Genomic DNA, 56,370 nt, shown 5'->3' with positions numbered 1-56,370 from the left:
ATTGATCGTCGCGCTCATGCGCGCCTCACGCTGGACCATTTCGGCACGCAGCAGCATCAGCGCCTTGATGGCATCCGATGGTGTGGCGGCAGCCGGCACCGTATTGACGTCGTCCATGACACCTCCTCCTTCTCGACTTCCGTGTGGATGGGCTCTTCAGATGCTCAGCTAGCGCGCCATCTGCCGGTCCTGTGCCTGGGCCTGCTCGGCGGCCTGGTGCTGGGAAAGCCATTGGTCTCCCTGTGCTTCCATGTGCCGGCCTTCGGCGGAGCGTGCGAACGCGGTTGCCGCTCGATCAGCGGCCGCACTATCGCCGGACAGTGCGGCGGCGAGGTAGCGATCTACCGAGGAGTCACTGGTACCCAGTTCATGCCTTTGTCGGTCCTGCCGGTCGTCAGCGGGCGCATCAGGCCTCTGGTGGGGTGGAAGTTGCCGTGGCTCCTGCCCCTGCTCATCGCCCCGGTTCACGTCATGAAACAGGCCTCCCTCCGTCGACGTGAGCACGTATTGCCAGCGGGTCTGTTGACGGTTTCCTTGAACGGCAGCAATGAATCGGTCGTACTCCCCGGGATGGATTGTCTGGCAGCCGGCCGAGTCCGTGTTGTAGAGCGATCCTGCATGGATCTTGAAAGAATTGTTCAGCTGTTGAACGCCGTCGATGTCATTCTGGGTGAACCACCCGTCACCATTGGTATCGCGCTGGACGAGACCTGTGTTTCGGGGTTCTCTTGCTTGCTCAGGCGTTGGCCTAAGTGAAAAGTCATTGGGATTTCCCCTGGCGGGGTGCGTGGCCCTCAGCATCTCAAAGGAGCCTTCCGCCATCCGCCCCAGGTCTGGAATCGCGTCGCCATCGGCTCGCTCTCCCTGCGGTCGTCGCCACTGGACATCGGCGTAGGCAGTGTCTTCTCGACCTTGCACAGGGCGCGCATGTGCATCGTACTGTGCAGTGGGCTCTGTGCTGGCGCGATCGGCCATGAACCAATGGCGACTCCCATCCACGTCCTTCCGCAGCACCACGATATGGTCGTCATACACACCCGTACCCCGCCGCAACTCTCCGTCATGGACACCGGGAATGCGCGGATCGTCGATGGACTCCACAGTAGATGTTTCCTTTCGCAGCCCAAGAATCACGCTCTCTTCGTTACGCAAAGCGTCGAATCCGGCTTGGCTCCCGCGCGCTTCCACGATGCTGGCGTAAATGTCGTACTTCTGTTCCAGCGTCAGGCCAACCAGTTCATTGGGCGCATTCGCATCCCTGCCGTTGTACTCGGGCATGCGAGGCGGACGAGTTGCCTGTTGCAGGCGTTCAAGCGCCGGGGTCGATTCTTGCGCCCAAAATCGAACTGCCCGATCCAGTTCAGATCGTGCGCCCACTGCGACGTAGCGATCCAACGCCTCCTGCACCACCAGCCGCTCACCGGTGCGTTCCTGCTCAAGTGCTCGAAATGCGTCCGCATACCGCCTTTGCTGGAAGTGCTCGACTACCCTATCCGCTGCCGCGCGGATGTCGATGTCCGTCTCATTGGTGGGATGGGGATTCGTCATGTGGCCCTCCTGGCCGTTGGATAGCGGCATGGCTGAGATAGCGGTCCGCGAGACTGTCATACCCGGTGTCGCAGATGGACAAGACCGATCCACTCGTGCGACACGGCCAGAGTTCTTCCGATAGGGTCTCGCGCAACTCCAAGCGCCTTCCGTTCCACACTAGGAAACCGAAGTGGGCGACGTTTCTGTTTCCCCAGTAGTAATCCACGAATGCTCGCGGATCCGATGCGGGCATGCCAGGTGGCTCATAGTCGCCCTCCTGAACCGGGCGCAATACCCAACGAAGCACGGGAACGTAGACAAGTCGACTCACATCCAACTTGATATCCGCGTCACTCGCTTCACTTTTCGGCTGCAGGTAGACGCCATATCGGCGCCGCTCTTCCTTGGTCAGACGCGGCGGCGGCGGCGCTAGTGCACGCGTCACATCTTCCGGGCGCCCACCCTTCCTTACTCGGTACAAGGTAAAGTCGCGAGAGTACGCATTGCCGGAACGGCATCTACGCTCGATGGAACCTGTTGCCGAAGGCAAGGAGTCATCGCAATCGGGACCGTACACCATATACACGGTGACCTCCGGATCCGGGCCCTCAAAAGAACGGATCCAGAAAAGACTGTAGTGGTTAATTACCGCGACCACGTCGGCGCGCCGACCTAGCCCGTTGACCGCCTTAAAGCTCTGCCGGGACCTTACGATCAGCTCTCGCTCGGACGCATCCAGGAAAGGATGGCTGTCAGGCAAGTTTCTGAGAAACGAGACCAGATGCTCCGGCAACATCCCGTCACATGCCGCGTCCTCAAGTGGCGGGGCGCCCATCGCGCTACCGTTGCAGTCCGCTCCGACTTCCATGGCGAAGCCGGTGGATCTACGACGTTCGGCGCTCCCAGCCTCCGATGCACCTAAACGGAAATCCGTCAGCTCTTCTGAAGATTCAGAACCAGACGCCCCCGAGGACCTGCAGGCTGCTATTGGCAGCACTAGAGCCAAACCTGTCAATACGGCGAAGAACTTGAGTAACACGCTACAACCTCCTGTCGAGCGAAACTCCCGTACTGGCTTTTTTCGGAAATGCTCTGAGTTCATTGCCGAGCTTCCTAGATACACCAATTTCTCGATGAAAGCACATGTCCGCTCTCACACACATGGCGCCTTCTGAATGTCTTCTCACATAAAAAAAGAACCCCGGCCAAAGCCGGGGTTCTTCCTGCACCTCCCTGTGCTCCCCTCGGGGGCAATCCTCAGAAGGTGATGCTCCAGCTGTTGATGTAACCCGTGTCCACGCTCGCGCGATCACGCGCACGCAGACTCCAGTTGCCGTTGAGCGCTTCGCTGGACAGGTTCACCGTGTACGTGGTGACGATGTTGTCGGCGCTACCACCACTGCGGTTGTGCACGTTGTAGACCGACCCGTCCGGCGCGATCAGGTCGACGATCAGGTCACCCTTGTACGTGTGCACGATGTTTACGGCGACCTGGGCATTGCTGGGCGCGTTGCCGGTGCGGCCCGATACCGCGATGCTGCTGCTGACACCGGTGTTGTTGTTGTCCGGGATGTTGTAGTCGGTGGTGTTGGTATAGGTCTGCGTGCCGCCGCCCGGCGGCGTGCCGCCCTGCGCCGCCACCACCGCGCCATCGGCGTTGGCGATGCCCGCACCGCAACCGCCCGAGCATGTGCCCGGCAGTGCGCGCGCCGTGCTCTTCAACATGCTTTCCACCTGCGCCGGCGTGAGCGGTGAAGGCGCGGCGGCCTGCATCAGCGCCACCACGCCCGCCACGTGCGGCGCAGCCATCGACGTGCCGTTGTACGAGGCGTAGCTGGCACTGCCGGCGGTGGTGGTGCCGGTGTTGAGCGTGGACAGGATGCTCTGCCCGGGCGCGGAGATGTCGATGCCGGTGCCGTAGTTGGAGAAGCTGGCACGCGATCCGGCCGACGTCGTCGCCGCCACGGCGACCACGTTCGGGCAGTTCGCCGGCACGGCACTGGACACGTTGGTGTTGCTGTTGCCCGCCGCCACCACCACCGTGGTGCCACGGCCGACGGCGCCGTTGATGGCGTTCTGGTACGTGGCCGAACAGGTACCGCCGCCACCCAGGGACATGTTGATCACTTCAGCGGGATTGGCGTTGGCGGGAATGCCGCTGACCGTGCCGCCCGAGGCCCAGGTGATGGCGTCGGCGATGTCGGAGGTCAGGCCACCGCAGCGGCCCAGCACGCGCACCGGCACCACCTTGGCACCGAACGCGGTGCCGGCCACGCCGGTGGCGTTGTTCGTCACCGCCGCCACCGTGCCGGCCACGTGGGTGCCGTGCCAGCTGGAGTTGGTGACCGGCGAGCCGGCATAGCACTCGCCTGCGACGGGATTCCAATCGCCTTCGTCGTTCGGGTTGGAATCGCGGCCGTTGCCATCGCGCGACACGAAGGTGTCGCTGATGAAATCGTAGCCCGGCAGGATGTTCGCGTTGAGGTCGGCGTGATTGGTGATGCCGGTGTCGATGACCGCGACCACCACGCCCGCACCGGTGGACTTGTCCCAGGCAGGCCGCACGTTGATGCCCGAGGTGGTGGTGCCGAAGCCCCACTGCTCGGAGAAGCGCGTGTCGTTCGGTGTCAGCAATGCGTACATGCGCTGGTCGACTTCGACGTATTCCACGTTCGGGTCGGCCGCCAGCTGGCGCATCAGCGATTCGGCCTCCACCCGGTCCAGCTTGCGGTCGGCGCGCACGACGTCCGCACCGCCCGCTGCCAGGCGGCGCAGCTTCTGCAGGCCCAGCGCACGGCCACCGCGCTTGGCCACGCCGGTGCTGGCGGCCGTGCTCAGCGAGCGCTGCAACTGCGATGCATCACCGCTTTCGGCGCTGCCATCGCGGTATTTCACGATGAAACGATCGTAGCCGCCGGGTTCTTCCACTTGCAGACCGCTCATGTCCACACGCCCCGCCATCGCAGGCAACGCATACAACGAGGCGATCACGGCCGACGACAGGCACAGGAGGCGGAGGCACGAACCACGCTTTGCAATTGCAGACATCAGACTCTCCCTCAAAGGTTGAAAGCCGCGAATGCGGCAAAAGCCCGGTCGGGGGCGCATGGCTGGCACGGGAGGGGGTGGACGGGCGGTTGCGTTCGACCGGGTACACGACCACGCAGTGCGTGGTGCATCCAGAAACTAGCGGAGCGCGACCCGATGAATCAGCGATGAAAGACACACTTCGCGACAGCATGTTGCAAACGTAATCGTTGGGCTACACGCGTGTAGCGAAGTCACCGGTGGACAGCGACGCGTAGATTCATTTACGTGGTGGAGGCGTGATGGCGCGCGAATTTTTTATTCGCACGAGCGCGGTCTCCCTACGCAAAAAAGCCCGCTTTTCAGCGGGCTTTTCATCGACCGGGCGGCGAGGATCAGTCGCGCAGCTTGACCAGCCAGCCATGGCGATCCGGAAGGCGCCCGTACTGGATGTCGGTCAGTTCCTTGCGGATGCCCATCGTCACCTCACCTGCTGGCGCACCGATGTCGCCCACGGCGAAATCCTTGCCCTTCAACTGGCCGATCGGCGTGATGACGGCGGCGGTGCCGCAGGCGAACACTTCACTGATGTCGCCCGATGCCACGCCCTGCTTCCATTCATCGATGGAGACCTTGCGCTCTTCCACCGCATGGCCGCGGTCGCGCGCGATCTGCAGGATGCTGGAGCGGGTGATGCCCTCCAGGATGCTGCCGGAGAGTTCCGGGGTGACGATGCGGCCATCCTTGTACACCAGGAACACGTTCATGCCGCCGAGTTCTTCCAGGTACTTGCCCTCGACCGGATCGAGGAACAGCACCTGCGAACAGCCCTGCGCCTGGGCTTCCTGCTGCGGCAGCAGCGACGCGGCATAGTTGCCACCGCACTTCGCGGCCCCGGTGCCGCCCTTGGCGGCGCGCGCATAGTCCTCGGAAAGCCAGATGGATACCGGCGCCACGCCCTTGGCGAAGTACGCGCCGGCCGGGCTGGCAATGACGTAGTAGCCGGCTTCCTGCGCCGCGCGCACGCCGAGGAAGGCTTCGGTGGCGATCATGAAGGGACGGAAGTACAGGCTCGTCTCCGGCGCCGACGGCACCCACGCGTGATCGACCGCGACCAGCTGGCGCAGCGACTCCACGAACTCGGACACCGGCAACTGGGGCAATGCCAGGCGCGCCGCCGAACGCTGCAGGCGCGCGCCATTGGCGTCGGGGCGGAAGGTCCAGATGGAGCCATCGGCATGCCGGTAGGCCTTGATGCCTTCGAAGATCTCCTGCCCGTAATGCAGCACCGAGGCGGCCGGATCCAACGACAGCGGACCGTAGGCACGCACTTCGGCGTCATGCCAGCCATGCGCCCTGTCCCACGTGATGGCGACCATGTGGTCGGTGAAATGCAGGCCGAATCCCGGGTTGGCGAGGATGGCGTCGCGCTCGACGGACGACTTGGCGTTCGCGGCGGCGTTCACGCGGTAGGTCAACGGGGTGGCGTTCATGACGTTCATCTCTTCCTTCCTGACGGTTCTGCGTAACGGGTGGGAGTCGCGCGGGACTCAGAGCATGCCGGTCTCGAGCTTGGCGGCATCGGACATCATGTGGCGGCCCCACGGCGGGTCGAAGACCAGTTCGACATCGGCGTCGGCGACGGTGGGGATCATCTCCAGCTTGCTGCGCACGTCATCCACCAGGATCTCGCCCATACCGCAGCCGGGGGCGGTCAGCGTCATCTTGACCTCCACGTCGCGCTGGCCGTCGTCGCGCTTGCTGAGGTTGGCTTCGTACACCAGGCCCAGGTCGACGATATTGAACGGGATCTCGGGGTCGAAGCAGGTGCGCAGCTGGTTCCACACCAGCGCCTCGACCTCTTCGTCGCTGGCGTTGTCGGGCAGCGACAGCGGCTCGGTGGGCTCCTTGCCGATGGCATCCGCATCCTTGCCGGCAATGCGGAACAGGTTGCCTTCCACGAAAACGGTATAGCTGCCGCCCAGCGCCTGGGTGATGTAGCCGTAGCTGCCGGCCGGCAGGGTGACGAGCTCCCCTTGCGGCACCAGGACGGCGGCGCAATCGCGGGAGAATTGGACGGGTTCGCTGCTGCGGGAGTACATGCCGGACCAGATGGGGGCGCGCGTGGGGCGCTGCAAGGCGTCCTATTGTAGCCCCCGCACCCCTGCGGCTGCGTCCAGGCCGTATCCTTGGCGGCCCTTCCGGAGTCTCCATGCCCCCTGCCCCGCGTCGCATCCCCCGTTGGTTGCTCCCCGTGATGCTCGTCGTGGCCAGTGCCTGCGTGCTGGTGATCTGGGTGGCGCTGGCGCTCTACCTGCAGCGCCAGACAGGCTGGATGGCCCTGCTGGTCGCCCTGGACGTGGTGCTGGTGCTGCGCCTGGGCGGGATGGCCGCCGGCACGCGCCGCGCAGTGCTGGCCGCAGTGGTCACGGTGATCATCTCGGCGCTGGCGCTGTGGGCCCTGCCCGCGACCCAGCTCGGCTTTGCGTTCGGGCTGACCCCGTGGGAATCCGCACTCCGGCTGGGTGCGCACCACGGCTGGACACTGATCTCCCTCACCACGACGCCGCTGGACGTGGTGGCGCTGGTGGCGGCGCCTCTGCTGGCGGCGTGGTGGACGCGCTGACGCCGCGGCGTCAGGTCCGCTTCTTCAGAACCCGCTCACCGGTAGCCCCGGTCACCAGGTCGAACCGCTCGCGCACGAGTGCGGCATCGATCTGCGCCGTGTCGTCGTAAAGCCGCTGGCTGCACAGGTCCGACGGCAGCAGCAGGAACTGCACCTCGCAGTCGCCCCCGGCATCGCGCTGGAACAGACCGACGCCGTGGCGGCGCGTCTGCGCATGCCGGATGCGCGGCTCGCCCGCCGCCAGCAGGGCATCCAGGCCGGCGACGAGCCGTTCACCCGCAGATGCGGTGGCGGGATCCGCCTTCGCCGCATCCGCCATGATGGCCGAGAGCGTGGATGACGAGATCGCGGGCGCGGTGAATTCCACCGTGCTTGCCGAATGCTGCGTGGCGAAACTGGCATGGATGTCGCCCGACAGCACCACCGCGCCGGCCGTGCGGTCCAGCGCCGCGACCAGCGCATCGCGCTGCAATCCGAAGCCGTCCCACTGGTCGACGTTGAGGTAGAACTTCCGGCGCAGCAGTGGCGGCGCATCGAGCACGGGATTGGACAGGTCGAGCACCATCGGCGTCATCGACACCGAGCTGGCCACGAAGAATGAGCGCGTCGGCGCGTCGGCCAGTTGCGCGGCCAGCCACGCCTGCTGCGCATCGCCCAGCGCGGACGGCAACGACCCGTCCGCCCGACGCAACGCCAGCAGCAGGTCGTAGCTGTCCTTCACCACCATGTAGCGGCTGCCCAGGTGGCTGAAGAGCGCGCTTTTGCCGAAGGCCAGCCACGGCAAGCCACGCAGATACTCGTCATGGGCGTCCGGCGGAAGATCGACTTCCATGAAGCCTGGCACTGCCGCGTTGTAACGCGTCAGCACATCGCGGATCACGTAGACCGCCATCGGCTGCGTGGACAAGGCGGTGGCGCGTGCCGTGGCGTCCCGCTTGTCCACGCCCGCGTCGATGTACGCCTTCGCCAACGCACGCCGCAGTGGTCTGCGCAGGGGCTCCCAGTGCTCGTCGCCGAGATCGAGGTAAGGCATCAGTGCCGTCGACAAGGCCGACCAGTCCATGCCGAGAGCGGGCGCCAGCCGGCGCAGCGCAGCTTCGTCGTAGGCCAGCGCGCCGGGGAACGCATCCTCCGGAAGGGGATGGTCCGGACGGTGGCTGCGGTAGTCCAGCAGCAACAGGCTGACGTCGCGCCCATAGTCCAGTCGGCGCCACAGCTGCCCATTCGGGTGCAGGCGGTCGTCGTCCACGGTGTGTGCACCGGTGGCCTCCACCTCGCCGACGGCCACATCGACCGGCATGTACTCGAAGTAGGCGCGCTCAGCGTTACGGCGACGACGCACATCACCTTCCTCGCGGCGTCCGTCTTCGTACGTGGCATGGTCCTGCCAGCAGTCGTCGCTGAATTCGTGGTCGTCCCAGATGGCGACCAGCGGCGCGCGCTCCAGCAAGGCCTGCAGCGCGGTGTCCGTGCGGTATTCGCGATGCAGCTGGCGATAGTTGTCCAGGCTGGAGGCGGCGAGATAGCCACTGTCCGCAGCCCCGACGCGCAACGCGCCGGCCATGTCGTCGAACACGATGCCGCGTGCGCCGTCGGCGCGCTGGAAACTCGTGTCGCCCACCGATTCGTAGATGAAGTCGCCCAGGTGCAGCACGAAGTCGAGGTCCTCCCGCAGCAACGGCACCAGACTGTTGTACCAGCGACCGCCGTAGTCCTGGCAGCTCATGAAGGCGAAACGCAGCCGCGGCGTAGGCTCATCTGCCGCGGGCGCGGTGCGCGTGCGTCCGACCGGTGACGAGACCCACGCGCCTTCGCGCTGCCGCAGGAAACGGTAGTGGTAACGGTGTCCGGGCAGCAGGCCGTCAACGCGCACGCGCAGGCAGTGATCGTGGCTGGCGTGTGCCGTCAGTTCGCGCTCGACACGCAACTGCGAGAATGCCGCATCGTCGGCGACCTGCAGGCGCACGACGACATCGCGCCCGTCGACGTCGGGTGCGCGCGTCCACAGCAGTACGCGGTCGGGACGCGGATCGCCGGAAGCGACGGACTGCGGGAAGTCCGCGCGCGACATGCTCGGCACCTGCGCATGCGCAGGAAACCAGCGGCTGGCGAACGGCAGCGTCGCCGCAGCAAACGACAGCTTGAGGAAGGCACGGCGCGACGTGCGCGCAGACGACGGATCGGATACGGCCAAGGCAGCACTCCACAGAAGAGGCGGGAGCAACGCCATCCACAGGCCGCGGCTCGCAACGCGAAGCCGCGGAGGATCGCCGCCGCACATTGCGGTGATGTGGCAACGGCACCGTCATGGCGCAGCAACATGAACAGGTCAGCCTGTGTCGCCATACCGCTGCGCACGCAAGGCGCGGCGTGCCGCCCTTTCCCTCACGCCACGGTCCACCATGACGCCGACTCCCCGCCCCGCGCATCGCCCCGTCCGTCACGCCCTCGCTTCCGCGCTGGGCGTGGCGCTCGCGCTCTCCGCCACCCAGGCGCTCGCACAGCAGTCGCCGGACGCCGATGTCGGCAGTCCCACGCAGTTGGACACCGTCGTCGTCACCGCGCAGAAGCGCGAGCAGCAGGTGTCGGAAGTGCCGATCGCGATCACCGCGTACTCCGGCGATTTCCTCGACCGCCAGGGCATGACCACGCTGGGGGATCTGGCGGGTTTCGTGCCCGGCCTGCAGGTGCAGGAACAGAGCCCGAACAACCCCGGCTACGTGATCCGCGGCATCACCTCCGACAGCGGCGAAGCCAACGTGCAGCCGCGCATCTCGGTGTTCCAGGACGGCGTGTCGATCAGCCGTTCGCGCGGCGCGTCGGCGGCGCTGTTCGACATGGAACGCGTCGAAGTATTGCGCGGACCGCAGGGCACGCTGTTCGGCCGCGCCGCGCAGGTCGGTGCGGTGCACTACATCCAGAACAAGGCCAAGGACGACACCAGCGGTGCGTTCGAACTGGGCGCCGGCAGCGACAGCCAGCGGCTGGCCAGTGGCTACTTCAACGCGCAGATCGCACCGGAAGCACTCGCGGCGCGCGTGGCCGTCTTCCATGAAGAACGCGACGGCAGCATCGAGAACGCGGCCGGCGGCACACTCAACGGCAAGGACACCACCGCATTGCGCGCCAGCCTGGGTGCGCTGCTCGGCGAAGCCAGCCGGATCGACCTGATCGCCAACTACCAGAAGGACACGCCGCCAGGCACGGCCTTCATCAGCGGCACCATTCCGAACCGCCAGGGCAGCACCAGTCCATACGCGGATGCCGAACTCAACCGCGGCGATGAGCTTGGCCTGGACCGCACCGTGCGCAGCCTGACCGCGCTGGGCTCGTTCTGGCTGGGCGGCAACTGGACGCTGGACACCATCGGTGGCTGGCGCAGCTTCGATTCGCACGAGGAATTCGACGCCGACGGCTCGCGCCTGAAGGCGATGGAGTTCGCCGAAATTGCCGAGGGCGACCAGTTCAGCCAGGAAGTCCGCTTCAACTTCGACAACGACACCTTTGCCGGCTTCTTCGGCGCCAGCTACTTCGTCGAGGACGGCTCGCAGTACGTGCCGTTCGCCACCGACGAGCGCAGCTTGCTGGCGCTGCTGTCGCAGGATCCGTCGTTCCGGCAGCAGATCGGCGCGCTGCTCGGCGGCATTCCGTTCCCGGCGATCCCGCTGTTCGGTCCCGACGGCAATCCGCTGACCGCCTACACCCTGCCCGGCGGACTGCACACCCTGCTGAACCCGGATCACCGTGAGGCGTTCGCCAACTACGGCAGCACCACGTCATGGGACGTGTTTCTGGATGGCACCTGGCGCGCCACGCCCTCGCTTGAACTGAGCGCCGGCCTGCGCGCCACGTGGGAGAAGCAGACCGCGGGCTACCAGGGCTTCGCCGGCAACGCACCGACGCTGTTCAACGGCCTGGGTGCGGGCGCACCCGCCCCGCTGATGGGCAACAACATCCTCAACAGCGCCACCGCAGGCAAGCTGGAACGCAGCGAGAACTTCGATTCGGTGGTCGGCCGCGTCGCCGCCCGCTACGTGTTCTCGTCGACGCTGAGCGGTTTCGCCACGGTGTCGCGTGGTCGCCGGCCCAACGTCATCGACATCACGCCGCAGGGCAGCCAGGTCCTGCCGGCCGAGATCGTCAACAGCTACGAGATCGGCCTCAAGGGCGGTACGGCCGGCGGTCGCCTGGCCTATGACGTGTCCGCCTACTGGTACGACTACAGCGACTTCCAGACGCAGATCCCAAACCCCAGCGGCGGCACGCCGTTCCTGATCCCCACCAACGGTGGCAACGCCACGGCCAAGGGCGTGGAAGCCTCGATCACCGGCGAAGTGGTCGACGGCCTGGTGCTGTTCGCCAACTATGCGTGGACGCATGCGCGCTTCGACGATCGCGACGACGACGGCAACGCACAGCGCTACGCCGGCCACCGCTTCCGCCTGACACCGGACCACGCCGCCGCGATCGGCATGGACTGGCGCGTGCCGATGGGCAGCGCCAGCTTCTACCTGCGCCCGTCGTACAGCTGGAAGTCGAAGGTCTACTTCGAAGACGAGAACACCCCCGGCCTGGAACAGGACGCCTACGGCCTGCTCAACCTGCGCATGGGTGTGACGCTGGCCGATGGCCGCTGGGACCTGGGTGTGTGGGGCAGCAACCTGACCGGCAAGGACTACCTGATCGACGCAGGCAACACGGGGCGCCAGTTCGGTACGCCGACCTTCGTGGCCGGCCAGCCGCGTGCGTACGGCATCACCGCCAAGGTCCGGTTCTGATACGAAGCACTCCGCTCCATGAAAAAGCCGGGCAATGCCCGGCTTTTTCTTCGCCCCGCATGAGAACCGGTGCGGTCAGTGGCCGCCGTCGAGCGCCTTCAGTTCGCTGACCAGCGCATTGGCCATCTCGGAACCGTCGCCGTACAGCATGCGGGTGTTGTCGGCGTAGAACAGCGCATTCTCGATGCCGGCGAAGCCGGTGCCCTTGCCGCGCTTGATGACGATGGTGTTCTTCGAATTGACCACGTCGAGGATCGGCATGCCGTAGATCGGTGATGCCGGGTCGGTCTTCGCGACCGGGTTGACCACGTCGTTGGCACCGATCACCAGCGAGACGTCGGTATTGGCGAACTCGGGATTGATGTCGTCCATGTCGGCGATCAGGTCGTAGGGCACGCCGGCTTCGGCCAGCAGCACGTTCATGTGCCCCGGCATGCGGCCGGCGACGGGGTGGATGGCGAACTTCACCTTCACACCGCGATCCATCAGCTTCTGGCTGAGCTCCCAGATCTTGTGCTGCGCCTGCGCCACCGCCAGGCCGTAGCCCGGCACGATCACCACGCGCTCGGCATAAGCCATCATCGCGGCCACATCCGCAGCCTCGATGGGCTTCATGGAGCCGCCGATTTCCTGCATCGCCGCACTGCCGCCGCCGAAGTTGGAGAACAGCACGTTGCTGATCTTCCGGTTCATCGCCTTGGCCATCAGTCGCGTCAGCAGCATGCCGGCCGCGCCGACCATGGTGCCGGCGATGATCAGCGCCTCGTTGCCCAGCACGTAACCTTCGAACGCCACCGCCAGTCCGGTGAAGGCGTTGTACAGCGAGATCACCACCGGCATGTCGGCGCCGCCGATGGGCAGCGTCATCAGCACGCCCAGGGCCAGCGACAGCGCGAAGAACGCGACGATCCACGGCATCGCCAGCGTGGTCAGTGCCATCACGCCGCAGACCACGGCAGCCAGTGCGACCAATGCGTTGAACCATTGCTGGCCGGGGAACGTGTAGCGCTTGTCCATGCGCCCGTCGAGCTTGGCCCAGGCGATGACCGAGCCGGTCAGCGAGACAGCGCCGATCAGCGCGCCGATGACGGCGAGCGAGAGCGTGAACGTGGACGGTGCCGGTTCGCCGGACGAATAGCGCACCAGTTCCACCGCGCCGATCGCTGCGGCCGAACCACCGCCCATGCCATTGAACAGCGCAACCATCTGCGGCATGTCGGTGATCGCCACCTTCTTGCCCCACACCCAGTTCAACCCAACGCCGATGACGATGGCGGCGATCATCAGGCCGATGTTGTGCAGGCCAGGCAGGAAGAACGTGGCAACCGTCGCGATCAGCATGCCCATGCCGGCCCACTGGATGCCGCTGCGTGCGGTCTTCGGGCTGGCCATGCGCTGGAGGCCCAGCAGGAACAGCGTGGCAGCGACGAAATAGCTCAGCTTCACCAGCGTCAACGCACTCATGCACGACTCCCTTCCGACGAAGCGGGTTGCTTGTCCAGCCGATGATGTTCACGCATTTCGATGGCGGTCTTCAGCAGGCCCACCATGCCCAGGCCGAACGCCACCAGGCCCAGCGACAGCTGGTTCACCCCCGTGCTGTCGGCCATGTAGGCGCCCGCGAGCCCCATCGCCATCGCGCCGAGCGCGTAGAGGCTCAGCAACACCAGCATCCAGCGCCCCTTGCGTGGGTCCTGCCAGACCCGGCGGGACACCTCATTCTGGGTGCGCGTGGGATCCTGCAGCGACGACAGGCCAATGCCGATGCCCGCATACAGCAGCACGTAGTTCCAATCGTCGAAGACGGGCGACCAGCCTGTGGACCTGGTCGCCGATACCGCCCATCCGGACTTCACCGCGTAGGCGATCGCCGCCAGCATGGCGGGGTACTGCAGGTAGCTCAGCCGCTGGAAGACATCGCGCGCCGCGGCACGCGGACGTGCACGCATCACGGGTACCCCACTGTTCACTTGCCACCCGCGGGCTTGCTGCTCTTGAACATGTCCAGCATGCGCTCGGTGACCACGTAGCCGCCGGCGGCATTGCCGGCGCCGAGCAGCACGGCGATGAAACCGATGGCCTTCTCCAGCGTGGTATCGGCGTGGCCCAGCACCACCATCGCACCGATCAGCACGATGCCGTGGATGAAGTTGGAGCCGGACATCAGCGGCGTGTGCAGGATCACCGGCACCCGCGAAATGATCACGTGCCCGGCGATGGCCGCCAGCATGAAGATGTACAGCGCCACGAACCCGTCGCTCATCCGCTCCCCCATCCTGTCCACGTTGTCGACACCGTTGCGCGGCGCGCAGGGTGTGTCCGCATCATAACCGCACCTGAACCCGGCGGGTGCCACTGTCCGGCCTGTCAACCGCGCCCCGCGCAGCGCGTTCCCATGCCTGCACCACCCACCCCCGAGGACCCGACCATGAAACGCATGTCACTGCTGGCACTGACCGTACTGCTGCTGGGCACCACCGGCGTCGCCTCCGCGCGCGATGCAGGAGACCGCATCGACCACCGGCTGGATCGCAAGGGCGACCGCGCGGAGCACCGCATGGATGCGCGTGGCGACCGCATCGAACGGCGCTTCGACCGCAGCGCGCAGTGGGCCGACACCCATGGCCATCCCCGCGCCGCGAAGCACCTGGAGCGCCGTGGCGACCGTATCGACCTCCGCCTGGACCGCAAGGGCGAGCGCGCCGAAGCGCAGTGGGACCGTCGCGGCGACCGCATCGACCGCCGCCTGGATCGTCGCGGCTGATTCACGCCACTGGCCGCTAAGCTATGTTGGTGAGCACTGCCCCCAGTCCGTCGCCGGAAACGTCGCCGTCCAGCCCGCTGGCGGCGACGCTCGATCTGTTCCTGGCTGACATCGGGCCGCGCGCGTTCCGCTTCGCCGAAGCCGGCCTGCGCCATCGCGAGGATGCGCTGGACGCGGTGCAGGACGCCATGATGAAGATGCTGGTGTACGCCGACCGCCCTGCTGCGGAATGGACGCCCTTGTTCTGGAGCATCCTGCGCCGGCGCATCGTCGACCTGCAGCGCCGCGCCGGCTTCCGGCTGCGCTGGCTGCTGCCGACCGGCGACCGCGGCGAAGAAGGCCCGGTGGACTGGGCGCCCGACCACGGCGCCGGCCCCTCGCAGGCGCACGACCAGCGCGAAGCCTACGCGCGCCTCGTGCATGCCCTGCGCGCATTGCCTGCCCGGCAGCGCGAAGCGTTCACCCTGCGCGTGCTGGAAGAACTGGACGTGGCCGACACGGCGCGCGCGATGGGCTGCTCGGAGGGCTCGGTGAAGACGCACCTGTCCCGTGCGCGCGATGCCCTGCAACGGCAACTGGAGGAATTCCGATGAACCCCACCCACGACAATGACCACGGCTTCGACCAGGAAGCCCGTCGCCTGCACCGGGCCGCCCTGGCACAGGTGTCGCCACAGACGCTGATGCAACTGCGCAACGCCCGCCACGAGAGCCGGCGCAACGCCCCGGCGTCCGGTAGCCCGCGTACGTGGCGCTGGCTCACGGCGACAGCGTTCTCCGCCGTGCTCGCGGTGGGGCTGGGACTGCAATGGCTGCCGCGCACGCCGGATGCCTCCGCACCCACGGCGGCTACCGCCATATCTGCGGTTGCTCAGGCGGAGAACGACACCACCGCCGATGAACTCGGCGTGCCGAGCGCGCTCGATGAAGACCCCGACCTGTATCTGTGGCTGGCTTCCGCCGATGCCCAACCCCTCGCCATGGAGTCGACCCCATGATGGTCCGTACCCCCCGTCTTTTCTTCCTCGGCCTGCTGCTCGCCAGCGGCCATGCATGGGCGCAGTCCGCACCCGCGCCGCTGCCTGCGTGGGAAAAGCTCACGCCCGAGCAGCGCGAGGCGCTCATCGCACCCGTGCGCGACCGCTGGAACCGCGAGCCGGACGAGCGCGGCCGCATGATGGAGCGTGCACAGCGCTGGCAGGCGCTGACGCCCGAGCAACGTGCGCAGGCACGGCACGGCATGAAGCGCTTCGAAGGCATGAGCCCCGACCAGCGCCGACAGGCACGCGCGCTCTACGGCCGCATGAAGACGCTCACCCCCGAACAGCGCGCCGATCTGCGCGAGCAATGGAAGAAGATGACGCCCGAACAACGCGAGGTCTGGATGCGCGACAACGCGCCGCCGCCGCGTGACCGCGACCGGCGACCAGACCGCTGAGATCCGCCGTCAGGGGACGGCGGGCGTCGCCGGCGGCCGCTCCGGCCACACCGTCTTCGCCAACAGTTCGTCGTCCCAATCGAACTGCAGCGCGCCTTCCCTGACGAACAGCGACACGAAATTGAGCACGTTGCGGGCATACATCTCGCTGGCGTGGACCGCGCCCAGGCTGGCGAGATTGAGGGGTCCGGCCACGGTCACGCCCTGGTGCTCATAGGTCTCGCCCGGCCGGGTGAGTTCGCAGTTGCCGCCGGTTTCAGCGGCCAGGTCGACGATGACGCTGCCGGGCTTCATGCCCGCCACCATCGCCGCACTGATGATCTTCGGCGCGGGCCGCCCCGGCACCGCCGCGGTGCATACCACCACGTCGATGCCCTTCAGGTGATCCGCCAGCCGCTGCTGCTGCAGCGCGCGCTCTTCGTCCGTCAGCTGGCGCGCATACCCGCCATCGCCTGCCGCGCTGACACCCAGGTCCAGGAACTTCCCGCCCAGCGATTCGATCTGCTCGCGCGTCTCCGGACGCACGTCGAAGCCCTCCACCTGCGCGCCCAGGCGCTTGGCCGTGGCAACGCCCTGCAGGCCCGCCACGCCGGCGCCCACGATCAACACCTTCGAGGGCCGGATGGTGCCGGCGGCCGTGGTCAGCATGGGGAAGAAGCGCGGCGCCAGCTGCGCGGCGATCAGCACGGCCTTGTAACCGGCCATGCCCGCCTGCGAACTCAGCACATCCATCGCCTGCGCACGCGTGGTGCGCGGCAGCCGCTCGAGCGGGAACGCCTGGATGCCGCGTGCGCGAAGGGCTTCGTCGCGCGCGGGATCGGCCGACGGTTGCAGCACGCCCACCAGCGTGGCGCCCGTCTTGAAATGGCGGATGGCGTCGGGCGCCGGCGGCTGCACGCATAGCAGCAGGTCGGCCCCCCCCCGGCCTTCGCTATCGACGAGCTCCGCCCCCGCATCGGCATACGCCTGATCGACGAAACCGGCCGCCTGGCCCGCGCCGCGCTCCACGGTCACCCGTGCGCCTGCGGCCAGCATTTTGCGGACCGTTTCCGGCGTCGCGGCCACGCGGCGCTCACCGGTCGCGGTTTCCTTCAGTACCCGAACTTCGACCGCCATGCGCCCCTCGTCGTTAGGTCATCCGTGTCGCGATGCTAACAGAGCGCGGCATCCCCGCGCGGAAGCGGAGGACCGACGGTCCCGGCGTGTGCTCAGACCGCCGCGGCGGGCGACGGCGCGGGTTCGAGGCGCTCGATCACGCCCTGCATGGCACTGTCGAAGGCGTCCTCGCTCTGGTGCGTACGCAGGCGGCCCAGGCGCACCATCGCGGCCAGTTCTTCCGGCGAAGCGACGCAGAAGCGTACGCCGCGGCGATTGACGAACAGCAGACGCGAGGAGATCGGGCTGACCCACGACAGCTTGCCCGCCTGCACCTTGTTGTCCTTGTCGATGAAATCGAGCCAGGTGCCGATCGCAAGATTGCGGAAGTGGTCGGCATCGCTGTGGTCGAACTCGAGCGTATCCGCACCGGCGACCAGCTGGATCGGCGTGGCTTCCTCGTCGATGACCGGTTTCGGCAGCACCACCTGCGGCAGTTCCGGCAGCGCTTTTTCCAGGTCCGGCCGCGCGGCGGCCACCGCCTGCAGCGTGTCATGCAGGGCATCCACCGCGCCGCCGGCGGCATCCTGGTTCATGCCGACGCTGGCGAAGACCTTCAGCAGCGCCGGTCGCCACGCCTGCAACCAGGGCTTGCCGACGACATGGCGCTGCGCTTCAGTGAGCTCTTCCAGCACGCCGTCCGCCAGGGTGAGCGACTCGCGCAGGCCGTCGCCGTCCTCGCCTTCGCGCAGTACCGTCATGGTGACGTGGTGCGCCCACGGCTGGCGCAGGAAATCCTCGATGGCCTGCGGCACCCGGCGATCCGCGAGGCGTTCGTCCAGTTCGGCGTTCATGCGCGCACGCGCGGCTTCAAGGCGCTCCTGCCCGCGCTGGATCTCGGCGGCGCGGCGTTCGGCGATCTCGATGCGGCGGCGATGCTGCTCCAGGAACGCACGGAATTCTTCTTCCAGCGTCAGGAAGATCGCGAGGTTCTCGTTGAACTCGGCGACCAGGCGGTCGACCACCTCTTCCACCTTGGTCAGCAAGGTGCGCTCGGCGGCGCTCTCGCCGTTGTTGCCCTCGCAGGCCTCCGCCAGCACGTTGAGCAGGCGGCGCGCCGGGTGCGTCTTCTGCACGAACATGCGCCGGTCCAGCAGCGCGACCTTGACGAACGGCACCACGAGGCGGCCGATCAGTTCGCGCGGACGGCCTTCCAGGTCGCGCTCGTCCAGCATCACGTCGAACAGCATGCCGACCAGGTCGATCGCATCCTCGTCGACGGGCGCCAGGCGCGCGGTGGACGGGTCCACGCCCAGCTGCATGGCGCTGCTGAGTACTTCGTTCTTCAACCGCTGCGCCAGCGATTCCCCGTTGTCGCCGATCGCCGCACGCAGCGTGGCGCTGGGCGTGGCCTGCAACAGGGACAGCACCGACAGCATTTCACGCTGCGAGAGGTCACGCTGGCGCTGGTCGGCCGCGCGCGCTTCCGCCGCATCGCCCGCATCGCGACCACGGCGCGACTCCTGCAACAGGTGGTGCAGGGCTTCAAGCAGGACGCCTTGCGCACCGGGCGCGGCGCCGTAGCCCGGAGGCACGTCGCCGAAGCCGCCCATCATCGGGGCGGCGCGCGTGGCTTCGAGGCCACGGCTCACGCCCGCCATCCGATTGAGGAAACGCGCTGCCCACGCGGGTGCGCCGGGCTCTTCGCCACCGTCAGCCTCGTTTTCCATGTCCGGCGGCGCGCCGGCCTCGGGCTTCGGCGCGCGGCGCGATGGCAGTTCCGGCATCACGCCGACCTGCATGAGGCGCTGGTCCAGCGACGCATAGATGCGCGCGATCGCGGGCACCAGGTCCCGTTCGCACAGCTTGATCACCACCAGCCGGACCTCGGGTGCGAGGTCGCACGCCGAGAACGCCTGGTGGACGGCCACGCCGATGTGCTCGGGGCCGATGGGGTTGAGCTCCACGTCCAGCACGACATCGCCGGCGATCCAGCCCAGGCGGCGGTCCAGCCGGGCGAGGACAGGCTTGCAGTCGCGCTGGATGACGCTGGCCAGGTTGCGCACCGCCAGCCGGGACTCCAGTTCCTGGTCCGTTATCAGGGTCAGTCCGTCTTCCGACCCCTGCGCGAACGCCCGCTCCATGGACAGCGGCTGCCCTTCCTGCAGCGCGCTCCAGGCACGCTGCAGATGGGCGCGGAAGCGCACGATGATGTCTTCGCGGCGGCGGCGCAGTTCGCGCATCGCGTCGAGGAAGGCCATCTGCGAGGGACCGGCCCGCTCGGCGCGGTCGAACAGCGCATCGTCGAAACGACCCAGTGCCACCGCGAAGGCGTCCACCAGCGGCGGAATCGCGGCGTCACGCGCCTGGTCCAGCAGGCGCGTGTCCCGACCGGGCCGATCGGCGATATTGAGGACGTTCGACATGCGCAAGGTTCCCCGCCTTGGCAGGCGAAAGGAGTTCGGGGGATGCGGACCGGGGATCCGCCATGACATCGTAGGAAATCCGGCGGACCGGCAACCGTGATGGCCTCGGCATTTTAGTGCCATGCAACAAGATGTGGCACGGTAAACTTGACGCATGTCGCTTACCGATCCCCTGCACGCCCTCGACGCACGCCGTTCCGTGCCCTCCAAACAACTCGGCGAACCCGGCCCTGACGACGCCACGCTGCTGCGGATGCTCGCTTCCGCTGTCCGCGTACCGGATCACGGCAAGCTGGTGCCGTTCCGCTTCATCCGCGTCCAGGGCGACGCCAGGCATGCACTGGGCGAGTACCTGGCGGCACGCACCTTGCATCTCGATCCCGCTGCGGCGGACGCCGTGATCGCCAAGGACCGTGCGCGCTTCTCGCATGCGCCGGTCATCATCACCGTGGTCGCGCGCCTCACCTCGGGCCACAAGGTGCCGGAACAGGAGCAGCTGCTCACGGCCGGCAGCGTCTGTTTCGCCCTGCTGCAATCCGCGCAGGCACTCGGCTTCGGCGCGCAATGGCTGACCGGCTGGATGGCGTACGACGACGCCGTGGCGGAAACGCTCGGCCTGGCTGCGAACGAGAAGATCGCCGGCTTCATCCACATCGGCACACCGCTGCTGGACGCACCCGAACGCGAACGTCCGGATCCTGCGGCTCTGCTGAGCGACTGGACGCCCCATGCCTGAGCAGGCCGTCATGCGCCCGCTCCATCTGGTAGACGCCAGCCTGTACGTGTTCCGCGCCTGGCACTCGATGCCGGACGAATTCCAGGATGCCGATGGCTGGCCCACCAACGCGGTGCACGGCTTCGCGCGCTTCCTGCTGGAGCTGCTCGAGAAGGAACGCCCCGCGCACATCGCGATCGCCTTCGACGAGGCGCTGGACAGTTGCTTCCGCAATCGCCTTTATCCGGCCTACAAGGCCAATCGCGACCCCGCACCGGAGGAACTCCGGCGCCAGTTCACGCACTGCAAGGCGCTCTGCGCTGCACTCGGCCTGAGCGTGCTCGCGCACGGCGAATACGAGGCGGACGACCTGATCGGCAGCGCATTGCATGCCGCAAGGCCGCAAGGGTTCCGCGGCATCATCGTGTCCGCGGACAAGGATCTGTCGCAACTCCTGCAGGAACACGACGAGCAATGGGATTTCGCCCGCGGCCAGCGCTGGGGCATGCATGGCGTGAAGGCCCGGCACGGCGTGGAAGCGCGGCAGATCGCCGACTACCTCGCGCTGACGGGCGACGCCGTGGACAACATTCCCGGTGTCACCGGGATCGGGGCGAAATCCGCCGCCGTGCTGCTGGCGCACTTCGGCGATCTGGACACCCTGCTCGCGCGCATGGATGAAGTCGCGTTCCTGCGCCTGCGCGGCGCCGCGACGCTCGCCGTGCGCCTGCGCGAACAGCGCGAACATGCCCTGTTGTGGCGCCAGCTCACGACGATCGCCCTGGACGCGCCGCTTGGCGAGGTGGAGTCCGGTCACGCACGAGGCCACGCCGATGGCGACATGCTGGCGGGCCTCTCGGATGCATTGCGCTTCGGCCCGATGACGCGGCGGCGGCTGCGGGTGGCTGCGGGGCTGGAGTGACAGTGACGCAGGGCGCTGCGACAAGCCGTTAGAATGGAGGTACGCACGACGGACCGGTATTCACAGGATGAAGCTGCCCCATTTTCTTTCCAGCTATCTGAAACACAGCAAGGATCTGCTGGACACGCACGATGAATCACTGGCCATGTCGCTGGCTGTCGGTGGCGACTATGAGGCCGTGGGCAAACTTGAGCTTGAACTCCTGAAACATCTCGGCCTGCAACCTCACCACTCCGTGATAGACGTGGGATGCGGTAGCGGTCGCCTCGCCTCTCAGCTCAGCTCTTATCTCACGGGGTCGTACGTCGGCATCGATATTGTCCCCGAGTTGTTCCAGTACGCTCACAGAATGTCCGGCCGCGATGATTGGCGTTTTTATGCAACTGCGGGCACGGCGATTCCCGAACCTGACCATTCCGCGGATTTCATCACTTTCTTCTCCGTTTTCACACACCTTCAGTTCGAAGAATCCTACCGCTATTTACAAGAGGCGAAGAGAGCCCTGAAACCAGGGGGCAAGATTGTCTTCTCCTTTCTGGAGTTCCGAATGCCTTCGCATTGGAACATTTTCGAGGCCTCACTCAGCGACCCGAGGGCCGACAAAGTACTCAATCAATTCATGGATCGTGACGCGATCAATGCTTGGGCAGCCCATATCCCGCTAAGTGTCACCCAGATCCTGGACGGCGACTCCGCCTATATTCCCCTTGCAGAACCCGTCGTCTGGGACGATGGCCGAATAATGGAAAATATGGGTAGCCTCGGTCAGTCCGTATGCTGTATGGAGCACGAAGCGTGATCAGGGAAGTGGAAGTATCGGAAGAGTTGATGGCAAGCCTTCACCAGAACACCATCCTGCTCTCCTACAACAGCCCCGCGCCCGCCAATGGGCGCTACGGATGGCTGCACGCCGGCCAACGCTTGAAACTCAGGCACTCAGTAACCGTTGAGCAGAATTGCGGACTGTACGGTGGAACCTACGCGCCATTCGTTGGCGGCCATCCCTCATGCGGCCTCTGCACAATGGGGGCGTTCAGTTATTCCTACTCCCCCCTTCCGGACGGGCTTACCGTAGGCAGATACTGCTCTATATCCACAGGCCTGAAGTTCATCGACTCTCAGCATCCGATTCAGAGCTTGACGACCTCCGCGCTCCTTTTCCGGCCAGAAAACAATCTGTTCAAAGAGTACGTGACGCCCTCGACCCGCAAATTTGCCTCTGGCTTCTCGACGGCAGGCGAGAAGAAGTATCCCGTGATCGGTCACGATGTCTGGATAGGCGCCAACTGCACTTTGGCACTGGGGATCACGATAGGCTCAGGTGCGATCATCGCCGCCAATAGCACAGTGACTGGCAATGTCCCCCCATATGCGATCGTCGGGGGGAATCCCGCGAAACTAATAAAGTTCCGTTTCGATTTCGAGACGATCGCACAACTCATCGCTTCGCAGTGGTGGACCTATGACCCCAGGGCAATATTTTCAGGCCAAGCTCTTGAGCCGAGCGATCTACTCCCAGCCATCAGAGACACAACCCCGGTGTTCAATCCTTTGACCGTGACCCTGTAAGCGGCGTTCTTGCCATGGATATCAAGGACAGCCCTCCGGACGAGCTTAATTCCGCTTGTACTTCCGGCCTTCTTTTTTCCCATACTTGGTCCAGTGTGCCTTAGCCGTGTTTTCTCCACTGATTCCAATCGTACGCAGCACTGGATTCATGTCTACGTAAATGGCCTGCGCAAAATCCGGCGGCACTGAGTACCGGAGAATGCGTCCCTCGCTGCGACCATAGTGCAGATAGTGCAGAATCGCACCAACCTGATTCGCATGCCCGGCTGCCGCTATGTCGGGATTGAGAAAAAGATACTCCCTCCAAGCAAAGCCCGGCGGGGTATGCTGGAACTGGAACTTGGCGGAGTAACCTTCGGCAAGCAGCCCGAAATTCCCATTGAGAATCTTTCCATACTCCCCAATGGGTGCTCCCTTCACGTAGATACGGCGCCAGAATTGGAAGAGTGCCAGCGAGCGCGGATCTTGGACTGTGGAGACGCCTGTATCCCTACCCATATACGGAATCTTGATTCCCACGACTTCCGATGGCTCGATATCCATCGCCATCCGCAGAAACTCGAATGCCGTATCGCCGAGGGGATCACCCCCGTGATATCGACAGACATCAAGAATTACGCGCATGAATCCGGCACGGAGCGCAGCGTTCAGCTCCTGGACATCCCCGCACTCAATCACCACATGCCGGGTCGCACCAGCTTCTGCCGCCAAGGCATGTAGGACTTCAAGGACAAATGCGTACTCGTCACCCTTGGCAACGATATTGCAGACCACAACTTTATTACGTTTCGCCGCAACCGCGATTGCTTCCGATGCACTGATCGGCGTCAATAAGCCATCAAACTTGCACGACAGGAAATCCTGGGTTGCTACGTCCTTAAGCTGCACATCGAGGTTGTATCTGCTACCAGAACCCTCATGGGCAACGTGCACGCCATTCGAGGCAAGCGAAAAATCCAGCTCCACGAAATCAAGCCCTGCCATCATGCCTTGGAGAGCCTCTCGAGACGACGAGGGCCCATGCGGCCCCATACGACCACCACCACAAGCGATCAATGTGTTTCTGGAAAATAGAAGATTCTCATGCGCCAATGCATAAGTGGCGACCGAATGCTTTCGCGCTGCACGAGTCGTCGCCAGCGCGGTCGCCGTCAATTGGCACGCCCGCGCAATCTCATCAACGATAGCTACCGAGCTATCGTCTACGATCGACGTCCCTCGAAGTATCCGGCCCCTCATTCCAGCGAGCGCTGCCAAGACTTCCACCGAACCAGAAAGCACACGCTCGACAGCCGCTTTCACCCCTTGAGGTCGGCAAGGCAGCCCCCCACAGAACAGCTCGGACGTCCCTGCCGAGTAGGGAAAATCGAACATCGACGCATTGTTGTCCGAGTATTCGGCCAACAGGATCTGGACAACCGGCTTACCTAGCGCTGCAGCCTCAAAAATAGTTGAAGACAGTTCCGAAATCACGCAGTCAGCATGCTTCAAGAGCTCACTCAAGACGCCGTTCTCGTTTGCCGCCAAGTTCAATTTGGAAGTATCGATGTGTGCCGTTTCTGGATGCAGCAGCGCGACATGGTTATCGATCTCCGCGATCTGCTCGATAGCAATTGCGATGTCACGATTGTTGGTTATATACCACGTGGGAACGAACAGTACGATTGGCTTCAGAGGGTCCAGATTGCATCCCGCGCATACTTCCTCGCGCGTTCGCAGCGGAGTTCCTAGCAATTGTTTCGACTTGATGAATCCTGCGGACCGTACTTTCCCCTGACCATCGGGAGCGTCCGGAAAGAACGTCAAGAGAGATCGAGTGTGATCAGGACCCGCAGTGATGATGACGTCGAAGAAATCAAATCGCCGCTGATTTGCCAGAAACCACTTCAGGTTGCTGGCCCCATGATCGATCAGGACCCGAGGCTTGCCGGCGTATTCACCGGTCGGCGCATTGACGGGCAAATTGAAGTACACGATGCAGTCACAGTCTATGCCAGGCGGAAGCGCTTTTCCCTGCGTGAGGACCGGCGCCATGTTCGCGCCGGTCATCTCATTGACAAGGCTGAGTGCACAGTCGTAGTGCTTCTTCAGGTAAGTGTCGCCAAACAGCACCCGGAGGGGCTTGAATCGTTCTCCGATACTGGCCTTTACCTCAGTCGACGACACGCCTTCCGTCCTGGGCAGGTAAACGACCTCGCATGACACCCAATCGAACCTGCCCTGCCAGTCGTCGCCCATGACGAGCATATCCGCGCGATGCTGGCGGATGTACTCGTCCTTCCGCTCCAGCGAATCCTCGAAGAACACCTCATCCACACAGGCGAGGGCCGCGACACATTCCTTGCGATGCTCTTGGTCGAAGAACGATCGCTTGCCCTTTTCCGCATTCAGGCGATCCGTCGACACGCCGACAATCAAGTACTCGCCCTGCGCCTTGGCTCGCTCAAGGATCCTCAGATGACCTTCGTGCAGAAGATCGAAGGTGCCGAAGGTGATTACTCTTTTCATCGATAACCAGATTGGTGGATCAGTACACTGGCGCAGCCATTACGTACGGCAACGCGTCAGTTCCAGAAGCGTGAAGGCGCGAATCGCTCGTGGGAGAAGTTGGTGATGCGGCGAGCCGCATCCATCGAGATGACCCCTTGGGGAGCCGCAAAGCCATCTATCTCAGCAGGCGTGAAGTAGGTGCTCAGCGCGTTCCTGACCTTTGCTGCCTGCTGCGCATCACCCCACTTCCTCGCAAGGTAGTACGCCCCCGTCAGCATGGCCTTGGCGCGCGCGATCTCGACGTCCTGCGTCTCGACGGCACTGAACCTGGGCGTGACATCGTGGACGAAACGTGCGGAGGGACACACCTTCAGCAGACCTCCAAGCAACCTGACGCGCCAAGAAAGGTCGACGTCTTCACTGTACATATGGATGGCGGGATCGAAACCGCGCGTCTCCGCCCACAGCGCCTTCGGCAGCGCAAAGCAGGCTCCCGAAACCCAATTAGTATCCAACGTTACCGGGTCATGCCACTTCGGATGATCGACCGGCGCCGCCACCGCCTCTATGAGCGCCTGGCCCTTAAAATAGTCGGACATGTCGATCAGCGCCTTGATCGATCCGGGCGTGAAGTAGCCATCCGGATTGGCGCCGACATAGAGCGAGTCTTCATGGAACGCTCGCTGCATCAGTTCATTGTGCGCGCGCCCGAAACCAAGATTGTGCCCGCCCTCTGCCACGAGGATTCGCCTATCGACGATCCGCTCGTACCTCTCGACGTTGGCGGGATCGTTGGAGAAGTACTGCCAGCGAATGCGGTAACCTTTGTGCTCGGCAGCCTCACGCTTCAGCGAAGCTTCCAGCTTGCGGAGCTCCTGGTCGCTGTTGTTGTAGAGCACGATCCCGACAAAGCAGTTCCGGCCGCCCTTAACCGCCTCGTGAATCAGCGCGGGAAGCCGCTTTTTCGTGAACGGGGTCGGCCACTGCGGACCCGCGAGCTGGCCCGTAGCCCCATTGGCAGCGATGAATCCGGGCAACGTCTTCATGCTGTCGTCGCCGAACAACGAAGCGGCATTTCCAAGGAAGCTTTCGCTCACGCATTTGGCGGGCGAAAAGCGCCGGCCCTCGGCGAGACCGAACTGCAGCAAGTGCATAAGCGGGACAACGCCCGCCTGCTCTAGATCGCGGTTGTTTGCCATGTAGTACTTGAAGGACGCGATCGAGGAGCATTCGAGATAGCTCCCCCCGTTTCGTCCGCGCCTTGCGATGTAGTGCTCGAGCGGAATGTCGACAGCGCCGATGGGAATAGCGTGATGCTGGCTTCGATAGACTTTGTTGTTGAAGAATATGTTCGGATCAGCACCCGTCTCCAGCAAGGCTTGCCGGAGACCGGGGTAGCGCTCCAGCGATTTTCGCCTGTCGGCCAGGGTTATTGGACGCCCCACGTCACCGATCAGCTGGTTGGTTACGTGCATCATGTCGACCAAGGGCGATGGCGACCTTGCGTCCTTGAAACCCTTCTGCACATAGTGCAAGAGCGGATTGATGCCGGCATCCTTGATCTCGGGAACCTGACCGAGGTAGTAGCGCCCATCGAACAACGGCGAAGTCGCCGCCGCCCAGTAGCTGGGATTCTCCAGATACAGCAGTTCGATGGGTACGCCGGCTGCGTCCGCATCCATTCCCATAGCGGCTGCGAGGTACATCCTGTCCACCAGCCCAGACGCGCGAAGCAGGTTAACGTCGTTCATTCGTTCGTTGATCATCGCTCTACTTCCTTTCAGAGGTCGGACGCAAACAGCTTGACTTCGTAAGTGCTGCGAAGACTGTTCAGCAGATCGCGATTCGACTTCCAGACCTCCTGCTTGATCTTGTCTTCAGGCGTGTCGACGCCTTTTGGCGTCGTATTGCTGTCGTCACTTCGTTGGATGTACGCGCCAATGCACACCTTCAGCTGACTGAAGTCGCAAGGATTGGGGCCTGCCACACGCAGCAGGAAGTCGTAATCCTCGACACGGTTCAATTCGCTCCTGAACTGGAGCTCGTGAGCCGAGACCTTGCTGCAGTCCACCATATAGGAGTGGAGCGGCGCGAAATTCTCGTGCACGAGGTCCAGCTTGTTCTTCCCCTTGAAAGGCTTGCTCATGTCATAGATGAAGTCATAATCCTGCAAGCCAACCGCATGGGCCATTTCCATGCCGGCGAATGCGACTGCCGCCGCCGTGTTCGACAGCGCCGCAGTGAGCGTCTTGTACGCGTGGGTATAGAGCAGATCATCGTAGTCGAGGAAGGCAAGGTAGCGATTGCCACGTCGCTTGTGCTCCTCGATGCCAAGATTGATCAGATCCGACCTGATGTCACGGCGCGACTGGTCGGCATGATTTAGGACAACCGGCCGCGGCATCCACTCGAAGAACCATTGCCTACCCACGCACTCTCTGACCCGCGCGAGATCGTCGCCATTGAATCCCTGGGTGACGACGATCGTTTGCACAAGAACGTCCGTCTGCGAATGAAGACTTTGGATCGCACGCTCCAACCTGGCCAAGCCGGCTGGATCGTGGAATCTGACGACGGTGCTGACGACTTCATTCATAGTGATCTAGTTTCCACATCATTAATTGAGCAACGGGGCGCTGACCGCGGCGCCGTGTGCAGATCGCAGCTGCCTCAGTCCGTCTCGACGACGCTCGCGCGGACCAGAGGCAAGGGAGGGCTGAGTCGCGAAGTATTCTTGCCGACGCTGACCCGCAAGTGCTCGACGAGGTGCGCGACATCGGTCGCTTCCAGCAAGGGCAGCGACACGCGAAAGCCGTACTTTCCGGACGTCTTCCCGAGGTAAGAGCTCACGTCGTCGCGCTGGATGCGTTCGAAGGTCTCTATCAGGTGCTTCTCGCCGGAGAATTCCAGGCACACCACGGCAGGCTCCTTTCCGCGCTCGTCCATCGCCCAGCCCGAGACCTCGAGTGCCCCACCGGCGGCCCGGATGCGCTCGACCACACCTGTCGTGCTTCCGAACAGGATGGGATCGTCGCCGGCCGCCGCATCCCGAACATCGGCGGACGCGAGCGAGATCATTTCGCGATACACATCCAGGCCTTCGGTGATTTCACCGAAAAACCTCATCTTCCCCTTGTCCAGTACCATTGCCTTGTTGCAGGTGTTCCTCAGGAGCCCGGTACTGTGGCTCGCGATCACGACGATCCGGCTTCCTTCGAAACGGTCCGTCATGCGCTTTCTGGCTCGCTGGACAAATGAAGCATCACCGGTCGACAGCCACTCGTCCATCAGCAGGATATCGGGTTGCACCGCGGTCGAGATGGAGAATCCCAACCGCATCCTCTGGCCGCTGGACAACGAGTACAACGGATACTCAGCGCGATCTGTAAGACCCGCAAATTCCAGGATCTCCGGAGCTGCGATCTTCAGTTGGCGGTAGCGCAGGCCCATGGCCGTTCCGCGCAGGAAGATGTTTTCAGCGACCGACGCGAACTCGGAGAAACCAAGCAGAGGACTTAGCAGGGACTGCCGGGTGCCCTCGGCGCGCACGACCCCGGCGGTGGGAGGATAAGCTCCATTGAGGACGCGCAGGAGCGTGGTCTTTCCCGCGCCATTGAGCCCCATGACGCCAATACGGTCGCCGTCGGCCGCCGCGAAATTGATGCCGGAAAGGATAGTGGACTGGTAGCGGACGGCACCCGAGATCGTAGCCAGCAGGTCGCTATAGCCTTTGCGACCCGTCTTGTGGACTTCCGTCGGCAGCTCGAGGGAGACGTTGTATGCGCGCAGGGAAACTGTCACGTCGGCCTCCTCAGAGCCAGATCGGAACGCGACGTGCGAACCGCGAATAGGAGAACGCCGATATCAGCACTCCGGCCACCGTCATCGCACCGATGTAGATGTAGGTCGACATCTCGATCGCCTCATCGAGGATCGGGCCTCGAACCACGGCGAGCATGTGATGGAAAGGATTGGCGCGCATCAGCGTGCCGTGCATCGTGTCCGCAGGCGCCGCTTCGGCGAGCCAGACGATGGGCGTTATCAGGAACACCGCGAGCATCACGCTACCGAAAAAAACGTTGACGTCGGGATAGCGCGCGCCGACGAGCGCCACCAGCACCCCCAAGAAGAAGAGATTCAACAACACGACCAACAGGCCCGCGAACGAAAAGAGCAACCCTAGCGGCGAAACGGACGCCTCCCCTACCAGCACCAGTGCCAACAGAGGAATGGCGAACAGGAAATGGATAAGCGCCTTGGACAAAGTCCGCAGCACGTAGTCGGTGAGCCTCAAGTTGCCGTCATGGATATACGGAAGATGTGCCGCGAACGTCGCTCCGGCTTCGATGAACATCGTCGACATCAGCCGGAAGAGCATGAATCCGAATCCTATGTGAGCCAGGAACGAACCCATCTGCTTGCCCTGGATCGCGCCCATGAACGCGCCCAGCCCCCAGATGTAGACGGTAGGCGGAAAGAAGATCCAGAACAGTCCCAGCGCGTTCTTGCGGTACTTGGTGATGACATCCAGCCAGCTGGCGTAGAGCCAATGGTCGGGTTTACGGAGGCTTTCAGCGAGATGCCGGAAAAGAAGACTCATTGTTCGATTGCCTGGGACTTCAGTGTTGGGTGGGTGCGCCGGCGATGCGCAATTTCGGCGAGCGCGGCGGGAAGGCCAGGCCGTAATCGCCCTGGTCCAACGTGAGGTTGGGGTTGTAGGCCGCGTCGTCGTGCAGCAGATCACCCCAGCGCCATTTCATGGCATGCACTTCCGCAGCGAAGCGCGCCTGCTTCTCGGGCGAGTCCTCGCTGCCGCGACTCGCGGATTCGTGGTGGTAGAGCTCGGCATACGGTGTCCAGACATTGCGGTAGCCGGCCCGCAGCAGGCGCAGGCAGAAATCGATGTCGTTGAAAGCAACGGGCAGCACTTCGTCGAAGCCACCCACTTCCTCGAAGACTGCTTTCCTCACCGCCATGCAGGCTGCGGTTACGGCACTCATGTTCTGGGCGACCCATGCCCGCGCCATGTAACCCGGCGCACCGCGATCCATGCGGGTATAGACATGGCCTGCCACGCCACCCAACCCCAGCACCACACCCGCATGCTGGATGGTGTCGTCGGGGTAGTAGAGCATCGCGCCGACCGCGCCCGCGTCACGCTGGATCGCACGACCCACCAGTTCATGGAGCCAAGACGGATTGATGACCTCGGTGTCGTTGTTCAGCAAGCAAAGGACGTCTCCCGTCGCATGCCGGACACCATGGTTGATGATCGCCGAGAAGTTGAACGGGATGGGATAATCCAGCACGCGGACCTGAGGCGTCTGCCGCAGCTCCTTCAACAAGGCGCGCGCATCGGGATCTAGGCTGCCGTTGTCCACCACCAGGACTTCGATGTCCGGATACTCCGTCTTCTTCAGCACGCTCCCCACGCACAGCGAGAGCAGGTCGGCGCGATCCTTGGTAGGAATGATGACGCTGACCTTGGGGGCGGAAGCGGGCAGCACCAGCAGGGTGCGGTAGCACCCTGCAGATACGATCTCCACTGCGCCGTCCCGCCGTATACGCTGCAGGTGATCGCTTACCGCACGGCGCCCGGCCTCCGATGCATAACTCTTCTGGTCACCCCCGAGCGCAGTCGAACCTTCTATAGCGCGCCAGTGATGCAGCACTTTGGGGATATGGCAGATCTGCTCGGGAAGCAGCACCTCGGTGCACCTGAGCACGAGGTCATGATCCTGCGAACCCTCGAAGCCCGTGCGCAACAGGCCGACCTGCGCCAACAAACTGGTCTCGACCACCATCAGGTGGCAGATGTAGTTTTGGGAACGGAGCAGTTCCGGATTCCACCCCGGCTTGAAGTGCGGGTCGAAGCGACGACCTGACGCATCGATCTTGTCCTCGTCGCTGTATACCAGTCGCGCCCGGGGGTGTTCCGCGAGAGCCAGCGCTACCTGACGCAGCGCATCAGCACTCAGTTCGTCGTCATGGTCGAGGAAGGCGACATGAGTACCGGAAGCCATCGCCAGTGCACTGTTGGTGGCTTCGCTGATGTGTCCATTCTGCGTGCGCATGACGACCTTGATCCGCGCATCGTCCCTGGCATAGGCGTTGAGACACTCCGCAACACGGGGGTCGGGCGAGGCATCGTCTGCAATACAGAGCTCCCAGTTCCGATATGTCTGACCTCGCACGCTGTCGATGCATCGCCTGAGGAATGTCAGTGGGGTGTTGTAGACAGGCAGCACCACTGAGATCAGCGGGCCATTCGTGAACTGGTCGGCATTGATGCGTGCCTGCTCAAGTCCACGCCCCTTGAGAGGGTCGAAATGATCCAGCCATTGAACATAACCGCCGGCGGCATGGCGCGATGCGCCATAGTGACAATGCACCAGGGCATCGACCGCAGGACTGAGTCCCTGCCGGCCAGCGTCTTTGACAAAGCGGATCAACCGCGCAAGCAAGGGCGCGATTTGCACCTCGCTGGATTTGTCGGCGCCCCGCAGCAGCATCCACAAGGCGCGTGGACGTGTAATCCGGCTGAACTTCAGGACACCAATCCGGAATCGCGCGGGCCGGATGGTCGGATCGAAGCGCATGGCACGCAGTGTCCGGCTGATCAGGACCAACGCTCTTATTCGCCCCAAGGCATCCGGTTGGGGGAGCGGGATGCGCGTCGCCTCGCTGCAGCCGCCGCCGTAATCGGGATACAGGCAGGGGCGCTGGATAGCTCCTTCTGTGGCTTGAAGAACAACCTCCATCACATACCAACCCGGCACCAGCGCATGGATGCCAAGATCGGGATCAACGCGGAATTGCGGGTCGTCCCCTTCGGCCACGTACTCGGCCGCTCCGGATGACACCCCGTGAGTCACCAGTTGCAGAAGCGGGATCAGACGCACACTCAGAGGTGCCATCCAGGAGGGTCGCCAAGAGCGCAAGGACATGATTCGATTGGGCTTTCCTTCAATGGCGCCCGATACTCCTGAAGTACGGGGTCACGGCCCCCCGTTATTGACGTGCAACAATGTTTTCTCATCATTCGTCATGCGACTGAAATGAAGGACACTCCAATGGCGCATGTTGATCTCACATTTGCATTCCCGTGGACCAGGACGGACTTCGCCTCATGAGCGACACCCACCAACAACCCGCCCACATCGTGTGGCAAGGCAAGTACCAGCGGATGATGGTGCGCGGCACGTGGGAATACGTGGAACGCGCGCATGCCGGTGGGCTGGCGGCCATCATCATCGCGGTGACGCCGGACGACGACGTGCTGTTCGTGGAGCAGTTCCGCGTGCCGTTGCAGGCACGGACCATCGAGATGCCCGCGGGCCTGGTCGGCGACATCCATGCCGGCGAGTCGATCGAGGTATCCGCCATCCGTGAACTGGAGGAGGAAACCGGCTGGACGGCGCAGCAGGCCGAGGTCCTGATGATCGGCCCGACATCCTCCGGCAGCAGCAGCGAGAAGATCGCCTTCGTCCGGGCGACCGGGCTGCGCAGGATCGGCGAAGGCGGCGGTGATGGTGACGAGGACATCACCGTGCACGCCGTCCCGCGCACGCGCGCCGCTGCGTGGCTGGTGCAGAAGATGCGGGAGGGGTACGAACTGGATGCCAAGCTCTGGGCGGGACTTTGGATGATCGACCACACCCTGGACGGCACGCCGCGCGGCTGACGCGCCTCAGTCGGCCTTGACCGCGTAGCCCGCCAGGCGCCAGACGCCTTCGTCCTCGCGCCGCAGCGTCACCGTTTCGCGATGCGGCGCGCCGGTTTCGCCGAACATCACCGAAAACTCCAGCACGGCATACGTGCCCGGCTGCCATCGCGGCCGCTGACTCGGCTGGTCGACGCGCACGGCCGCCCAGCGACGGCTTCGCCCCCGACCCAGCGCACCGTGCCGCTGCGCCATCAGCGCGACGAACGCCTCACGTCCCATCGCACGACGGATCGATGCGGAGGCAGCATCCCACAAGACGTCGTGCTGGCCCTGTTCGATCGCCTTGATGAACCGCATGGCCGCCATCCCGAGCCGCGGGATGTCGACATCCTCCAGCCCGATCCTCGCGTCGCCCGCCTGCATTGCCGCGTGTGCCGTCATTGCTCGATCCGCTCCAGATCACGTGGCCTACGCCGTCACGCCTCAAGGAAGGAGCGGCACCCACACGACTGGATCGCACCGCTGTGCGTGCACCGGACACGCCCGGCACCTCACGGGTGGCGCAGGGAGCCGTACGTCGATCAGGCGAGCTGCAGGCGGAAGAACGCGAGCGTGCGTTGCCAGGAGAGGTCAGCGGCCGCCGGGTCGTAACGGGGCGTGGTGTCGTTGTGGAATCCGTGGTTGACGCCCGGGTAGACATGCGCCTCATAGGACACACCGGCTGCCTTGAGCGCCTGTTCGTAGGCGGGCCACCCCGCGTTGACACGCGTGTCCAGCTCGGCGAACTGCAGCAGCAGGGGCGCCTTGATGCGCGCCGCCTCTTCCGCTGTGGGCTGGCCTCCGTAGTACGGCACGCCCGCGTCAACCAGCTCGGGCAGCCGCGCCGCCAACAGGTTGGTGACCAGGCCACCGAAGCAGAACCCGACCACGCCCAGTCTGCCGTTGGTGCGCGGGAGCCCATGCGCGAAGTGCGCTGCGGCTTCCATATCCGCCATTACCCTGGCGCGGTCCAGCGTGGCCTGCATCTCGCGTCCGGTGTCGTCATTGCCGGGATAACCGCCAAGCGGATACAGCGCGTCGGGGGCGAAGGCGATGAAGCCGGCCACCGCCAGGCGGCGTGCGACGTCTTCGATGTAGGGATTCAAGCCGCGGTTCTCGTGCACCACCAACACCACCGGGTGGCGACCCGCAGTCCGTGGCATGGCCAGCAAGCCACGCCCCTCACCGTGACCCGCGGGCGCAGGGAACGTGCGATAGACCGTGGTGATGCGTGGGTCATCCGTTGCCACCTGCGCCGCCAACGCGTACTGCGGCATCAACGCCGCGAGCAGTCCCGCAGCGGTGGTGCCGGCCACGGCGAACTGCGCGGCACCGGAGAGGAAACCGCGCCGGTCTATGCGGCCGTGCGCGTAGTCGTCGTAGAGATCCAGCACGCGCTGGTCGAACCCGGAAGCCTGCTTGCGCTGATCGTCCATTTCCTTCCCCTCAAGCTGCGGCAACGAGGTCGACGTGCCGACCTCAGGCGAACTCGTCCGTTGCGCGCACCAGCGCGTCGACGTTTTCCGCCTCGAATGCCGAATGACCGGATGCCGGTGTGATCTCGAGCTTCGCTTTCGGCCAGGCCTTGTGCAGTTCCCAGGCGTTGGCGACCGGACAGACCACGTCGTAGCGGCCGTGCACGATCACGCCGGGGATGTCGGCGATGCGCGACGCATCACGCAGCAACTGGTCTTCGACCTCGAAGAAACCACCGTTGACGAAGTAGTGGTTTTCGATGCGCGCGAACGCCAGCGCGAATTCGGCGTCTTCGTGCCCGCTGACGAAATCCTCGTCCACGTGCAGGAAGCTGGTGGCGCCTTCCCACACGCTCCACGCACGCGCCGCCGCCAATCGGATATCCACGTTGTCCGAGGTCAGGCGACGGTGGAAAGCGGAGATCAGGTCATGCCGTTCGACAAGCGGGATGGCGGCGAGGTAGTGCTCCCACGCATCCGGGAACAGGCGGCTGGCGCCCTCCTGGTAGAACCATTCCAGTTCCCAGCGGCGCAGCATGAAGATGCCGCGCAGCACCAGTGCGGTGACGCGCTGCGGGTGCGTCTCCGCATAGGCCAGCGCCAGCGTGGAGCCCCAGCTGCCGCCGAACACCTGCCAGCGGTCGATACCCAGTGTCTCGCGCAGCTTTTCGATGTCGGCCACCAGGTCCCAGGTGGTGTTGTCCACCAGGTCCGCATGCGGCGTGGAACGGCCGGAGCCACGCTGGTCGAACAGCACGATGCGGTACTTGGCCGGATCGTGGAAGCGGCGCATCTTCGGGCTGCAGCCTGCGCCCGGCCCGCCATGCAGCAGGACGACCGGTTTGCCGTCCGGGTTGCCGCACTGTTCGTAGTACAGCGTGTGGCGGTCGTCGACCTTCAGCGTGCCGGTGTCGAAGGGCTCGATCTCGGGGTACAGCGTGCGCATGGGCGGCGTTTCCTGGGCGAAAGCCGATAGTCTAGCGGCTCGCGTCCTGCGCTTCCGTTACGCGTCCGAGCGTGACCCGGTCGCGGTGCTCCAGGTCGGTTTCGGTTGCCACGTCGATGAATCCGCGCGCCATCAGCAGCGCGCGTACCGGCGCACCCTGATCCCAGCCGTGCTCGAGCAACAACCATCCGCCCGGCACCAGATGATCCGGCGCCGCCAGGACGATCGCGCGTACCGCATCCAGTCCGTCCCTGCCGGACGACAGTGCCGACGGCGGCTCGAAGCGCAGATCGCCCTGCGCGAGGTGGGGATCGTCTTCGGCGATGTAAGGCGGATTGCTGGCGATCAGATCGAATCGCTCGCCGGCCAGCGGCGCCAGCCAGCTGCCGTGGCGGAAGGCGACGTTGGCGATGCCGTTGGCCTGCGCGTTCGCTCCCGCGACATCAAGCGCCTCCGCGCTGATGTCCGTCGCCACCACCTGCGCGAGCGGCCGCTCGCTGGCGATCGCAAGCGCAATGGCCCCGCTGCCGGTGCCGAGGTCCGCGACGCGCAGCGCGTGATCGGGGGGCAGGCGCGCCAGCGCCAGTTCGACCAGCCGCTCGGTTTCCGGTCGCGGAATCAGCGTCGCTGGCGACACCTGCAGATCCAGCGTCCAGAAACCACGCTGGCCAAGGAGATAGGCAAGCGGCTCGCCGACCATGCGACGCGCCAGCAAGTCTTCGAAGGCCGTTGCCGACTCGGCGGGCAACGCGTCGTCGCCATGCGAGAACAGCCAGGCGCGGTCGCGGCCGAGCACGTGCAGCAGCAGGTGCTCGGCCTCGTGGCGCGCATCCGGGCCGGGCAGGCGTCCCGCAGCGACGCGCAGGGCCTGGTCGAGTCGTGAAAGGGACGGTTCGGCGGGCATGGCTGCGCATGGTACCGGGGCGGCACGGGCCTGACGCAGCCCCGTCACCGCGGCGCACCATCATGGTGCTCAATGGCGTATGGACGTCAGTCCCCCGCGTTCGAGTGTTTCACCCAAGGCCGAAGGCGCCACGGCCCGCGTCCGGCGACGCGGGACAGGGGGCCACGTCGTTGCCGCCAGCCAACCGCCTTTCCTGCAAGCCCTTGAAAAACATGATGTTGAAAGCCATTTCGGATACAGAGGCCTGTGCAAACGCGGGTCTCGCGCCGTGCAATTTTGCTCTTTGATAGGAAGAAACTATCTATTCAATCTTATTAATCGATTTGAGGAATCAATAGTCTCTACCTACCATGGCGCCATCGCTTCACCACACCCACTCCACTCACGAGGATCTCCGATGTCCCTGATCAACACCCCGGTCCAGCCGTTCAAGACCACCGCGTTCCACAACGGCGAGTTCGTCGAAGTCACCGACGGCACCCTGAAGGGCAAGTGGTCGGTCCTGATCTTCATGCCGGCCGCCTTCACCTTCAATTGCCCGACCGAAGTGGAAGACGCCGCGACCCATTACGCCGAGTTCCAGAAGGCCGGCGCCGAGGTCTACATCGTCACCACCGACACGCACTTCTCGCACAAGGTGTGGCACGAAACCTCCCCGGCGGTGGGCAAGGCCCAGTTCCCGCTGGTCGGCGACCCGACCCACCAGCTGACCCGCGCCTTCGGCGTGCACATCGAAGAAGAAGGCCTGGCCCTGCGCGGCACCTTCGTCATCAACCCGGAAGGCGTCATCAAGACCGCCGAGATCCACAGCAACGAGATCGCCCGCGACGTGTCGGAAACCCTGCGCAAGCTGAAGGCCGCGCAGTTCACCGCCGCCAACCCCGGCCAGGTCTGCCCGGCCAAGTGGAAGGAAGGCGCGCAGACGATTGCCCCGTCGCTGGACCTGGTCGGCAAGATCTGAGGCTTCAAGCACGCGTCATCGGCGCATCCGCCACGCGGCTGCGCCTGTTCCACCGCATCACACCACCTCCGGGCCGCGCGCCCGGAGGTCGGCCTCTTCGGACGTTTGCAGCAGCGGCATGTGCCGCTCCCGGTTCCCTCCCTGCCGGACTCTCTCCCGGCGCATGCCGCTCCTGCAAACGCCTGACCTCCCCGCTTCCCAAATTCCTCCACGGAGACGTTCGCCATGCTGGACGCCAATCTGAAGACGCAGCTCAAGGCCTACATGGACAAGGCCGTACGCCCGATCCACATCACCGCCCACCTGGACGACAGCGCCGGTTCGGCCGAACTGCAGGCGCTGCTGAAGGACCTGCAAGAGGTATCGGACAAGATCCGCGTCGACGAGCAGCGCGGCGGCGAACGCACGCCATCGTTCTCGCTGACCTCGCCGGGCCATGACATCCACCTGAGCTTCGCCGGCCTGCCGATGGGCCACGAGTTCACCTCGCTGGTGCTGGCACTGCTGCAGGTCGGTGGTCATCCGTCGAAGCTGGCGCAGGACGTGGTCGAACAGATCCGCACGCTGGACGGTGAATACCGCTTCGAAACCTACTTCTCGCTGTCGTGCCAGAACTGCCCGGATGTCGTGCAGGCGCTGAACCTGATGGCGGTGCTGAACCCGAAGATCCAGCACGTCGCCATCGACGGTGCACTGTTCCAGCAGGAAGTCGAAGAGCGCCAGGTGATGTCGGTACCGACCATCTTCCTCAACGGCGAAGTCTTCGGCGCCGGGCGCATGGGCGTGGAAGAGATCGTCGCCAAGCTCGATACCAACGCCGGCAAGCGCGAGGCCGAGAAGATCAAGGCCAAGGCGCCGTACGACGTGCTGGTGGTCGGCGGCGGTCCCGCCGGCGCCGCCGCGGCCATCTACGCCGCACGCAAGGGCATCCGCACCGGCGTGGCGGCCGAACGCTTCGGTGGCCAGGTGCTGGACACCATGGCCATCGAGAACTTCATCTCAGTGCCGTACACCGAAGGCCCCAAGCTCGCCGCGGCGCTGGAACAGCATGTGCGCGATTACCAGGTGGACGTGATGAACCTGCAGCGCGCGGAGAAACTGGTCCCCGCGGGCGCGGATGGTCTGGTCGAAGTACGACTGGCCAACGGAGCGGCACTGAAGTCGAAGACCGTGATCCTTTCCACGGGTGCACGCTGGCGGCAGATGAACGTGCCGGGCGAGAACGAGTACCGCAACAAGGGCGTCGCCTACTGCCCGCACTGCGACGGCCCGCTGTTCAAGGGCAAGCGGGTGGCGGTGATCGGCGGCGGCAACTCGGGTGTCGAGGCCGCGATCGACCTGGCCGGCATCGTGGCGCATGTCACCCTGATCGAGTTCGACGGCAAGCTGCGCGCGGACGACGTGCTGCAGCGCAAGCTGCACAGCCTGCCCAACGTGCGCGTGGTGACCAGCGCGCAGACCACCGAGGTACTGGGCGACGGCAGCAAGGTCACCGGGTTGGTCTACAAGGACCGTACCGGCGGCGACACGCACCGTGTCGAACTGGAGGGCATCTTCGTGCAGATCGGCCTGCTGCCGAACACGGAATGGCTGAAGGGCGCGGTGGACCTGAGTCCGCGTGGCGAAATCATCGTCGACGACCGCGGCCAGACCAGCCTGCCGGGCGTGTTCGCCGCAGGCGACGCGACCACCGTGCCGTACAAGCAGATCGTCATCGCCATGGGCGAAGGATCCAAGGCCGCCCTGAGCGCGTTCGATCACCTGATCCGCTCGTCGGCGCCGGTCGAACCCGTCGACGCCGTCGCGGCGTAAGCCACCTGCGTCGGGCGCCGTTTTCCCGATAGAGTGGCACCCACCGGCTCGGAGGGAGCCCATGAACCTGCGCGATCTGAAGTACCTGGTGTCGCTGGCCGACCACAAGCATTTCGGTCGCGCGGCTGCGGCCTGCTACGTCAGCCAGCCCACGCTCTCCACGCAGATCAAGAAGCTGGAAGACGAGCTGGGCGTGCCGCTGGTGGAGCGCGCGCCCCGCAAGGTGATGCTGACGCCCGCCGGTCGCGATGCCGCCGATCGCGCACGCCGCATCGTCGCCGAAGTCGAGCAGATGAAGGAAGCCGCGCGCCGCAGCCAGGATCCCGAAGCCGGCACCGTGCGGCTGGGGTTGTTCCCCACCCTGGGGCCCTACCTGCTGCCGCACGTGGTGCCGCGGCTGCGTGCGCGGTTTCCGCATCTGGAACTGCTGCTGGTCGAGGAAAAAAGCGACGTGCTGCTGTCGCGCCTGCGCGAAGGCAAGCTCGATGCCGGTCTGCTGGCGTTGCCGGTGGCGGACGACCAGTTGCACACCGAGTTCCTGTTCGAAGAACCCTTCCTGCTCGCGGTGCCGGAATCGCACCCGCTGGCGAAACGCGAGTCCTTGACGCTGGCCGAACTCTCGCAGCATCAGCTGTTGCTGCTTGAGGACGGACACTGCCTGCGCGAGCAGGCGCTGGACGTATGCCGCCTCTCGGGCGCCAACGAGAAGTCGGAGTTCCGCGCCACCAGCCTGGAGACGCTGCGGCAGATGGTCGCCGCCGACGTCGGCATCACCCTGCTGCCGACCCTGGCGGTGAAGCCGCCGGTAGCGCGTTACGAAAACATCCATCTGCTGGGCTTCAGCGATTCGCATCCCAGCCGTCAGATCGCCATGGTGTGGCGCAGGAGCTCGGCCATGAACGATTTCCTGATGGAACTGGCCGGTGTGTTCCGCGACCTGCCGCCCGGTCTTTTCGAACTGGACGCGTCCTTCGTCAGCCCGCAGGCCGCGAGCGGCCGCAACACACCATCCCGCTCGCCGTAGTTGGCTTGAACCCTCGTCGCTTCCGGGCTACGGTAGGCGCGCAAAACAGGACTCCGATGGGCGGCGCGGCAACGCGTCGCCCGTTTCCTTTTGCGCGACCCCAAAATCCAGAGAGAACCGTGATGAACAACACCCACACCAGCGGCCTGCCGCCTTCGCTGCCCCCGCTCGTCGTCTCCAGCCGCGACATGTCCCGCCTGGAGGCCCTGCTGGACACCCCCGTGCTGCGGCGGCACCCGGCCGCGCTCGCCCTCATGGACGAACTGAACCGCGCCGACGTGCGCGCACCGGACCGGATGCCGGACAACGTGGTGACGATGCACTCGCGCGTGGAGTGCGAAGACGAACTCACCGGCGAGCACCACCGCCTGACGCTGGTGTACCCGCACGAAGCAAACGTCGAGACCGGACGGGTTTCCGTGCTTGCCCCCGTAGGCAGCGCCCTGCTGGGAATGTCGATCGGGCAGACCATCGACTGGCATGCGCCGGGCAACCGGCCGCTCAGGTTGCGCGTAACCGCGATCAGCTACCAACCCGAAGCCAACGGCGACCACCATCGCTGAGCCTGCAACGCCGGCTATCGCATCAATCCACGAAAAGTACGCTCCCGCAGCCGGCCCGTCCCTGCGGGACAAGGCATACTTGTGGCCCGATTTCCCCCACTCCATCGACGCCCATGACCGACACCGCCCCCTCCAAGCTGCAGCAACTGCGCGACCTCTCCGTGGTCGTCGCGGATACCGGTGACTACGACGCCATCAAGCGCCTCAAGCCCGTGGACTGCACGACCAACCCGACCCTGGTGAAGAAGGCGCTGGACCTGCCGGTGTACGCCGACCTGATCGAAGAGCAGCTCGCCTGGGCGCGCACGCAGGGCGGCGGGGAGGCACTGGTGGATGAGGTCGTGGATCGCCTGACCGTCGGCGTCGGCGCGAAGCTGGCCGGCCTGATCCCCGGCCGCGTTTCCACCGAGGTGGATGCCGACCAGGCCTACGACACTGCGGCTACCGTGGCCAAGGCCCGCAAGTTCGTGCAGATGTACGCCGACCAGGGCATCGGCCGCGACCGCATCCTGATCAAGGTCGCCTCCACCTGGGAAGGCGTGGAAGCTGCACGCGTGCTGCAGGCCGAAGGCATCGACTGCAACCTCACCCTGATCTTCAATCCGACCCAGGCCATCGCATGTGCCGAGGCCGGCGCCTTCCTGATCTCGCCCTTCGTGGGCCGCATCCTGGACTGGTACGTGGCCAACGGACAGGCACCGGCGAACATCGACGAGGACCCGGGCGTGGTGTTCGTGCGCGGGGTGTATGCCGAGTTCAAGCGGCGGGGATCGGCGACGGTGGTGATGGGCGCTTCGTTCCGCTCGACCGCGCAGATCGAAGCGCTGGCCGGTTGCGACCGGCTGACCATTTCGCCGGACCTGCTGGAGAAGCTGGACCAGGACCACGACCCACTGCCGCGCAAGCTGTCGCCGGTCCAGGTCGAACCGGTCATCGCAACGCCGGTGACGGCGGAGAGTTTTGCCGCGGCCATCGCGGCCGATCCGATGGCGAAGGAAAAGCTGGCCACCGGCGTCGAGATCTTCGCCAAGGACCTCGAAGCACTGCGCGCGACGATCCGCGAGAAGCTCACCGCCTGAGACGGATCACCGCGCGTGCCTGCGCACGCTGGCGGGCGATCGGAACCCGGGTTTGCCTGGCCTGCGCGCGGGTCCCCACCGCAGGCAAGGCAACGGGCGGGAGCGACGCAAGTCGCGATTGCAGGCCCTTGGCGTAGCGGGAGCCGCGTCGCACCTGACGCCGCTCCCACAGGGACAGACCTTCAACCTGCAGCATCGCGCAGTTGCAGGCGTCAGGTTTCCAGCCCGATCGGGCAACTCACGCCCGTGCCACCCAGGCCGCAATAGCCGTTCGGATTCTTCGCCAGGTACTGCTGGTGGTAGTCCTCGGCGTAGTAGAACGGCGGTGCCGGATGCACGATCTCGGTGGTGATGTCGCCGTAGCCTGACGCGTGCAGCTGTCGCTGATAGGCCTGCAGACTGGCTTCGGCGGCCGCCTGCTGCTCCGGCGTGTGGCAATGGATGCCCGACCGGTACTGGGTGCCCACATCATTGCCCTGGCGCATGCCCTGGGTGGGGTCATGACTCTCCCAGAACACCTGCAACAGCTGTTCGAACGACACCTGTGCGGGGTCGTAGACCACGCGCACGACTTCGTTATGGCCGGTCTGGCCGGAACAGACTTCCTCGTAGGTCGCGTTCCGCGTGCCGCCGCCGGCATAGCCCGCCGACGTGCTGTACACGCCCGGCAGGTTCCAGAACTTGCGCTCGGCACCCCAGAAGCAGCCCAGGCCGAACTCCACCTGCTGCAATCCCTCGAATGCGTCGCGCAGCGGATGGCCGTTGACGAAATGCACGTTATGCAACGGCAGTGGCGTCTCGCGTCCCGGCAGCATGTCTTCCGTGCGCGGCATGCGCTGTTTGTAGGCTCCGATACCCAGCATGGCGAACCTCTTGATCGTGGGGGAAGGACGGATCAGGCGGGCAGGATGCCGACGCCCTCATCGTCGCCTTCCAAGATGGGGCCGTCGTCGCGCGATTCCAGTCCAAGCGCTTTCACGATGTCCTCTGCTTCAGGAAACGCCGGGTCCGGAACGCAGACACGCAGCACGCCGAAAAGAGGCAGTTCACCCATGCCGCCCAACAGCGATTCGCCGAACACGAACGCGGGAATCTCCGCCTCCTCCAGCGCGTGCTTGACCAGATGGGCGTCGAACAGGTTGTCGGCCAGGTAGACCACGCGCATGGATGTGTCCTCCGGGACCAGCCTACACCGGGCGTCCGCTACAGCGGGGAGCGCAGTGCCTCGGTGGCCGCAACCGATTCAGTTTCCTCCGCCGCCGCTGCGCGCCATTCCCGCATCGCCGGCAGCGCGAACAGCGCATCCATGTAGCGGCGCGCGACGGCGTCGACCGGCACGCCGTAGCCATCGAAGCGGACTGCCACCGGCGCGTACATCGCATCGACGATGCCGAAGTCGCCGCACAGGAAGTCCCCGCCATCGCCTTGCGCATCACGAAGCTGGCGCCACAGTCCCTGCACGCGGTCGATGTCGCGCTGGGCGGCGGCATCCCAGCGGTAGGCGTCCGGAGTCCGCCGGCTGTTCATCGGCAGCTGCGTGCGCAGTGCGACGAAGCCGGCGTGCATCTCCGCCGCCGCAGCGCGCGCCATGGCGCGGGCGGCCAGGTCCTTCGGCCACCCCCGGCCGTCCAGCCAGCGCTCGTTGGCGTACTCGCAGATGGCCAGCGAATCCCAGACCGGGACGTCGCCATCATGCAGTGCTGGTACCTTGCCCGTCGGGGAGTGGCGCAGGACTTCATCGGCGAACTGCGGCGTATCGAGGGGCAACCGGACCTCCTCGAAGCCCACCCCGAAGTGCCGCAGCAGCAGCCACGGCCGCAGCGACCAGGACGAGTAGTTCTTGTTGCCGATGACCAGGACAGGAAGGCTCATGCGGGGATCCACGCGCGTCGGGCTGTTCAGGATAGACCAGTGCGAGCGCCGGACCGGCTAAACTTGCGTTTTTCCGAGCCTGTCCGCCCCGATGTCCAACGACGACGCCCACCCTGCCGCCCTTCCGGATGATGTCGCTCCCGAGAAACGGGATTTCATCCGCCAGATCGTGCGCGAGGACCTGGCCAGCGGTCGCCACACCTCGGTGAAGACCCGCTTCCCGCCCGAGCCCAACGGCTACCTGCACATCGGCCACGCCAAGGCGATCTGTCTGGATTTCGGCATCGCCGGCGAGTTCGATGGCGTGTGCAACCTGCGCCTGGACGACACCAATCCGGCCAAGGAAGACCCCGAGTACGTCCGCGCCATCCAGGACGACGTGCGCTGGCTGGGCTTCGACTGGCACGACCTGCGCCACGCCTCGGATTACTTCGAGGTGCTGTACCTGGCCGGCGAGAAGCTGATCCGCCAGGGCGACGCGTTCGTATGCGATCTGAGCGCGGACGAAGTGCGCGCATACCGCGGCACGCTGACCGAACCGGGCCGCAACTCGCCGTATCGCGACCGCAGCGTGGAAGAGAACCTGGACCTGTTCCGGCGCATGCGCGCGGGCGAGTTCCCCGACGGCGCGCGCACGCTGCGCGCGAAGATCGACATGGCCAGCGGCAACATCAACCTGCGCGACCCGGCGCTGTACCGCATCAAGCACGTCGAGCACCAGAACACCGGCAACGACTGGCCGATCTACCCGATGTACGACTACGCGCACTCGCTGAGCGACGCGGTGGAAGGCATCACCCATTCGCTGTGCACGCTGGAATTCGAAGACCACCGGCCGCTGTACGACTGGTGCGTGGACAAGGTGGACCTGGCCAACTCGCCGGACCTGATCGCGCCGCTGCTGGCCAAGGGCCTGCCAAAGGAAGCGAGCAAGCCTCGCCAGATCGAGTTCTCGCGCCTGAACTTCAACTACCTGGTGATGAGCAAGCGCAAGCTGCTCGCGATGGTGGAAGACAACCTGGTCGACGGCTGGGACGACCCGCGCATGCCGACGCTGCAGGGCATCCGCCGCCGCGGCTACACGCCGTCCGCGTTGCGCCTGATGGTGGATCGCGTGGGCATCAGCAAGCAGAACTCGCTGCTGGACATCTCGATCCTGGAAGGCGCGCTGCGCGAAGACCTGGACGCTGCCGCGCCGCGCCGGATGGGCGTGATCGATCCGGTGAAGCTGGTGCTGGCGAACCTGCCGGAAGGCCACGAGGAAACGCTGACGTTCTCCAACCACCCGAAGGACGAATCCTTCGGCCAGCGCAGCGTGCCGTTCTCGCGCGAGCTGTGGATCGAGCGCGAGGACTTCGAGGAGGTGCCGCCGAAGGGCTTCAAGCGCCTGACCACGGGCGGCGAAGTGCGCCTGCGCGGCGCCGGCATCGTGCGCTGCGATGAAGTGGTCAAGAACGACGCAGGCGAGATCGTCGAGTTGCGCGGCTGGCTGGACCCCGAATCGCGTCCCGGCATGGCCGGTGCCGAGCGCAAGATCAAGGGCACCATCCACTGGGTCAGTGCGAAGCATGCCGTCGCTGCGGAAATCCGCCTGTACGACCGCCTGTTCACCGTGCCGAACCCGGACGACGAGTCGGAAGGCAAGACCTACCGCGACTACATGAACCCGGAATCGCGTCGCACGGTGACCGGCTACGTGGAGCCTGCCGCAGCGAGCGCCGCGCCCGAGCAGTCGTTCCAGTTCGAACGCACCGGCTATTTCGTCGCCGACCGCTACGACCACACCCCCGAACGACCGGTGTTCAATCGCAGCGTGACCCTGCGCGATACCTGGGCCACCAAGGGCTGAGCCGGCGGTTTCACCGCCCGTTGAGGCGGTGCGCGGCAGGCTGTCGTTTCCAACAACGAAGAATGGAGTCCGCCATGCCCCGCACCGTCCTGCGCCTGCCGTTCGCCCTGCTGCTGATGCTGGCCCCGTTGATGGCGCTGGTCGGGTGCGCGGCACCGGCGTCCACCGACAGTTCCGCTGCCGAGCCGCCCGCCGCGTCCGCGCACGCGCCCAAACCCACGGGCGGCACATTGCCGCCGCGCGAAGCCGGCGCAGTCACCGTCGACTACGCCTGCAGGACCAGCGCCGACTGCGCGGTGAAGAACGTGGGCAACTGCTGCGGCGCGATGCCGGCCTGCGTGAACAAGAACAGCCCCACCGATCCGCAGGGCGTGCAGGCGCAGTGCGCGGCCAGCGGACGCATGGGCGTTTGCGGCTTCGCTGACGTGACCGCCTGCCAATGCGTCAGCGGCCGCTGCGAATCCGATTCCTCCATCGCCAGACTCCCTGCCCAGTAATGCTCTACCAACAGATCCACCTCACCCTGCCCGCCTGGACCCACGACCTGGTCGACCCCGCGGCGACCTACGCGAGCGACGAAGCCAAGGTCGCGCTGGCCATCGACCTGTCGCGCCGCAACGTGGACGCCAATACCGGCGGCCCGTTCGGCGCGGTGGTGTTCGGCCCCGATGACCGCGTCATCGCCCTCGGCGTGAACCGCGTAATGCCCCACACCTGCTCGCTGGCGCATGCCGAGAACATGGCCTACATGCTGGCGCAGCAGCGCCTGCAGACGCCGCGCCTCAACGACCGCATCGCGCCGGTGGTGCTGGCCACGTCCTCGCAGCCGTGCTGCCAGTGCTACGGCGCCACGGTGTGGGCCGGCATCGACCGCCTGCTGATCGGCGCGCGCGCCGAGGACGTGATGGAACTGACCGAGTTCGATGAAGGTCCGCTGCCGGCGGACTGGATCGGCGAGCTCAACAAGCGCGGCATCGAGGTCGTGCGCGACCTGCGCCGCGAGGATGCGCGCGCGGTGCTCCGGCACTATGGCGAGTCGGGCGGCGACACGTACTGAGCGACGCGCGGAGAAGCCATCGCACCCGGCTTCTCCTGTACCCTGTCCTCGCGGCAGGAGCCGCAGCCATCCGCTTCACGCGACCGCGCCATGTCATCGACGACCGGCCTGCTGGCTTATTGCCGCCAGGGATTCGAACCCGAACTTGCTGCCGAACTGACCGAGCGCGCCGCGTTGGCCGGGTTCGCCGGCTATGCGCGCGCGCAGCGCAACGATGGTCATGTCGTGTTTGTCTGCGAGGAAGCGCAGGCGCTGGACCGCGCCCTGCCCTGGCGCGACCTGATCTTCGCCCGGCAGAAGCTGCGACTGCTCGCCGAACTGCGTGGCATCGACCCCAAGGACCGCATCACGCCGCTCCTCGCCGCCCTGGCGGGCAGCGGGCGTTACGGCGACCTGTGGGTGGAACACCCGGACTCCGACAGCGCCAAGCCGTTGGCGGGACTCGCGCGGAGTTTCGGCAATGCGCTGCGGCCGGCACTGCGCAAGGCCGGCTTCCTGAGCGAGAAGGACGATGCGCGCCTGCCGCGCCTGCATGTGGTGTTCGTGCAGGGCGACCACCTGTTCCTGTGTGTCGCCGATGCACGCGACAGCGCGCCCTGGCCGCTCGGTATCCCACGCCTGAAGCTGCTGCCCGATGCGCCGTCGCGCTCTGCATTGAAGCTGGAAGAGGCCTTCCTGTCGCTGCTCGACGAACGCCAGCGCGAGGCCCTGCTGAGGCCCGGCATGACCGCCGCCGATCTCGGCGCCGCGCCGGGTGGCTGGACCTGGGTACTCACGCGCCATCACCTGCGCGTGACCAGTGTCGACAACGGCCCGCTGCGCGAGCATGTGCTGGCGACCGGCCTGGTCGAGCATCTGCGCGCCGACGGCTTCCACTGGAAACCCTCGCAGCCGCTGGACTGGATGGTCTGCGACATGGTGGAGCAACCGCGGCGCGTGGCCGAGCGCATGGCGTACTGGTTCCGCGAAGGCTGGTGCCGGCACGCCGTGTTCAATCTCAAGCTGCCGATGAAGAAACGCTGGGACGAAACGAAGCTGTGCCTGGACCTGTTCGCCGAACAGGCCGGCAGGTCGCTGGAGGTGCGTGCACGCCAGCTCTACCACGACCGCGAAGAGATCACGGTATTCGCCACGCCCGGCTGAGCCGTGGAGACCTGCCTACACGCCACCCGAGGGGATACGGATGACGTTGCACCGAATGAAGACGCTGCTCGCACTTGGCTTGGCCGCAGGGCTGGCGGGCTGCAACCACACGGACGACGTCGCGCGGGCGACGCCGGAATCCCTGTACGTTGCACGCGACGTCGTGGGTGATGGTGTTTTCAGCACGGGGATCGAAGGCCCGGCCTTCGGCCCCGACGGCGCGCTGTATGCGGTGGGTTTCGGACGCGATGGCACGATCGGCCGGGTGACGTTCGATGCCGACGGCGCCGGCGACGCGGCCCTGTACGTGACGCTGCCGGAGGGCAGCACCGGCAACGGCATCCGCTTCGATGCAGACGGCTTCATGTACGTGGCCGACTACACCGGCCACCGGATCCTGCGCATCGATCCCCGCGACCGCACGATCGGCGTGTTCGCCACCTTGCCCGGCGCGCACCAGCCCAACGACATCGCGTTCGCGCCCAACGGGATGTTCTACGCCAGCGATCCGGACTGGAGCACGGGCACGGGCCAGCTCTGGCGCGTGCTGCCCTACGGGGCGGCGACCCTGCTGGAAACCGGCATGGGCACCACCAACGGGGTGGAAGTCGGCCCGAAGGGAGATGTCCTGTACGTCAACGAAAGCGTGCAACGACGCGTGTGGGCATACGACCTGGATGGCAGCGGCGGGATATCCGGCAAGCGCCTGCTGGTCGCCTTCCCCGACCACGGGCTGGATGGCATGCGTACCGATGAGAGGGGCAACCTCTACATCGCACGCTACGGTGCGGGCACGGTGGCAGTGGTGTCGCCGCAGGGCAAGGTGCTGCGCGAGGTGAGGCTGAAAGGCCGGAAACCCACCAACGTCGCCTTCGGCGGACCGGACGGACGCACCGTCTTCGTCACCCTGCAGGACCGGGGTGCCATCGAAGCCTTCCGCGCGGACTATCCGGGGCGCGAGACCGGCCTGTGACGGCGTGCCGCGGACGTCTCAGGCGCTGACATGCCGGCGTGGCAAGATGCCTCCCTGACAAGGAGACCCGCGATGCTGCCGATCGAACTCAAGGACCCCGCCGGTTTTGGCAACGAGTTCCTGCGCCTGACCCTGCTGCAGGGCTTCCAGTCGCTGACCAAGCGCGATCTTGAACTGCTGATCTTCGTGCTGCTGGAACGCGACGGCGCCATCGGCCGCGACGAATCCAATTTCACCGTCGCCGGCAAGCTGCGGGTCACGCCGGCCAAGATCAAGGCGCTGCGCCGCGATGGTTACGCACGCTGGCGGGCGCTGGTGCCCGAGGAGCGCGATGCCGCCCTGCAACGCATCGTCGCGACGGCATTGACCGAGACCAACCTGAAATCGGGTGCGAAGCATGTCAGCGAACGCAGCCGCAAGGAAGGCTTCCTCGCCATCCGCATCGAGCATCCCGACGACCATCAGCAGTTCGAACAGGCCATCCTCGAGGTGGGTGCGCTGCCCGTGTACGAACGCAATCGCGACGTGGTGGCGGTGCGCTTCGATACGCTGCTGGCCATTGCCGAACGCTGGGGCTACCTGCAACCCGACCCCGCTGCCGTGACGGCCGAGCTGAAGAAGCTGATGCCCGCGACGGAAGAGGTCGCCGACCTGCTGAAGAAGGACCTCACCAAACTGCGCTGGCAGGATGCGCGCAATGCGCTCAACAGCCTCGGCGCCAAGGCCGTTGCCAGCACCGCCGAGGGCGGATTGAAGGGCGTGCTGAAGATCGTCTTCCCCTTCATCCCCGGCTGACGGATTTCAGGCCGCCGCAATCGCCACGCGCGTACCCCCGGCGCGTGCCGAGGCGAAGATCGCATCCAGCGCCACCATGTCCCGCAACCCCTCCTCGCCCGGCACGCGCGGCGGCATGCGCTGTAGGATGGCCAGCGCGTCGGCATCCATCTGCCTCGCCTGCTGCGCGGGCGTCGCGCCGATCACGGCGTCGAACCGGCGCCCGTCGCTGGCTTCGCCGCGAACGCCTTCGTAGGCCTGGAACGGCGACAGTTCGTACCATCCGTCCGTGCAGTCGGCATGCAGCAGGTTCATGTTGCGACCGAAGCTGGTCGCGCAGTCGGCTACGACGCCATCGGGGAATTCGAGCCGGAAGCGCATCGACTCGTCGACGCCGCGGAAGATGTCGGCGCGTTCCACATGCGGCGTCGCCGTCGCCGCGATGGGCTCGGTACCGGTGGTATAGCGCGCGGCATTCAATGCGTACACGCCCATGTCGTACATCGCGCCGCCGCCACGCACGGGATCCAGGCGCCAGTTGTCGCCGCTCGCGCCATCGAATCCGCGGAACCCGGCTTCCGCGCGGATCCGCTGCAGCCGCCCGAACGGATGCGACCGGGCCAATGCCATGACCGCCTGCGTATTGGGTTCGTGCTGCATGCGGTAGCCGATCGTCAGCTGCACGCGATGCTGCCGGCAGGCCTCGATCATCGCGCGCGCCTCCGCCGCGTCCATTGCCATGGGCTTCTCGCACCACACGTGCTTGCCCGCGGCCGCCGCGCGCAGGGTGAACGGCTTGTGCAGGTGGTTCGGCAGGACGATGTACACGACATCGATGTCGGGATTGTCCGCGATGCGGTCGAAGCCCGCATAGTCGTAGACGTTGCGGTCGGGAATGCGGTGACGACGCTGCCATTCCTCCGCCTTGGCCGGCGTACCGGTGACGATGCCGGCCAACCGGCAGTGCTTCGTCATCTGCAGCGCAGGTGCGAGCAGGTCGCGACTGTAATAACCCAGGCCGACCAGGGCGACGCCGAGCGGGCGTCGATCCGTCGCCCGCGCGGCAGGCAACATGCCGACCAGGCCGGCGGCGCCAAGCCCGCCCAGCACACGGCGGCGTGAAGGGTCATGGGGGGGATGCGCAGGATTCATCGCGGATACTCCGGCCGGGAACGGCGAGGCTACCGCATGCGCTGCATGCCCGTCGTCAGCGCGCGCGCTGTCCCGCCGCGTGCCGCCAGAGGAAATCCACCAGCGGCGGCACCCTGCCCGCGAGGCCCAGCAAGGGCCCGCGCACCAGGGTCAGGTGCATCTCATCGTTCGAGAACACCTTGTTGATGCCGTCGAAGGCATGGGCGGCAGTGGCATTCTCGCTGCGTCGCTGCCGTGCCCATCGTTCCAGCCTGTGGGGCGTCGACCAGTCCACATGCCGGGCCAACGCGTCACGGATACCTTCGCGCAAGGCCGCGACGTCACGCAGGCCCAGGTTGACGCCCTGCCCGGCCAGGGGATGCACCACGTGCGCCGCGTCGCCGGCCACGATCACGCGACCTGCGACATAGTCCTTCGCCAGTTGCCGCCGCAGCGGGAAGGCCGCCCGCTCCGATGCCACCACCACCTCGCCGAGTTGCCCGCTCATCGCCAGCGCGAGTTCATGGCCGAACGCCGCATCGTCGAGCGCCAGCACGCGCACGGCCTCGGGGTCGGGGAGCGTCCAGACGATCGAGCTGCGGCCGTCGGTGAAGGGCAGGAAAGCCAGGGGACCGGTCGGCAGGAATCGTTGCCACGCCGTGTCCTCGTGCGGCCGCTGCGTCCGCACGAAGGCCACGACGCCGCGCTGCGCGTAATCGTGCGAGGTGACGTCCAGGCCAGCGAGCCGGCGCAGCGTGGAGTCGGCGCCATCGGCGGCGACCGCAAGCCTGGCGTCGACGCGCGCACCATCGTCCAGCCGCAACGTCACGCCCGCTTCGTCCTGCTCCATGGCTTCCACGCGGGCGGGGCAGCACAGCTGCACGCCCGCCGCCGGCAGGGCCGCCCACAGCCGGTCCACCAGCAATGCGTTCTCGACAATCCAGCCCAACTGCGAACGCCCAAGGGCATCGGCATCGAACTGGAGCTCACCGCCACCGGCGGCATCCCACACCCGCATGCGCCGATAGGGCTGCGCGCGCGCATCGCGCACCGCGCGCCATGCGCCGGCCTCCTCCAGCAGTGCCGCATTGTCGGGCGCGAACGCGTACACGCGCAGGTCCGGCTGGTCCTGCGACCAGCGCGGAGGCTCGCGGCCCTCGACCAGCGTCACCTGCAATCCCTCGCGCGCCAGCACCAGGGCGCACGCGGCACCCACCACGCCGCCACCGACGATGGCGACATCGATCTGTCCGCGACGCTTCATGCGCTCTCTCCGCGGCACAACGCCGGCACATCCCCGCGGAATCCCATGGCGCCCCCTACCAGGAACGATTGCAGCGACGCATGTGCATCCACCGCCATCAGGCCGAGGCTGCGCAGGGGCTTCAGCAGCGGCGACGGGTTGGCGGTCAGCCGCGCCAGCCCGTCGGAGAACGCCAGCGTACGTTCGCGGTCTTCGTGCCGGCGCGTCGCATAGGCCGCGAGGCTGCCCGCATCGCCGGGATCGTCGCTGCGTGCGATCTCTTCGGCCAGCGTCAGTGCGTCCCGCAGGCCCAGATTGAAGCCCTGTGCGCCGATCGGATGGATCGTCTGCGCGGCGTTGCCCAGCACGACTGCCCGCTCGGCGACAATCCGTTGCGCGACGACACGCACGATGGGGTAGCCGCTACGCTCCCCGCTGCCGACCAGCCTGCCGATGCGCCAGCCCGCCTCGCGCTGCAGGCGCGCAAGCCACGCAGCCTCGCCCAGCGCCGCGACTTCGTCGGCTTCCGCGCGCGCCACGCCGTGCACCACGCCCCACTGGCGATCACCGCGTGGCAGCAATGCCGTGGGGCCGGCATCACCGAAACGCTCGTATGCCGTGCCATCCGGCGCACGCGTGGCGCGCACCCGGGCGACGAACAGGGTCTGCAGGTAGTCGTGTTCCTCCACCTCGATGCCGAGCGCATCGCGCACGGTGCTGCGCGTGCCATCGGCAGCCACCACCAGCGACGCGCGCAGTTCGCGCTCGCCGCCCGCATCGGCGATGCGCAGGACGCGGCTTCCCGCGTCGCCCGGCGCGAACCCGACAAAGCGTGCCGGCCGATACCGCGTCAGCCGCGCCAGTTGGTCGAGCCGCGCTTCCAGCGCCTCGCCGAAATCGCGCGCCACGACCACCTGCCCGAAAGCCTCGCGGCCATAGTCCACGGCATCGAGTTGCACGCGACCGAAATCGCCCTGCCGGCTGATGTGGATGCAGCGGATCGGGCCGGTCGGCGCACGCAGCCGCTGCATCACGCCGAGCACGGTCAAGGCATTGACGGTGGCCGCCGCGAAGCTGAGGTTGCGCTGGTCGAACACCGCCGGCATCTGGCCCGCAGGCGTCGCCTCGACCAGACCCACGTCCAGTCCCTGCCGGTCCAGGGCGATGGCCAGGCTTGCACCGACCAACCCGCCGCCCACGATCACCACGTCATGCCGTTCTGTCATGCGGCCATGATACCGCCCCGGTCTCCAGGCCCCGTCCTGCGGCCTGCCGGACGCAGGCTCCGGTAGAATGCGGGGCTGAGTCTCCGGAACCCTGCCGATGAACACCACTTTCCAACGCGCCCTCGTGCTGATGCTGGTCGCCGCCCTGCTGGTCCTCACCCGCCTGCACCTGCCCACCACGTTCGGCCACATCGGCCCGTTGCCCGATGCCAGCTGGGCCGCCTTCTTCATCGGCGGCTACTACCTGCGCACCTGGTCGCGCTGGGCGTTCCCGTTGTTCATGGCGGCAGCGGTCGTGGTGGACTACATCGTCATCAGCGGTCAGGGCATCAACTTCTGGACGCACTACTGCGTGTCGCCGGCGTACTGGTTCCTGCTGCCGGCCTACGGTGCGCTCTGGCTCGGCGGCACGCTGCTGCGCCGCTACCAGACCGAGAGCCATGGCCGCACGCTGGCGCTGCTGGTGGGCAGCCTGCTGGCCTCGGTCACCGTCTGCCACCTGCTGAGCCAGGGCAGCTTCTACTGGCTGAGCCCGGTCGTCAGCGAACCGACGCTGGCCGGCTGGTGGAAGAACTTCAGCGACTGGTACCTGCCGTACCTGCGCGTGGCTGCGATCTACGTGGGCCTGGCCGTCATCGTGCACGTGGTGGTCGAACAGGTCGTCCGCCTGGCCCGGCCGCACGGCCGTACCGCCGACTGACCGACCCGGCTTCGCGATGGGCAACCGGCTCTCGAAGATCTATACCCGCACCGGTGACGACGGCAGCACCGGCCTCGGCGACGGCACGCGCGTAGGCAAGGACTCCGCGCGCGTCACCGCCTACGGCACGGTGGACGAAGCCAACTCGGCGCTCGGCGTGCTGCTGGCGGTACCCGGCGTGCCGGACGACATCCGCGCCCTGCTGACCACGGTGCAGCACCAGCTGTTCGACCTGGGCGGCGAACTGTGCATCCCCGGCCATGCCGCGATCACCGGCGACGACGTGGATGCGCTGGAACGGCAGCTGGACCACTACAACGACGACTTGCCGCCGCTGAAAGACTTCATCCTGCCGGCCGGCGGCGAGGCGGCTTCGCGCTGCCACCTGGCCCGCACCATCGTGCGCCGCGCCGAACGCGAGACCGTCACCCTGGCCCGCCACGACGCGGTGCGACCGGAAGCGATCCGCTACCTCAACCGGCTTTCGGACCTGCTGTTCGTGCTGGCGCGCGTGCTCGCGCGTGCCGACGGCCAGGGCGAAGTGCTGTGGAAGCACGAACGACGCCACTCCTGAGCGGGCGTCTTCCCCCAAGGTCGAGTGCCGGCACACCCGGCGCCGCGCTTAGAATGGCGCCGGACTTCCATAGCGGAGAGGCGGATCCCGCCCCGTCGAGGGCAACGCCGGCACCTTGATCATCTTCACCCACCCCGCCTGCCTGCTGCACGATCCCGGCCCCGACCATCCGGAGCGGCCGGCGCGGCTGGAAGTGGTACTCGAGGCGCTGCGGCTGCACCACGGCGACGCTGACTGGCGCGAAGCGCCGATGGTCAAGCTGGGCGACCTGCGCCGGGTGCACGACGAGGCATTGGTGCGCGAGGTGCTGGAGGCGGATGTGTCCGGCTACCGCATGCTCGATCCGGACACGGTGATGTGCCCGGCCTCCCGTGCCGCCGCCCTGCGTGCCGCCGGCGCCGGCGTGGCGGCGGTGGATGCCGTGATGAATGGCGAGGACCTGACCGTGTTCTGCGCGGTAAGGCCCCCCGGCCACCACGCGACCAGCGGTGCCGCCATGGGCTTCTGCCTGTTCAACAACGTCGCCGTGGCGGCCGCGTATGCCTGCGACAAACACGGGCTGGAGCGCGTGGCAGTCATCGACTTCGATGTGCACCACGGCAACGGCACCCAGGCGATCTTCTACGACGACCCGCGGGTGGCCTACTTCAGCAGCCACGAATCGGGCATCTACCCGCACAGCGGCGCGCCCTACGAGCGCGGGGTAGGCAACGTGTTCAACGCCCTGCTGCCGCCGGGCAGTGGTGGTTTCCGTTTCCAGAACACCTGGGCGGACGAACTGCTGCCTGCGCTGGACGACTTCAAGCCCCAGTTGCTGCTGGTCTCGGCGGGTTTCGACGCGCACATGCGCGATCCGCTGGCGGACCTGATGCTGGAGACCGAAGACTTCGGGTGGCTGACCCGGCAGTTGCGCACCCTGGCACAGCGCCATGCCGGGGGACGGATCGTCTCGATGCTCGAGGGTGGTTACGACCTGGATGCCCTGCGCGAGTGTGCCGTGGTCCACGTGGAGGCGTTGCGCTGAGGCCCGAAAGCCCTGTCGCTGAACCCTGCCCGACATCGGCCGATGGCCTTCATTGCCCGCATGCATGGGATGGGGCAAGCTAACGACCGTTTTTCGTTCGACAGCGAGCCCAGCACCGCGTGCGCCCTGCCCTTCGCCTGCTCCCGTTGCCCTTCAGCATCGCCCTGTGCCTGCCCGCGCTGGCGGCTGACGAAAAGCCCGAAAGCTGGGCGTTGTGTCCTATCCAGGATGTGATCCCGACATTCGGGGGAGCGCCGCAGCCACCAGCGCCCGGCAGCGCCCAGGCGTCGCGGGAGCAGCGCGCCGAGCAACCGACCTCGATCGAGGGGGACCAGCTCTCCGGTACCGAGGCCAATCCCCAGTACAGCGGCGAGGTCGTCCTCACCCGTGGCGACCAGTTCCTGGGCGCAGACAACCTGAAGTACGACCAGGAGCAGGACACCTACGTCGCTGACGGCCACATCCGTTACCAGGATGCCGGCATCCGCCTGATCGCCGACAGCGCCCGTGGCGACCAGGGGGCCGACGCCCACCAGATCGACAACGTCCGCTACCAGCTGGTCTCCCGGCGCGGCAACGGCGGCGCCGACCGCATCGACATGAAGGGGCCGGAAGGCAGCCTGCTGCATTCCACCTACTCCACCTGCGATCCCGAGGACCGCCGCTGGGAGCTGCGCTCGCGTCGGATCGACATCAACACCGACGACGGCTGGGGCGTGGCCCGCGGCGCGACGATCCGGCTCGGCAAGGTACCGGTGCTGTACGTGCCCTACCTGAAATTCCCGATCGACGACCAGCGCCACACGGGCCTGCTGTACCCGGCGGTGGGGCTGTCCGGCCGCAACGGCTTCGACTACCAGCAGCCGATCTACCTGAACCTGGCGCCGAACTACGACGCCACCCTTGAACCGCGCTACATGAGCGAGCGCGGGTTCCAACTGGGCGCGGAATTCCGC

53 protein-coding genes and 1 pseudogene (2 of these 54 cut by a window edge) are annotated in these 56,370 nt (G+C 65.8%); 26 read left to right on the top strand and 28 right to left on the bottom strand.

The genetic code is table 11. The annotated features are described in order from the left end of the window. The 6 genes from AC3DET_RS15100 to sufT form a co-directional block, all read right to left on the bottom strand. Positions 1-117 carry the 5' portion of a hypothetical protein gene (locus AC3DET_RS15100; RefSeq protein ID WP_488392134.1) on the bottom strand. Its footprint begins 447 nt before the window's first position, so the window shows 117 of its 564 coding nt (coding positions 1-117); it begins with the start codon at positions 115-117; its stop codon lies beyond the left edge, outside the window. Between the two features lie 51 nt (positions 118-168). Next, positions 169-1,548, bottom strand: coding sequence for a hypothetical protein (locus AC3DET_RS15095; protein ID WP_488392133.1), 1,380 nt, complete (start codon positions 1,546-1,548; stop codon positions 169-171). After that, positions 1,523-2,632: a hypothetical protein gene (locus AC3DET_RS15090; protein WP_488392132.1), complete on the bottom strand. Its 1,110-nt coding sequence runs from the start codon at positions 2,630-2,632 to the stop codon at positions 1,523-1,525. The genes AC3DET_RS15095 and AC3DET_RS15090 overlap by 26 nt, the downstream gene beginning before the upstream one ends. Before the next feature lie 155 nt (positions 2,633-2,787). After that, positions 2,788-4,578: a S8 family peptidase gene (locus AC3DET_RS15085; protein ID WP_488392131.1), complete on the bottom strand. Its 1,791-nt coding sequence runs from the start codon at positions 4,576-4,578 to the stop codon at positions 2,788-2,790. A gap of 374 nt (positions 4,579-4,952) precedes the next feature. Further along, positions 4,953-6,050: a branched-chain amino acid aminotransferase gene (locus AC3DET_RS15080; RefSeq protein ID WP_488392167.1), complete on the bottom strand. Its 1,098-nt coding sequence runs from the start codon at positions 6,048-6,050 to the stop codon at positions 4,953-4,955. A gap of 57 nt (positions 6,051-6,107) precedes the next feature. Then, complete coding sequence (gene sufT, locus AC3DET_RS15075) at positions 6,108-6,659, bottom strand: putative Fe-S cluster assembly protein SufT (RefSeq protein WP_192202406.1); 552 nt, start codon at positions 6,657-6,659, stop codon at positions 6,108-6,110. Positions 6,660-6,769: 110 nt separating this feature from the next. Here sufT and AC3DET_RS15070 point away from each other — a divergent pair, with 110 nt between their 5' ends. Further along, on the top strand, positions 6,770-7,183 hold the full coding sequence (locus AC3DET_RS15070) for a hypothetical protein (RefSeq protein ID WP_488392130.1): 414 nt from the start codon (positions 6,770-6,772) through the stop codon (positions 7,181-7,183). A gap of 10 nt (positions 7,184-7,193) precedes the next feature. Here AC3DET_RS15070 and AC3DET_RS15065 read toward each other — a convergent pair whose 3' ends face one another. After that, a complete protein-coding gene (locus AC3DET_RS15065) occupies positions 7,194-9,377 on the bottom strand; it encodes an alkaline phosphatase D family protein (protein WP_488392129.1) in 2,184 nt (727 codons plus the stop codon). A 208-nt stretch (positions 9,378-9,585) separates the two neighbouring features. Between AC3DET_RS15065 and AC3DET_RS15060 the strand changes: the two genes are divergently transcribed. Then, positions 9,586-11,961, top strand: a complete 2,376-nt coding sequence (locus AC3DET_RS15060; RefSeq protein ID WP_488392128.1) for a TonB-dependent receptor — start codon at positions 9,586-9,588, stop codon at positions 11,959-11,961. A 75-nt stretch (positions 11,962-12,036) separates the two neighbouring features. On the opposite strand, the gene AC3DET_RS15055 is transcribed toward AC3DET_RS15060, so the two are convergent. Genes AC3DET_RS15055 through AC3DET_RS15045 form a run of 3 tightly spaced genes read right to left on the bottom strand, consistent with a single transcriptional unit; the run spans position 12,037 to position 14,224 of the window. Next, positions 12,037-13,425 (bottom strand): NAD(P)(+) transhydrogenase (Re/Si-specific) subunit beta, encoded by a 1,389-nt coding sequence (locus AC3DET_RS15055; RefSeq protein ID WP_337731334.1) that lies wholly within the window; start codon positions 13,423-13,425, stop codon positions 12,037-12,039. After that, the gene (locus tag AC3DET_RS15050) at positions 13,422-13,910 is read right to left on the bottom strand and encodes a hypothetical protein (protein ID WP_488392127.1); all 489 of its coding nucleotides are present in this window, start codon (positions 13,908-13,910) and stop codon (positions 13,422-13,424) included. The genes AC3DET_RS15055 and AC3DET_RS15050 overlap by 4 nt, the downstream gene beginning before the upstream one ends. Before the next feature lie 17 nt (positions 13,911-13,927). Further along, complete coding sequence (locus AC3DET_RS15045; protein ID WP_056879767.1) at positions 13,928-14,224, bottom strand: NAD(P) transhydrogenase subunit alpha part 2; 297 nt, start codon at positions 14,222-14,224, stop codon at positions 13,928-13,930. A 165-nt stretch (positions 14,225-14,389) separates the two neighbouring features. Between AC3DET_RS15045 and AC3DET_RS15040 the strand changes: the two genes are divergently transcribed. Genes AC3DET_RS15040 through AC3DET_RS15025 form a run of 4 tightly spaced genes read left to right on the top strand, consistent with a single transcriptional unit; the run spans position 14,390 to position 16,162 of the window. Continuing rightward, a complete protein-coding gene (locus AC3DET_RS15040; protein WP_446538045.1) occupies positions 14,390-14,725 on the top strand; it encodes a hypothetical protein in 336 nt (111 codons plus the stop codon). Positions 14,726-14,748: 23 nt separating this feature from the next. Beyond that, on the top strand, positions 14,749-15,318 hold the full coding sequence (locus AC3DET_RS15035; protein WP_192201868.1) for an RNA polymerase sigma factor: 570 nt from the start codon (positions 14,749-14,751) through the stop codon (positions 15,316-15,318). Beyond that, positions 15,315-15,722, top strand: coding sequence for a hypothetical protein (locus AC3DET_RS15030; RefSeq protein ID WP_446538047.1), 408 nt, complete (start codon positions 15,315-15,317; stop codon positions 15,720-15,722). Before AC3DET_RS15035 ends, AC3DET_RS15030 begins: the two co-directional genes overlap by 4 nt. After that, positions 15,722-16,162, top strand: coding sequence for a DUF3106 domain-containing protein (locus tag AC3DET_RS15025; RefSeq protein ID WP_488392166.1), 441 nt, complete (start codon positions 15,722-15,724; stop codon positions 16,160-16,162). The genes AC3DET_RS15030 and AC3DET_RS15025 overlap by 1 nt, the downstream gene beginning before the upstream one ends. 9 nt (positions 16,163-16,171) lie before the next feature. Here the strand turns inward: AC3DET_RS15025 and AC3DET_RS15020 are convergent, their stop codons facing one another. Both AC3DET_RS15020 and AC3DET_RS15015 read right to left on the bottom strand, forming a co-directional pair. Further along, positions 16,172-17,278, bottom strand: coding sequence for an NAD(P) transhydrogenase subunit alpha (locus AC3DET_RS15020; RefSeq protein WP_488392126.1), 1,107 nt, complete (start codon positions 17,276-17,278; stop codon positions 16,172-16,174). Between the two features lie 92 nt (positions 17,279-17,370). Continuing rightward, positions 17,371-19,683, bottom strand: a complete 2,313-nt coding sequence (locus tag AC3DET_RS15015) for a DUF1631 domain-containing protein (protein WP_337731339.1) — start codon at positions 19,681-19,683, stop codon at positions 17,371-17,373. Between the two features lie 154 nt (positions 19,684-19,837). Here AC3DET_RS15015 and AC3DET_RS15010 point away from each other — a divergent pair, with 154 nt between their 5' ends. From AC3DET_RS15010 to AC3DET_RS14995, 4 genes are all read left to right on the top strand, one after another. Continuing rightward, entirely contained in the window at positions 19,838-20,419 is a 582-nt protein-coding gene (locus AC3DET_RS15010; protein ID WP_488392125.1) for a nitroreductase family protein, read from the top strand. Positions 20,420-20,429: 10 nt separating this feature from the next. Beyond that, positions 20,430-21,320 (top strand): 5'-3' exonuclease, encoded by an 891-nt coding sequence (locus AC3DET_RS15005; protein ID WP_488392124.1) that lies wholly within the window; start codon positions 20,430-20,432, stop codon positions 21,318-21,320. Positions 21,321-21,387: 67 nt separating this feature from the next. Then, entirely contained in the window at positions 21,388-22,119 is a 732-nt protein-coding gene (locus AC3DET_RS15000) for a class I SAM-dependent methyltransferase (RefSeq protein WP_488392123.1), read from the top strand. Continuing rightward, positions 22,116-22,889 carry a CatB-related O-acetyltransferase gene (locus AC3DET_RS14995; RefSeq protein ID WP_488392122.1) on the top strand — a complete coding sequence of 258 codons (774 nt, stop codon included), beginning with the start codon at positions 22,116-22,118 and terminating at the stop codon, positions 22,887-22,889. The genes AC3DET_RS15000 and AC3DET_RS14995 overlap by 4 nt, the downstream gene beginning before the upstream one ends. Before the next feature lie 45 nt (positions 22,890-22,934). Here the strand turns inward: AC3DET_RS14995 and AC3DET_RS14990 are convergent, their stop codons facing one another. From AC3DET_RS14990 to AC3DET_RS14965, 6 genes are all read right to left on the bottom strand, one after another. Then, positions 22,935-25,397, bottom strand: coding sequence for an adenylyltransferase/cytidyltransferase family protein (locus tag AC3DET_RS14990; protein WP_488392121.1), 2,463 nt, complete (start codon positions 25,395-25,397; stop codon positions 22,935-22,937). A 56-nt stretch (positions 25,398-25,453) separates the two neighbouring features. Continuing rightward, on the bottom strand, positions 25,454-27,145 hold the full coding sequence (locus tag AC3DET_RS14985; RefSeq protein ID WP_488392120.1) for a glycosyltransferase family protein: 1,692 nt from the start codon (positions 27,143-27,145) through the stop codon (positions 25,454-25,456). A 14-nt stretch (positions 27,146-27,159) separates the two neighbouring features. Continuing rightward, the gene (locus AC3DET_RS14980; RefSeq protein WP_488392119.1) at positions 27,160-27,975 is read right to left on the bottom strand and encodes a glycosyltransferase family A protein; all 816 of its coding nucleotides are present in this window, start codon (positions 27,973-27,975) and stop codon (positions 27,160-27,162) included. A gap of 74 nt (positions 27,976-28,049) precedes the next feature. Further along, positions 28,050-29,180 (bottom strand): ABC transporter ATP-binding protein, encoded by a 1,131-nt coding sequence (locus AC3DET_RS14975; RefSeq protein WP_488392118.1) that lies wholly within the window; start codon positions 29,178-29,180, stop codon positions 28,050-28,052. A gap of 10 nt (positions 29,181-29,190) precedes the next feature. Further along, complete coding sequence (locus AC3DET_RS14970) at positions 29,191-29,979, bottom strand: ABC transporter permease (protein WP_488392117.1); 789 nt, start codon at positions 29,977-29,979, stop codon at positions 29,191-29,193. Positions 29,980-29,998: 19 nt separating this feature from the next. Continuing rightward, positions 29,999-32,281 (bottom strand): glycosyltransferase family 2 protein, encoded by a 2,283-nt coding sequence (locus AC3DET_RS14965; protein ID WP_488392116.1) that lies wholly within the window; start codon positions 32,279-32,281, stop codon positions 29,999-30,001. Between the two features lie 227 nt (positions 32,282-32,508). Here AC3DET_RS14965 and AC3DET_RS14960 point away from each other — a divergent pair, with 227 nt between their 5' ends. Next, positions 32,509-33,063: an NUDIX hydrolase gene (locus AC3DET_RS14960; RefSeq protein ID WP_488392115.1), complete on the top strand. Its 555-nt coding sequence runs from the start codon at positions 32,509-32,511 to the stop codon at positions 33,061-33,063. 6 nt (positions 33,064-33,069) lie between these two features. On the opposite strand, the gene AC3DET_RS14955 is transcribed toward AC3DET_RS14960, so the two are convergent. From AC3DET_RS14955 to prmC, 4 genes are all read right to left on the bottom strand, one after another. Further along, entirely contained in the window at positions 33,070-33,486 is a 417-nt protein-coding gene (locus tag AC3DET_RS14955; RefSeq protein WP_488392114.1) for a DUF4019 domain-containing protein, read from the bottom strand. Between the two features lie 140 nt (positions 33,487-33,626). Continuing rightward, positions 33,627-34,520: a dienelactone hydrolase family protein gene (locus tag AC3DET_RS14950; RefSeq protein ID WP_337731344.1), complete on the bottom strand. Its 894-nt coding sequence runs from the start codon at positions 34,518-34,520 to the stop codon at positions 33,627-33,629. A gap of 43 nt (positions 34,521-34,563) precedes the next feature. Continuing rightward, the gene (gene pip / locus AC3DET_RS14945) at positions 34,564-35,505 is read right to left on the bottom strand and encodes a prolyl aminopeptidase (protein WP_337731345.1); all 942 of its coding nucleotides are present in this window, start codon (positions 35,503-35,505) and stop codon (positions 34,564-34,566) included. 31 nt (positions 35,506-35,536) lie between these two features. Further along, complete coding sequence (gene prmC, locus AC3DET_RS14940; protein WP_488392113.1) at positions 35,537-36,409, bottom strand: peptide chain release factor N(5)-glutamine methyltransferase; 873 nt, start codon at positions 36,407-36,409, stop codon at positions 35,537-35,539. 397 nt (positions 36,410-36,806) lie between these two features. On the opposite strand from prmC, the gene ahpC reads away from it, so the two are divergent. The 5 genes from ahpC to AC3DET_RS14915 all read left to right on the top strand — a co-directional run bounded on the left by ahpC (position 36,807) and on the right by AC3DET_RS14915 (position 41,848). Next, positions 36,807-37,370 carry an alkyl hydroperoxide reductase subunit C gene (gene ahpC, locus AC3DET_RS14935; protein ID WP_446538055.1) on the top strand — a complete coding sequence of 188 codons (564 nt, stop codon included), beginning with the start codon at positions 36,807-36,809 and terminating at the stop codon, positions 37,368-37,370. 225 nt (positions 37,371-37,595) lie between these two features. Beyond that, entirely contained in the window at positions 37,596-39,182 is a 1,587-nt protein-coding gene (ahpF, locus tag AC3DET_RS14930; protein ID WP_488392112.1) for an alkyl hydroperoxide reductase subunit F, read from the top strand. A gap of 61 nt (positions 39,183-39,243) precedes the next feature. Then, positions 39,244-40,206, top strand: coding sequence for a DNA-binding transcriptional regulator OxyR (gene oxyR / locus AC3DET_RS14925; protein ID WP_337731349.1), 963 nt, complete (start codon positions 39,244-39,246; stop codon positions 40,204-40,206). 122 nt (positions 40,207-40,328) lie between these two features. After that, a complete protein-coding gene (gene rnk / locus AC3DET_RS14920) occupies positions 40,329-40,769 on the top strand; it encodes a nucleoside diphosphate kinase regulator (protein WP_488392111.1) in 441 nt (146 codons plus the stop codon). A gap of 113 nt (positions 40,770-40,882) precedes the next feature. Then, positions 40,883-41,848, top strand: coding sequence for a transaldolase (locus AC3DET_RS14915; RefSeq protein WP_488392110.1), 966 nt, complete (start codon positions 40,883-40,885; stop codon positions 41,846-41,848). Positions 41,849-42,060: 212 nt separating this feature from the next. On the opposite strand, the gene msrA is transcribed toward AC3DET_RS14915, so the two are convergent. The 3 genes from msrA to AC3DET_RS14900 are packed head-to-tail and all read right to left on the bottom strand — an operon-like array spanning position 42,061 to position 43,720. Beyond that, complete coding sequence (gene msrA, locus AC3DET_RS14910) at positions 42,061-42,711, bottom strand: peptide-methionine (S)-S-oxide reductase MsrA (RefSeq protein WP_488392109.1); 651 nt, start codon at positions 42,709-42,711, stop codon at positions 42,061-42,063. A 32-nt stretch (positions 42,712-42,743) separates the two neighbouring features. After that, entirely contained in the window at positions 42,744-43,013 is a 270-nt protein-coding gene (locus AC3DET_RS14905; RefSeq protein ID WP_337731353.1) for a putative signal transducing protein, read from the bottom strand. Positions 43,014-43,051: 38 nt separating this feature from the next. After that, positions 43,052-43,720, bottom strand: a complete 669-nt coding sequence (locus AC3DET_RS14900; protein WP_488392108.1) for a glutathione S-transferase family protein — start codon at positions 43,718-43,720, stop codon at positions 43,052-43,054. Between the two features lie 91 nt (positions 43,721-43,811). Between AC3DET_RS14900 and AC3DET_RS14895 the strand changes: the two genes are divergently transcribed. The 6 genes and pseudogenes from AC3DET_RS14895 to AC3DET_RS14870 all read left to right on the top strand — a co-directional run bounded on the left by AC3DET_RS14895 (position 43,812) and on the right by AC3DET_RS14870 (position 49,537). Beyond that, positions 43,812-45,569 (top strand): glutamine--tRNA ligase/YqeY domain fusion protein, encoded by a 1,758-nt coding sequence (locus AC3DET_RS14895; protein ID WP_488392107.1) that lies wholly within the window; start codon positions 43,812-43,814, stop codon positions 45,567-45,569. Between the two features lie 116 nt (positions 45,570-45,685). Continuing rightward, positions 45,686-46,091 (top strand): annotated as a pseudogene (locus AC3DET_RS14890) (hypothetical protein); the annotation flags it as partial. Then, positions 46,066-46,626, top strand: coding sequence for a nucleoside deaminase (locus tag AC3DET_RS14885; RefSeq protein ID WP_192201916.1), 561 nt, complete (start codon positions 46,066-46,068; stop codon positions 46,624-46,626). The pseudogene AC3DET_RS14890 and the gene AC3DET_RS14885, both read left to right, overlap by 26 nt. Positions 46,627-46,716: 90 nt before the next feature. Beyond that, positions 46,717-47,769, top strand: a complete 1,053-nt coding sequence (gene rlmM, locus AC3DET_RS14880; protein ID WP_488392106.1) for a 23S rRNA (cytidine(2498)-2'-O)-methyltransferase RlmM — start codon at positions 46,717-46,719, stop codon at positions 47,767-47,769. A 40-nt stretch (positions 47,770-47,809) separates the two neighbouring features. Continuing rightward, on the top strand, positions 47,810-48,742 hold the full coding sequence (locus AC3DET_RS14875; RefSeq protein WP_488392105.1) for an SMP-30/gluconolactonase/LRE family protein: 933 nt from the start codon (positions 47,810-47,812) through the stop codon (positions 48,740-48,742). 72 nt (positions 48,743-48,814) lie between these two features. Next, the gene (locus AC3DET_RS14870) at positions 48,815-49,537 is read left to right on the top strand and encodes a hypothetical protein (protein ID WP_488392104.1); all 723 of its coding nucleotides are present in this window, start codon (positions 48,815-48,817) and stop codon (positions 49,535-49,537) included. 6 nt (positions 49,538-49,543) lie between these two features. On the opposite strand, the gene AC3DET_RS14865 is transcribed toward AC3DET_RS14870, so the two are convergent. The 3 genes from AC3DET_RS14865 to ubiH are packed head-to-tail and all read right to left on the bottom strand — an operon-like array spanning position 49,544 to position 53,116. Next, on the bottom strand, positions 49,544-50,668 hold the full coding sequence (locus tag AC3DET_RS14865) for a Gfo/Idh/MocA family protein (protein WP_488392103.1): 1,125 nt from the start codon (positions 50,666-50,668) through the stop codon (positions 49,544-49,546). 55 nt (positions 50,669-50,723) lie between these two features. After that, positions 50,724-51,911: a UbiH/UbiF family hydroxylase gene (locus tag AC3DET_RS14860; RefSeq protein WP_488392102.1), complete on the bottom strand. Its 1,188-nt coding sequence runs from the start codon at positions 51,909-51,911 to the stop codon at positions 50,724-50,726. Further along, positions 51,908-53,116: a 2-octaprenyl-6-methoxyphenyl hydroxylase gene (gene ubiH / locus AC3DET_RS14855; protein ID WP_488392101.1), complete on the bottom strand. Its 1,209-nt coding sequence runs from the start codon at positions 53,114-53,116 to the stop codon at positions 51,908-51,910. Before ubiH ends, AC3DET_RS14860 begins: the two co-directional genes overlap by 4 nt. A gap of 97 nt (positions 53,117-53,213) precedes the next feature. Here ubiH and AC3DET_RS14850 point away from each other — a divergent pair, with 97 nt between their 5' ends. The 4 genes from AC3DET_RS14850 to lptD all read left to right on the top strand — a co-directional run. Beyond that, on the top strand, positions 53,214-53,816 hold the full coding sequence (locus tag AC3DET_RS14850; RefSeq protein ID WP_446538067.1) for a hypothetical protein: 603 nt from the start codon (positions 53,214-53,216) through the stop codon (positions 53,814-53,816). Positions 53,817-53,832: 16 nt separating this feature from the next. Then, a complete protein-coding gene (locus AC3DET_RS14845; protein ID WP_446538068.1) occupies positions 53,833-54,390 on the top strand; it encodes a cob(I)yrinic acid a,c-diamide adenosyltransferase in 558 nt (185 codons plus the stop codon). Between the two features lie 115 nt (positions 54,391-54,505). Next, positions 54,506-55,414 (top strand): histone deacetylase family protein, encoded by a 909-nt coding sequence (locus AC3DET_RS14840; RefSeq protein ID WP_488392100.1) that lies wholly within the window; start codon positions 54,506-54,508, stop codon positions 55,412-55,414. 119 nt (positions 55,415-55,533) lie between these two features. Then, positions 55,534-56,370, top strand: the beginning of a protein-coding gene (lptD, locus tag AC3DET_RS14835; protein WP_446538070.1) for an LPS assembly protein LptD. 1,632 nt of this gene lie beyond the right edge of the window; the window shows 837 of its 2,469 coding nt (coding positions 1-837); the start codon lies at positions 55,534-55,536; its stop codon lies beyond the right edge, outside the window.

Source organism: Pseudoxanthomonas sp. 97-1-1, from assembly GCF_057773125.1.
Note: the sequence above shows the minus strand (reverse complement) of the source record. Positions and strands in the feature narration are given on the sequence as shown.

Coding starts and splice junctions, on each gene's coding strand:
- AC3DET_RS15095 (WP_488392133.1), bottom strand. CDS start 1,548: ATGACGAATCCCCATCCCACCAATGAGACGGACATCGACATCCGCGCG.
- AC3DET_RS15090 (WP_488392132.1), bottom strand. CDS start 2,632: ATGAACTCAGAGCATTTCCGAAAAAAGCCAGTACGGGAGTTTCGCTCG.
- AC3DET_RS15085 (WP_488392131.1), bottom strand. CDS start 4,578: ATGTCTGCAATTGCAAAGCGTGGTTCGTGCCTCCGCCTCCTGTGCCTG.
- AC3DET_RS15080 (WP_488392167.1), bottom strand. CDS start 6,050: ATGAACGCCACCCCGTTGACCTACCGCGTGAACGCCGCCGCGAACGCC.
- sufT (WP_192202406.1), bottom strand. CDS start 6,659: ATGTACTCCCGCAGCAGCGAACCCGTCCAATTCTCCCGCGATTGCGCC.
- AC3DET_RS15070 (WP_488392130.1), top strand. CDS start 6,770: ATGCCCCCTGCCCCGCGTCGCATCCCCCGTTGGTTGCTCCCCGTGATG.
- AC3DET_RS15060 (WP_488392128.1), top strand. CDS start 9,586: ATGACGCCGACTCCCCGCCCCGCGCATCGCCCCGTCCGTCACGCCCTC.
- AC3DET_RS15055 (WP_337731334.1), bottom strand. CDS start 13,425: ATGAGTGCGTTGACGCTGGTGAAGCTGAGCTATTTCGTCGCTGCCACG.
- AC3DET_RS15050 (WP_488392127.1), bottom strand. CDS start 13,910: ATGCGTGCACGTCCGCGTGCCGCGGCGCGCGATGTCTTCCAGCGGCTG.
- AC3DET_RS15045 (WP_056879767.1), bottom strand. CDS start 14,224: ATGAGCGACGGGTTCGTGGCGCTGTACATCTTCATGCTGGCGGCCATC.
- AC3DET_RS15040 (WP_446538045.1), top strand. CDS start 14,390: ATGAAACGCATGTCACTGCTGGCACTGACCGTACTGCTGCTGGGCACC.
- AC3DET_RS15035 (WP_192201868.1), top strand. CDS start 14,749: ATGTTGGTGAGCACTGCCCCCAGTCCGTCGCCGGAAACGTCGCCGTCC.
- AC3DET_RS15030 (WP_446538047.1), top strand. CDS start 15,315: ATGAACCCCACCCACGACAATGACCACGGCTTCGACCAGGAAGCCCGT.
- AC3DET_RS15025 (WP_488392166.1), top strand. CDS start 15,722: ATGGTCCGTACCCCCCGTCTTTTCTTCCTCGGCCTGCTGCTCGCCAGC.
- AC3DET_RS15020 (WP_488392126.1), bottom strand. CDS start 17,278: ATGGCGGTCGAAGTTCGGGTACTGAAGGAAACCGCGACCGGTGAGCGC.
- AC3DET_RS15015 (WP_337731339.1), bottom strand. CDS start 19,683: ATGTCGAACGTCCTCAATATCGCCGATCGGCCCGGTCGGGACACGCGC.
- AC3DET_RS15010 (WP_488392125.1), top strand. CDS start 19,838: ATGTCGCTTACCGATCCCCTGCACGCCCTCGACGCACGCCGTTCCGTG.
- AC3DET_RS15005 (WP_488392124.1), top strand. CDS start 20,430: ATGCGCCCGCTCCATCTGGTAGACGCCAGCCTGTACGTGTTCCGCGCC.
- AC3DET_RS15000 (WP_488392123.1), top strand. CDS start 21,388: ATGAAGCTGCCCCATTTTCTTTCCAGCTATCTGAAACACAGCAAGGAT.
- AC3DET_RS14990 (WP_488392121.1), bottom strand. CDS start 25,397: ATGAAAAGAGTAATCACCTTCGGCACCTTCGATCTTCTGCACGAAGGT.
- AC3DET_RS14985 (WP_488392120.1), bottom strand. CDS start 27,145: ATGATCAACGAACGAATGAACGACGTTAACCTGCTTCGCGCGTCTGGG.
- AC3DET_RS14980 (WP_488392119.1), bottom strand. CDS start 27,975: ATGAATGAAGTCGTCAGCACCGTCGTCAGATTCCACGATCCAGCCGGC.
- AC3DET_RS14970 (WP_488392117.1), bottom strand. CDS start 29,979: ATGAGTCTTCTTTTCCGGCATCTCGCTGAAAGCCTCCGTAAACCCGAC.
- AC3DET_RS14960 (WP_488392115.1), top strand. CDS start 32,509: ATGAGCGACACCCACCAACAACCCGCCCACATCGTGTGGCAAGGCAAG.
- AC3DET_RS14955 (WP_488392114.1), bottom strand. CDS start 33,486: ATGACGGCACACGCGGCAATGCAGGCGGGCGACGCGAGGATCGGGCTG.
- AC3DET_RS14950 (WP_337731344.1), bottom strand. CDS start 34,520: ATGGACGATCAGCGCAAGCAGGCTTCCGGGTTCGACCAGCGCGTGCTG.
- pip (WP_337731345.1), bottom strand. CDS start 35,505: ATGCGCACGCTGTACCCCGAGATCGAGCCCTTCGACACCGGCACGCTG.
- prmC (WP_488392113.1), bottom strand. CDS start 36,409: ATGCCCGCCGAACCGTCCCTTTCACGACTCGACCAGGCCCTGCGCGTC.
- ahpC (WP_446538055.1), top strand. CDS start 36,807: ATGTCCCTGATCAACACCCCGGTCCAGCCGTTCAAGACCACCGCGTTC.
- ahpF (WP_488392112.1), top strand. CDS start 37,596: ATGCTGGACGCCAATCTGAAGACGCAGCTCAAGGCCTACATGGACAAG.
- oxyR (WP_337731349.1), top strand. CDS start 39,244: ATGAACCTGCGCGATCTGAAGTACCTGGTGTCGCTGGCCGACCACAAG.
- rnk (WP_488392111.1), top strand. CDS start 40,329: ATGAACAACACCCACACCAGCGGCCTGCCGCCTTCGCTGCCCCCGCTC.
- AC3DET_RS14915 (WP_488392110.1), top strand. CDS start 40,883: ATGACCGACACCGCCCCCTCCAAGCTGCAGCAACTGCGCGACCTCTCC.
- msrA (WP_488392109.1), bottom strand. CDS start 42,711: ATGCTGGGTATCGGAGCCTACAAACAGCGCATGCCGCGCACGGAAGAC.
- AC3DET_RS14905 (WP_337731353.1), bottom strand. CDS start 43,013: ATGCGCGTGGTCTACCTGGCCGACAACCTGTTCGACGCCCATCTGGTC.
- AC3DET_RS14900 (WP_488392108.1), bottom strand. CDS start 43,720: ATGAGCCTTCCTGTCCTGGTCATCGGCAACAAGAACTACTCGTCCTGG.
- AC3DET_RS14895 (WP_488392107.1), top strand. CDS start 43,812: ATGTCCAACGACGACGCCCACCCTGCCGCCCTTCCGGATGATGTCGCT.
- AC3DET_RS14885 (WP_192201916.1), top strand. CDS start 46,066: ATGCTCTACCAACAGATCCACCTCACCCTGCCCGCCTGGACCCACGAC.
- rlmM (WP_488392106.1), top strand. CDS start 46,717: ATGTCATCGACGACCGGCCTGCTGGCTTATTGCCGCCAGGGATTCGAA.
- AC3DET_RS14875 (WP_488392105.1), top strand. CDS start 47,810: ATGACGTTGCACCGAATGAAGACGCTGCTCGCACTTGGCTTGGCCGCA.
- AC3DET_RS14870 (WP_488392104.1), top strand. CDS start 48,815: ATGCTGCCGATCGAACTCAAGGACCCCGCCGGTTTTGGCAACGAGTTC.
- AC3DET_RS14865 (WP_488392103.1), bottom strand. CDS start 50,668: ATGAATCCTGCGCATCCCCCCCATGACCCTTCACGCCGCCGTGTGCTG.
- AC3DET_RS14860 (WP_488392102.1), bottom strand. CDS start 51,911: ATGAAGCGTCGCGGACAGATCGATGTCGCCATCGTCGGTGGCGGCGTG.
- ubiH (WP_488392101.1), bottom strand. CDS start 53,116: ATGACAGAACGGCATGACGTGGTGATCGTGGGCGGCGGGTTGGTCGGT.
- AC3DET_RS14850 (WP_446538067.1), top strand. CDS start 53,214: ATGAACACCACTTTCCAACGCGCCCTCGTGCTGATGCTGGTCGCCGCC.
- AC3DET_RS14845 (WP_446538068.1), top strand. CDS start 53,833: ATGGGCAACCGGCTCTCGAAGATCTATACCCGCACCGGTGACGACGGC.